We start from the raw sequence: 56635 nt of genomic DNA, 5'->3' as shown, positions 1-56635 counted from the left end.
TCGGCGGGGGCCACCGCCTTGCCCTTCACGTCCACGCCCGGTGTGTACTCCACCCCGGCCGCCGGGCGATGGGCGGTCAGGAACTGGCAGGCGGACAGGTCGATCGGCTGCGCCGCCGCCCCATTGGAAAGCGCCAGAAACGCGACGAGAAGGGGAGCGGAGCGGCGGATCATGGCGGACCTCAGCCTTGGGCGGCGGCAGACTGTTTCATCGATTTCCAGTAGGTGGCGAGATAGGGCATGCCCTTCTCCGCCTCCTCCTGGGTGCGGGCCGACTGGCGGATGTACTTGCCGAGGAAAGGCTTGTTCACGAACTCCATGTCGACGGCCGCCTTCAGCACCAGGAATTCGCCGATCCGGTCCGGCAGATTGTAATGCCATTTCTGCAGGCAGTCCGAGGTCACCCCCGGCTTGGCCTGATCCTGGCCCGACAGGTAGAATTCCTGGTGATGGTACTGGTTGATCTCCTTCCAGGCCTGGAAGATGCGCGCCGGCTTGACGCGGATCAGCCCCTTCAGCACCTTGATGTCGTCATGGAACAGCGGCAGGTAGCCGCGCCGCTCCGCCTGCTCGTTCAGCATGGTGTAGAGACCGGCCATGACGTCGCCGTCGGCGCCCTGCTCGCTGGTCTTTCGTTCCGGCTTGTCCGCCTTGCGACCGAACAGCGAGGCGAAGAAACCCTTCTTCTTGGCCGGCGCCGACGAGCCGCTGTCCGCTCCCACCTTCCGCTCGTCCCACAGCGCGTCCCAGGCGTAATCCCAGGCGGTGAAGACGGCGTTGGAGCGGTCGTCGAGAACGGTCAGCAGATAGTCGCGGCCGTCCCGCGGCCAGTCCACATCGCCGACGATGGCCCGCACCGGGCGGCGGCTGAGCAGGACCGGGAAGATCCCGACACGCACCAGCTCGGCGTAGATCTCCTGAAAGGATGGGGTCAGGGCAAAGGGGAGCTTGGCCGCCGGCTGCTCTTCGGGGGTCAGCAGTTCAAGACTCTTGCGGGTGCGGTCGAGCAGTTCGGTGGTCAGGATGGCCGCGAACTGTTCGAACTTCTCGTTATCACCCGCGGTCATCGGCGCCTCGGCATCGTTCTCCCCGCTGACGGCCGCAAAGTCCGGCTGCGAACGCCGCCGCATGTGAATCCAAAGCCGGAACGGACCCCTGCCCGCCTCCCGCACAGTTGGATGAGCTATACCCGTAAAGGGTTAATTCATTCTGTACCGAAGCACAACGCTCCGTCTGCCTACGGACGAAGCTCATCGTAGGCTCCGTGAACCGGGCCGGGGCGAAAAAAGGACCGCGCGGCGATCGCGGCGCGGCCCGAGGTTTAGGGAGGAATCGCCACCAGGCGTCGGAAAAGAGGGAAGAACCCCTCTCGTCACACAAAGTACATTGAACCCGACATTCCTCGATGACAAGACAGAATTTGGACTAAACCAAGTCGTCATCGAAGAATTCGAGATTTTCGCCCAAGTCATAGGCGGTTGATTACGCCATAGGCTGCGTTATGCCCGTTTTGTGAGCGTCGTATCCTGCAAACCCCTGCCGAACGGCGGCCATCCAGGGCGGATCGAGCGCGGCGATCATGGGCCAGGCCGGGCAATCGGCCTGATGCGCGCCCGGCAGGTAACCGAGGCTCATCAGGAATTCGCCGGTGATCTCGCCGCCGGTGAACCGGAAGGTCCGCTTGAACAGCCGGACCCAGTCCGCCTTGCCCAGGGGGTGATGGGCGCGCAGCCACCCGTCAAAGGAGCCGTGCGAAGCGCGCAGGGCCACGATCCGCCGGGCGTTCTCGATGGCGGCGTCGATCTTCAGCCGGTTGCGGATGATCCCCGGATCGGCAAGCAGCCGTTCCCGCTCCGCCTCGCCGTAGGCGGCGACGCGGTCGATGTCGAAACCGTCGAAGGCCGTGCGGAAGGCCTCGCGCTTCTTCAGGATGGTCAGCCAGGACAGGCCCGCCTGGTTGATCTCCAGCACCAGCCGCTCGAACAGCACCCGATCGTCGGCGCTGGGGAAGCCGTATTCGGTGTCATGATAGGGGCCGTGATGCGCGTGGCCGGGCGCCGCATCGCAGTAGGTCAGGCTCACGCGAGGACTCCATTCTGGGGAGTGTCAGTGCGGCTTGGCCATCTCGCGGAAGGAAATCAGGTCCGACTGCACGATGCCGAAGATGACCAGCCACACCACCGCCGCAACCAGCGTCGTGGCGGCGAATTTCAGGAGGATGCGCGGGCGCTCCGGCGCACTGCTCGCCATGCCCGGCTCGGGCTGGGCCGGGGTGCGCACGCCCCAGGGCAGCACCGCGAACAGCACCACCCACCAGACGACCACATAGACGCTGATGCCCGTCACCCAGCCCATCGCAGCCTCCCTTCGTCTCAGGCCTGCTCCAGCTCGACCAGGGTTCCGCAGAAGTCCTTGGGGTGCAGGAACAGCACCGGCTTGTCGTGGGCGCCGATCTTCGGCTCGCCGTCGCCGAGAACGCGGGCGCCCTGCGCCTTCATCCGGTCACGGGCGGCCAGGATGTCGTCCACCTCGTAGCAGATGTGGTGGATGCCGCCGGACGGGTTCTTTTCCAGGAATCCGGCGATCGGCGACTTTTCACCGAAGGGATGGAGCAGCTCGATCTTCGTGTTGGGCAGCTCGACGAAGACGACGGTGACGCCGTGCGGCGGCAGGTCCATCGGCTGCGACACCGCGGCGCCCAGCGTGTCGCGGTAGAGCGCGGTCGCCGCCGTCAGATCCGGCACGACGATGGCGACGTGGTTCAGCTTCCCGATCATGGGTCCTCCCGAAAGGCGTAAAGTCGGAAACGCTTATACACGGACCAGATGGACGTCCGTCACCGGCTTCTTGCCGTGCGTCGCGTTGAAGCAGCGGCGGACGGCGATCCGGGCGGCGGCGCGCACCTGCTCGTCGTCGGACCGCGCCGATTTCGGCAACTCGGCGACAGCCTCGCGCACCGCGTCCACCACGTCGAGCAGCATGTCGCGGTCCGCCGAGTCGTCCAGCAGCCCCATCACCGCGATCTGCGGAGCGGTCACCAGCTCGCCCTTGCCGTTCATCACCAGCGTGACCACGGCAGCGCCGTTGTGGACCATCCGGTGGCGCGCCCGCATCAGCCCGGTGTCGAGCGGGATCAGCCGCTTGCCGTCCAGCGCCATGCGGCCGGAGCGGACCTGCGCCACCACGCGCGGCGGGGCGTCGGGCGCCAGCCGGATCAGGTCGCCGTTGCCGGGGACCAGCGCCTCCGGCACTTGGCAGGCGCGGGCCAGCTTGGCGTGCTCCAGCTGGTGGCGCTGCTCGCCGTGGACCGGCATGGCGATGCGCGGGCGCACCCACTGGTACATGCGGACCAGCTCGTCCTGCGCTGGGTGGCCGGAGACGTGGACCGGCGCCTCGTCGGCGGTGACGATGCGGATGCCCTGCCCGACCAGCAGGTTCTGCATGCGGCCGATGGCCCGCTCGTTGCCCGGAATCTCGCGGGAGGAGAAAATCACCACGTCGCCGCGCTGCAGCGACACCTGGGGATGGTCGTCCGAGGCGATGCGGGCGAGCGCGGAGCGCGGCTCCCCCTGGCTGCCGGTGCAGACCAGCACCAGCTTGTCGCGCGGTACGTAATTGGCGTCATGCTCGGTCAGGAAGGCCGGCAGGTCGGCGAGGTAGCCGTTGGAGCGCGCGGCCTCGTTGATCCGCCACATCGACCGCCCGACCAGCGCGACGTGGCGCCCGTGCGCCGCCGCGGCGTGGGCGATGCTCTCCAGTCGCGCGACGTTGGTGGCGAAGCAACTCACCGCGACGCGCACATCCGGAAACTGCCCGATCAGCTCGGTCAGCGTCTTGCGCACGCTCCCTTCCGACCCGGAGCTGCCGGGCACCAGGGCGTTGGTGCTGTCGCCGATCAACGCAAGCACGCCTTCGTCGCCGATGGCGCGCAGCCGCTCCTCGTCGGCTGCCTCCCCCACCAGCGGCTCGGGGTCGAGCTTCCAGTCGCCGGTGTGCAGCACCGTGCCGGCGGCGGTGCGGATCGCCAGGGCGTTCGGCTCCGGGATGGAATGGGTGACCGTCACATACTCGACGGAGAAGGGGCCGACCTCGATGGTGCTGCCCAGCGCCACCTCGTGCACCGGCACCACCCCGGCCAGCCCGCGCTCGTGCAGCTTGGCGCGCAGGACGGCGGCGGTGAAGGGCGTGCAGTAGACCGGCACGCGGAGCTGCGGCCACAGATACTGGATGGCCCCCAGGTGATCCTCATGCGCGTGCGTCACCACGATGCCCACGAGGTCGTGCCGGCGCTCCGCGATGAAGGCGGGGTCCGGCATGATGACGTCCAGCCCCGGCATCGTGTCGTCCGCGAAGGAGATGCCGAGATCCACCATCAACCACTTGCCGCGATGGCCGTAGAGGTTGAGGTTCATGCCGATCTCGCCCGAACCGCCCAGCGGCAGGAAGTAGAGCGCGTCGTCCTCGGGAGCGAACAGGTCGCCGTCTCCCTCGACCGGGTGGACGGAGGGAGCGGAGTCGGGATGGGTCATTGGGCCGTGTTGCGCTTGTGGATCAGGAGGAGGCCGCGCAGCGTGAGTTCGCCGTCGGTGTGTTCGATTACATGGGTTGCCTTGGCGAAAAGCACACCCAGCCCTCCGGTCGCGACGACCGTCATCGGCTCGCCGTACTCCGCCCGGATGCGGTTGACCAACCCTTCGATCAGGCCGACATAGCCCCAGAAGACTCCGGACTGCATGCACTCGACGGTGTTGGTGCCGATGACGTGGCCCGGCTGCTGGATTTCGACGCGGGGCAGCTTGCTCGCCGCCATCTGCAGCGCCTCCAGCGACAGGTTCAGACCGGGCGCGATGACGCCGCCTCGGTAGTTGCCGTCGCGGTCGACCACGTCGAAGGTCGTCGCGGTGCCGAAGTCGATGACGATCAGCGGCGTCTGGTAGGTGGCCGCCGCCGCCACCGTGTTGACCAGCCGGTCGGCTCCGACCTCGTCTGGCCGGTCGACCAGAGCGCGTGTGCCGAGATCGACCCCCGGTTGACCGACCACCAGCGGCTCGCAGCCGAAATGGTCCTTGCACAGGCGCTTCAGGTTGAAGGTGGCGCCGGGCACCACGCTGGCGATGATGGTGCTGTCGATGTCCGCCGGGCCCATGCCCTTCAGCGCCATCAGGTGGGTCAGCCACACCATGTATTCGTCGGCGGTGCGCTTCTTGTCGGTCGCCGTGCGCCACAGGCCGCGCTGTTCGTCGCCCTCATAGATCGCGAACACCACGTTGGTGTTTCCGGCGTCGATGGCGAGCAGCATCTCTCAGGTCTCCACCGCGGGTGGGAAAAACACGTCTCCGGCGGCGATGCGCTGGCGCCCCGCCCCGTCATCCCGATCAAGCAACAGAACGCCGTCGCTGTCCAGATCGGCGAAGGTGCCGGTCAGCGTGCGGTCGGGCAGACGGACGACGATGGGCTCGCCCAGACCCCGCGCCCGCTTCATCCAGGCGTCGCGCACCGGGCCGAATCCATGCTCCGCCCAGACGCCGTACCAGCGCGCCAACTGCTCCGCATAGATTTCGAGCAGAGCCGCGGGCTGGAGCGCCGGGGCGCCCTCCGCCGCCAGCGAGGTGGCCGCGTAGTCCGTGCCTTCGGGAAAATGCCGCAGGTTGATGCCGACGCCGAGCACCAGCCAGGAGATCCCTCCCCCGGCGGTGGCCTCCGACTCGAGCAGGATGCCGGACAGCTTGCGCCCGTGCACCAGCACGTCGTTCGGCCATTTGCAGCGCACGCCGTCGGGATCGGGAAGGACGGCGGCGGCGGTGTCGGCGATGGCGAGCGCCGCCACAAACGAAATCTGCGCCGCCTCGGCCGGTGGGCGCGAGGGGCGCAGAATGGTCGAACTGTACAGATTGCCTTCCGGCGAGGTCCAGGCCCGGCCACGGCGGCCACGGCCCGACTCCTGCCGCTTCGCCCAGACGATGGTGCCCTCGGCAGCCCCTGAACGCGCGAAGGCCTTCGCCTCGTCGTTCGTGCTGCCGACGGAGTCGAAGGCCATCACCCGGAAGCCCGGAGGCAGGCGCAAGCGCGCCGCCTCCGCTTCGTTGCCTGCCGTCATCCGGCGAACAGCGAGGCCGCCGCCGCCGCCGCGTAGTTCAGGATCGGAGCCGGAACCACGAAGAACAGCAGGGTGAACAGGCCGGTGGCGATCAGGATGCCGGTCATCCCGTCGTCGCCGATCTTGTCGAACGCCTCCACCGGCTCATCGAAGTACATGATCTTGATGATGCGCAGGTAGTAGTAGGCGCCCACGACGCTGGTCAGCACGCCGATCACCGCCAGCGTGTAGAGCTGCGCCTCGATGGCGGCGAGGAAGACATAGAGCTTGCTGAAGAAGCCGGCCATCGGCGGGATGCCGGCCATGGAGAACATGAACACCGCCATCGCGCCCGCCAGCAGCGGGTTGGTGCGCGACAGGCCGGCGAGGTCCTTGATCTCCTCGACCATGCGGCCCTGCTGCTTCATGCACAGGATGACAGCGAAGGTGCCGATGTTCATGACGATGTAGACCGCCATGTAGATCAGCACGCCGCGCACGCCTTCCTGGGTGCCGGAGGCAAGGCCGACCAGGGCGTAGCCGACGTGGCCGATGGAGCTGTAGGCCATCAGCCGCTTGATGTTGCTCTGGGTGATCGCCGCGAAGGCGCCGAGCGACATCGAGAGGATCGAGCTGACGATGATGATCTGCTGCCACTGGTGGGCCAGATGACCGAACGGCTCGATCAGCAGGCGGGTGAACAGCGCGATGGCGGCGACCTTCGGAGCGGCGGCGAAGAAGGCCGTGACCGGGGTCGGGGCGCCCTCGTAGACGTCCGGCGTCCACATGTGGAACGGAACGGCGGAGATCTTGAAGGCCAGGCCGGCGGCCACGAAGACCAGACCGATGATGACGCCCACCGACGGATGCGCGCCGCCGGCGAACAGGGCGGCGATCTTGTCGAAGGAGGTCGTGCCGGCGAAGCCGTAGACCATCGAGGCGCCGTACAGCAGCATGCCCGAGGAGAGCGAGCCGAGCACGAAGTACTTCAGGCCCGCTTCCGAGGACTTGGCGCTGTCGCGGCGGAAGGCGGCGATGACATAGAGCGCGAGGCTTTGCGTCTCCAGCCCGACATAGAGAGAGATGAGGTCGTTGGCCGACACCATCATCAGCATGCCGAGCGTGGCGAAGAGCATCAGCACCGGGAACTCGAACCGGGCCATCTTCTCGCGCTCGTTGAAGCCGAGCGCGAGGAGGACCGACAGCGAGGCGGCGACGAGGATCAGCACCTTCATGAAGACGCCGAAGGCGTCCATCACGAACAGGCCATTGAAGGTGACGACCCGGCCGGTGCCGTAGCCCATGGTCAATATGGCGGCCAGCAGCAGCGCCACCATCGTCATGTAGCCGATGGGGCGCGTGAAGCCGTCGCCGCGGAACACGCCGATCAGCAGCAGGGCCATGCCGGCGCAGGCGAGGAAGATTTCCGGCAGGGCCGGCCAGATGTCGGGAAACACAGCGGTCATGTCGGAACCTCTAGCGCGCGGCGACGGAGACGTCGGCCCCGCCCTGAGCGGCGGCCAGCTTGGTCTGGTAGGTCTGGATCAGCTGCCCGACCGACGCCGAGGTGACGTTCAGGAAGCTGTTCGGGTAGACGCCCATCCACAGCACCACGACGATCAGCGGCAGGAAGATGGCAACCTCGCGGGTGTTCAGGTCGAACATCGCTCGGACATCCGCCTTGACCAGCTTGCCGTACACGACGCGGCGGAACAGCCACAGCGCGTAGGCCGGGCCCAGGATCAGGCCGGTGGCGGCCAGGAAGGCGACCCAGGTGTTGTCGCGGAAGGCGCCGAGCAGGACCAGGAACTCGCCGACGAAGCCGGAGGTGCCCGGCAGGCCGACCGAGGCCATGGTCATGAACAGGAAGACCACCGCGTATTTCGGCATGTTCTTCACCAGACCGCCGTAGCGGGCGATCTCGCGGGTGTGCAGCCGGTCGTAGACGACGCCGACGCAGAGGAAGAGCGCGCCCGAAACGATGCCGTGCGACAGCATCGTGAAGATCGAGCCCTCGATGCCCTGCTGGTTCAGCGCGAACATGCCGATGGTGACGAAGCCCATGTGGGCGACGGACGAGTAGGCGATCAGCTTCTTCATGTCCTCCTGCGCCAGGGCGACGAGGGAGGTGTAGATCACCGCGACGATCGACAGGGCGTAGACCATCGGGGCGAAATACTCGGTCGCCTCGGGCAGCATCGGGATGTTGAAGCGCAGGAAGCCGTAGCCGCCCATCTTCAGCAGGACGCCGGCCAGGATGACCGACCCGGCGGTCGGCGCCTCGACGTGGGCGTCGGGGAGCCAGGTGTGCACCGGCCACATCGGCACCTTCACCGCGAAGGAGGCGAAGAAGGCCAGCCACAGCCAGAGCTGCATGTTGCGCGGGAAGTGGGTCGCCGTGATCGTCGGGATGTCCGTCGTGCCGGCCGCGAAATACATGGCCAGGATGGCCAGCAGCATCAGGACCGAGCCGAGCAGCGTGTAGAGGAAGAACTTGAACGCCGCGTAGACGCGCCGCGCACCGCCCCAGACACCGATGATCAGGAACATCGGGATCAGCACGCCCTCGAAGAACATGTAGAAGAGGACGAAGTCCAGCGCGCAGAACATCCCCACCATGAGGGTTTCCAGCACGAGGAAGGCGATCATGTATTCCTTCACCCGGGTCTGCACCGCCTCCCAGGAGGAGAGGATGCAGAGCGGCATCAGGAAGGTCGAGAGGATGACGAACAGCATCGAAATGCCGTCCACACCCATGTGGTAGGAGATCCCGAACTCGGGAATCCACGCCGCCTTCTCCACGAGCTGGTAGCCCGGGTTGCGCGGGTCGAAGTTGAACCAGATGAACAGCGACAGGACGAAGGTGATGACCGTCGTCCAGAGCGCGACGTAACGGACGTTCCGAACCACATCCGGCGTGTTGCCCCTGCAGAAGAGCAGGATCAGCGCCACACCGGCCAGCGGCAGGAAGGTCGTGAACGACAGGAGCGGCCAGCTAGCCATTGTTCTTGTTCCCCTTCAAACCGCTCAACCGAACACCGAGAGCCAAGCCACCAGCAGCACCACACCGATCACCATCGCGAAGGCGTAGTGATAGACGTAGCCGGACTGGAGGCGGCTGGCGCGCGCCGCGACGTCGCGGGTGGCGGCGGCGATCCCGTCCGGACCGACACCGTCGATCACGGCGCCGTCGCCGGATTTCCACAGGCCGTAGCCCAGATACTTGGCCGAGCGCACGAACAGACGGTCGTACAGTTCGTCGAAATACCACTTGTTGTACAGGAACTGGTGCACGCCACGGAACGTGGTAGCGACCTTCTCCGGCAGGCCCGGGATCGCCATGTACATGATGTAGGCGAGCGCGATGCCGATCAGGCCGACGACCAGCGGAGCCAGCTTGACCCAGCCCGGAGTGTGGTGGTGGGCCGCCTCGATGCTGTTGTTGTCCGCCAGCACCAGGATGGTCTTGCCCCAGAAATGCTCCATGCTGTGGCCGATGAACAGCTCGTGGAAGCCGAAGCCGGCGAACAGCGCGCCCACCGCCAGCACGCCCAGCGGGATCAGCATGACGATCGGCGATTCATGGGCGTGGTCGAAGACCGACTTCTCCATCCGCGGCTTGCCGTGGAAGGTCATGAACAGCAGGCGCCAGGAGTAGAAGGCGGTCAGCAGGGCCGCGGCGATGCCGAGCGCGAAGGCGAACTTGCCGACCGGGCTGGCCGAGGCGAAGGCCGCCTCCAGGATCATGTCCTTGGAGTAGTAGCCGGCGAAGAAAGGCAGACCGGCCAGCGCGAGGTTGCCGATCCACATCACCGCGTAGGTGAAGGGGATCTTCCGCCAGACGCCGCCCATGTTGCGCATGTCCTGCTCATGGTGCAGGGCGTGGATCACCGAGCCGGCGCCGAGGAACAGCAGGGCCTTGAAGAAGGCGTGCGTGAACAGGTGGAACATCGCCGCACCGTAGGCGGAGACGCCCGCGGCGAAGAACATGTAGCCGAGCTGGCTCATGGTCGAATAGGCGATGACGCGCTTGATGTCGAACTGGGTGAAGCCGATGGTCGCCGCGACGAAGGCCGTCAGGGCGCCGACCACGGCCACGATCTCCAGCGCCGTCGGGGCGTATTCGAAGACCGGGGACAGGCGGCAGACCATGAAGACGCCGGCGGTCACCATGGTGGCCGCGTGGATGAGCGCCGACACCGGGGTCGGGCCTTCCATGGCGTCCGGCAGCCAGGTGTGCAGGCCGAGCTGCGCCGACTTGCCCATGGCGCCGATGAACAGCAGCAGGCAGGTGATGGTCAGCGCGTCGAAGTTCCAGCTGAGGAAATGCAGCGTCTGGCCGGCCAGTTCCGGCGCCTTGGCGAAGATCGCGTCGAACTGGACGGAACCCGTCAGCACGAAGATCGCGAAGATGCCGAGCACGAAGCCGAAGTCGCCGACGCGGTTGACCAGGAAGGCCTTGATCGCCGCGTTGTTGGCCGAAGGCTTCTCATACCAGAAGTTGATGAGCAGGTAGGAGGCGAGGCCCACGCCTTCCCAGCCGAAGAAGAGCTGCACGAGGTTGTCGGCCGTCACCAGCATCAGCATGGCGAAGGTGAACAGCGACAGGTAGCCCATGAAGCGCGGCTTCTGCGGGTCCTCGGCCATGTAGCCGATGGAGTAGAGGTGAACCATCGACGATACGGTGTTGACCACCACCAGCATAACCGCGGTGAGCTGGTCGACGCGCAGCGCCCAGGACACGTCCAGGCCGCCGCTGCGCATCCAGCTCATCAGCTCGATCGTGCGGGGATGCCCACCGACGGCGACGTCGAAGAACAGCACCCAGGACAGGATCGCGGAGAGCAGGACGGCACCGGTGGTGACGAACTGAGCGGCGCGGTCGCCCACGGTGGGCGGCCCGGCGACGACGTGATGGTCGTCGTGACCGTCGTCGTGATGCGCATCATCGTGATGCACGTCATGAGCATGGGCACCGTGCGCATGAGCGTCGTGCCCATGCGCATGGTCATGCCCGTGATGATCGTGGCCGCCGGCGTGCGCCGGCTCCGCCTTCGGCCCGCCGAACAGGGCGATGGAACCCGCGACGAGGAACGCCAGGAGCGGGAGGAATACGACAAGGACTTCCATGGCGCTGCCTTAGCCCCTCATCAGATTGATGTCTTCGACCCGGATGGAGCCGCGGTTGCGGAAGTACACCACCAGGATGGCGAGACCGATGGCCGCCTCGGCGGCGGCGACGGTCAGGATGATCATGGAGAAGACCTGCCCGACCAGATCGTTCAGGAAGACCGAGAACGACACCAGATTCAGGTTCACGGCGAGCAGCATCATCTCGATCGACATCAGGATGATGATGACGTTCTTCCGGTTGAGGAAGATGCCGAGGACGCCGAGCGTGAAGATGATGGCCGAGACCGTCAGATAATGCCCGAGACCGATTTCCATGATCACACGCCCTCCCCGGTCGGCACCTTGCGGATGGCGACCACGTCCTCGCGCCGACGGGCGAGCTGGGAGCCGATGTTCTGCTTCCGGACACCCTCGCGCTGACGCAGGGTCAGGACGATGGCGCCGATCATGGCGATCAGCAGCACGAGGCCCGACGCCTGGAACAGATAGACGTAGTGGGTGTAGATCAGCTGGCCGAGCTGCTCGGTGTTGGTCGCACCGGCCATCGCCGCGACTGGCGCCGAAGCGGCCTTCTCCGCCGCCGGCGCGATGATCCAGCCGCCGAGAACGGCGGCCAGCTCGGCCAGCAGGATGAGACCGATCAGCCCGCCGATCGGCAGGTACTGGAGCGCGCCCGCCCGCAGTTCGCGGAAGTTGATGTCGAGCATCATCACCACGAACAGGAACAGCACCGCGACCGCGCCCACATAGACGATCACCAGGATCATCGCGATGAACTCGGCCCCGAGCAGCACGCACAGGCCGGCGGCCTGGAAAAAGGCCAGGACCAGATAAAGGACCGAATGAACCGGATTCCGCGCCGAGATGACCATCACACCGGAGGCCACCAGCAGCGCGGCAAAGACGTAGAAGGCGATGCCTTGAACAATCATCGTTATCCCCGTTTCCGCTTACCGCACTGCAACGACTTACCGGTACGGCGCCTCGGCCGCGAGGTTCTGGGCGATTTCCGCTTCCCAGCGGTCGCCGTTCGCCAGCAGCTTCTGCTTGTTGTAGAAAAGCTCTTCACGGTTCTCGGTGGAGAACTCGAAGTTCGGACCCATGACGATGGCGTCCACCGGGCAAGCCTCCTGGCAATAGCCGCAGTAGATACACTTCGTCATGTCGATGTCGTAGCGCGTGGTGCGGCGGCTGCCGTCCTCACGCGGTTCGGCCTCGATGGTGATGGCCAGGGCCGGACACACCGCCTCGCACAGCTTGCAGGCGATGCAGCGCTCCTCGCCGCCGGGATACCGGCGCAGGACGTGCTCGCCGCGGAAGCGGGGGCTGATGGGGCCCTTTTCGAACGGGTAGTTCAGGGTCACCTTGGGCTTGAACATATAGCGCAGGGTGAGCCCGAGGCCGCCCAACAGTTCGGTCAGGAACAGGCTGCGCGCCGCACGATCGAGGAACGCCATGGCCTCTTCGTCTCCTTCCTAGCGGGCGCCCCATTCCGGGTGACGCCCGCGCTTTCTCTTTGAAACTCGATCCGATGGTCCGTTCAGGCGCCGGTCACTTCGGCAGCCAGCCGAACGTCACCAGCACGCCGGCCGTCAGCACGACCCACAGCAGCGAGAACGGCAGGAACACCTTCCACCCCAGACGCATCAGCTGGTCGTAGCGGTAGCGCGGCATGGTCGCGCGGACCCACACGTAGACGAACAGGCAGAAGGCGATCTTCAGGGCGAACCAGATCGGGCCGGGGATCCAGGTGAAGGGCGCGAACGGCAGCGGCGGCAGCCAGCCTCCCAGGAACAGGATGCTGGTCATCGCGCTCATCAGGATCATGTTGGCGTATTCGCCAAGGAAGAAGAGCGCGAAGGGGGCCGAGCTGTATTCCACCATGAAGCCGGCCACCAGCTCCGACTCGCCTTCCGGCAGGTCGAAGGGGGACCGGTTGGTTTCCGCCAGCGCCGAGATGAAGAAGATCACGAACATCGGCAGCAGCGGGATGGCGAACCAGATCGTCTCCTGCGCCTCGACGATCTTCGTCAGGTTCAGCGAGCCGACGCAGAGCAGGACGGAGATGATGACGAGGCCCATCGAGACCTCGTAGGACACCATCTGCGCCGCCGAGCGCAGCGCGCCGAGGAAGGCGTAGCGCGAGTTCGACGCCCAGCCGGCCATCACGATGCCGTACACGCCCAGCGACGAGATCGCGAACAGGTACAGGATGCCGACGTTGATGTCGGCCAGCACCATGCCGTAGTCGAAGGGAATGACCGCCCAGGCGACCAGCGCCAGGAAGAAGGTCAGCATCGGCGCCAGATAGAACACGAAGCGGTTCGCGCCCACCGGCAGGATCTGCTCCTTCGCGAACAGCTTCAGGCCGTCCGCGAAAGGCTGCAGAAGCCCGAACGGGCCGACGATGTTCGGACCCTGGCGGAGCTGCATGGCGCCCATGATCTTACGCTCGGCGTAGGTCATGAAGGCCACGGCCACCAGGAGCGGCACGACGATCGCCAGGATCTTGAGGACGATGATGATCAGCGGCAGCAGGAAGCCGCTCCAGAACTCAGCCATGGGTACCGGTCCTCTCCTGAGCGCTCTCGGCGGGCTTCACGGCGGGCTTCACGAACGTCTCGGCGCAACGAGCCATGGTCACCGAGGCGCGGCTGATCGGGTCGGTCATGTAGTAGTTCGCGACCGGCGACTGGAGCGGGGCCGCATCGAGCGCGCCCTGCGCGCCAAACGGCGCCCAGGGGGCCGGCGTGACCGTGCCGACCGCCGCGAAGACCGGGTTGACCTCGGCCAAACGGCGACGGATCTGCGTCAGGCTGTCGTAGGGCAGCTTGTGGCCGAGCTGTTCCGACAGGGCGCGCAGGATCTTCCAGTCCTCCCGCGCCTCGCCGGGCGGGAAGGTGGCGAGACGCGCCTGCTGCGGACGGCCCTCGGTGTTGACGTAGAGGGCGTTCTTCTCGGTGTAGGCGGCACCCGGCAGGATGACGTCGGCGCGGTGGGCGCCCTTGTCGCCGTGGTGGCCCTGGTAGACCACGAAGGCGTTGCCGAGCGCGGCGGTGTCGATCTCGTCGGCACCCAGCAGGTACACAACGTCGATCTCGCCCTTCCCTGCCCCTTCGACGATGCCGGCTGTGCCGCGACCACCCTCGCCCGGCAGGAAGCCGATGTCGAGGCCGCCGACGCGGGACGCCGCCGTGTGCAAGACGTTGAACCCGTTCCAACCGTCCTGAACCACGTTGAAGGTCTCGGCCAGCTTGCGCACCGCGGCCTGGACGGCGGCGCCGTCCTTGCGGCGGAAGGCGCCGGCGCCGAGGATGATCATCGGGTTCTTGGCGCCGCGCAGCGCATCGGCGAAGGCGTGCGTGCCGTCGACGAGCTGCTGCAGGGCGTCGGTGCCCGTGCCGAGATGGCTGTACGGGTACGTCAGCTCACGGGCCTCGCCGATCACCGCGACCTTCAGGCCACCCATCAGGTAGCGCTTGCGGATGCGGGCGTTGACGATGGTGGCTTCCCAACGCGGGTTGGTGCCGACCAGCAGGATGACGTCCGCCCGCTCGATCCCGGCGATGCCGCTGTTGAACAGGTAGCCGGCGCGCGACGACGTGTCGAACAGGGCGCCGTCCTGGCGGCAGTCGATGTTGGCCGAGCCGAGGCCGGCCATCAGCTCCTTGAGCGCCAGCATGGACTCGGTGTCGGCCAGATCGCCGGCGATGGCGGCGATGCGGTTGCCCGGGACGCCCTTGACCTTGGCGGCGATGGCCTGGAAGGCCTCGGCCCAGGTTGCCGGCTGAAGCTTGCCGTCCTTGCGGACGTAGGGGCGGTCGAGACGCTGGCGCTTCAGCCCGTCATAGGCGAAGCGCGTCTTGTCGGCGATCCACTCCTCGTTGATGTCCTCGTTGACGCGCGGCAGGACGCGCATCACCTCGGGGCCGCGGGTGTCGACGCGGATGTTCGAGCCGACCGCGTCCAGCACGTCGACCGTCTCGGTCTTGCGCAGCTCCCACGGACGGGCCGTGAAGGCGTAGGGCTTGGACAGCAGAGCGCCAACCGGACAGACGTCGGCGAGGTTGCCCGACAGCTCCGACCCGATGGCCTTCTCGACGAAGGTGGTGATCTCCATGTGCTCGCCGCGGTTCACCGCGCCGAGGTCGGGAACGCCGGCGATCTCGTTCACGAAGCGGATGCAGCGCGTGCAGTGGATGCAGCGCGTCATCTCGGTCCGGATCAGCGGACCCATGTACTTGTCCTGGACGGCGCGCTTGTTCTCGCCGTAGCGACCACGGTCGAAGCCGTAGGCCATCGCCTGGTCCTGGAGATCGCACTCGCCGCCCTGGTCGCAGATCGGACAGTCCAGCGGGTGGTTGATCAGCAGGAATTCCATGACGCCCTTGCGGGCCTTGTGCACGAGCTCGGTGTTGGTCTTGACGACCATCCCGTCGCCGCAGGGCATGGCGCAGGCGGCCACCGGCTTCGGCGCGCGTTCCATCTCCACGAGGCACATACGGCAGTTCGCCGGCACGCTCAGACGCTCGTGGTAGCAGAAGCGCGGGATCTCGATGCCCAGCTGTTCGCAGGCCTGCAGGATCGAGGTGCCCGGCTCGACTTCGATCTCGATCCCGTCGATGGTGAGTTTCGGCATTGGAAACCGGGCTCCTTACTCGGCCGCCAAGGACTTGGCGGCGTTGCGGTAGTCGAGGATGCGGCGCTCGACCTCCGGCCGGAAATGCCGGAACAGGCCCTGGATCGGCCAGGCCGCGGCATCGCCGAGCGCGCAGATGGTGTGCCCCTCGATCTGCTTAGTGACCTCCAGCAGCATGTCGATTTCCTCGACGCGCGCGTTGCCGGTCACCATGCGCTGCATGATGCGGTTCATCCAGCCGGTGCCCTCGCGGCACGGCGTGCACTGGCCGCAGCTCTCATGGGCGTAGAACTGGGACAGGCGGGCGATGGCCTTCACCACGTCGGTGGACTTGTCCATCACGATCACCGCGGCGGTGCCCAGGCCCGACCGCACGTCGCGCAGGCTGTCGAAGTCCATCAGGACCGTGTCGCAGATCGACTTCGGCAGCAGCGGCACCGACGAGCCGCCGGGGATGATCGCCAGCAGGTTGTCCCACCCGCCGCGCACGCCGCCGGCGTGCTTCTCGATCAGCTCCTTCAGCGGGATGCCCATCTCCTCTTCCACGTTGCACGGCTTGTTGACGTGCCCGGAGATGCAGAAGAGCTTGGTGCCGGTGTTCTTCGGACGGCCGAGACCGGCGAACCACGCCGCACCGCGGCGCAGGATGGTCGGAACCACCGCGATGGATTCGACGTTGTTCACCGTGGTCGGGCAGGAATAGAGACCGGCCTGGGCGGGGAACGGCGGCTTGTTGCGCGGCTGGCCCTTCTTGCCCTCGATGGACTCGATGAGCGCCGTCTCCTCGCCGCAGATGTACGCACCGGCGCCGCGGTGGATGTAGATGTCGTAGTCGTAGCCGGTGCCGCAGGCGTTCTTGCCGATCAGCCCCGCCTCGTACGCCTCGTCGATGGCGCGCTGGACGTTGGAGCCCTCGTTGTAGAACTCGCCGCGGATGTAGATGTAGCAGGCCGACGCGCCGATGGCGAAACCGGCGATCAGGCAGCCTTCGATCAGCTTGTGCGGATCGTGGCGCAGGATGTCGCGGTCCTTGCAGGTGCCCGGCTCGCCCTCGTCGGCGTTGATGACGAGGTAGACCGGCTTGTCCGTGACGTTCTTCGGCATGAAGGACCACTTCATGCCCGTCGAGAAGCCGGCGCCGCCGCGCCCGCGCAGGCCGGACTCCTTGACCTGCTCGATGATCCATTCCTTGCCCTGCGCGATCAGGGCCTTGGTGTTGTCCCAGTCACCACGCTTCCGGGCGGCGTCCAGGCCGAAGCTCTGGTAGCCGTACAGGTTGGTGAAAATGCGGTCCTCGTCGCGAAGCATCGCATCCCCCTCAATCGGCCGTGGTGGTGAAGGCCTTCAGAGTCGTCGGGCCGCCCACCGGTTCGGAGGACTGCCGGCCGATCTGCGAGCCGTGCTTGGGGATCTCGCCACCCTTGAGGGCATCGATGATCGTTTCCATGTGTTCCGGGCTGACGTCTTCGTAATAGTCGTCGCCGATCTGGACCACCGGCGCGTTGACGCAGGCGCCCGAACACTCGACCTCGCGCAACGTGAACTGGCCGTCGGCCGTGGTCTCGCCGACGCCGATGCCCAGCTTGCGCTCGCAGGTGTGCACGATGTCGTCCGACCCGCGCAGCCAGCACGGCGTGGTCGTGCAGACCTGGATGACGTGCTTGCCGACCGGGGTCTTGTTGTACATCGTGTAGAAGGTCGCGACCTCGTACACGCGGATGCGCGGCATGCCGAGCAGGTCGGCGACGGCGTCCATAGCGACGCGCGGCAGCCAGCCCTCGCTCTGGCGCTGGGCCAGGTCGAGCAGCGGCATGCAGGCGCTGGCCTGCTTGCCCGCCGGGTACTTCGCGATGATGGCCTTCGCCCGTTCCAGATTTTCCGGAGTGAAGGCGAAGGAGGCCGGCTCCTTGGCCGGGTCGTGAGCCGGGGCGCTCATCGGTCAATTTCTCCGAACACGATGTCCATGGACGCGATGTTGGCCACCGCGTCGGCCAGCATGTGGCCCTTCGACATGAAGTCGAGGCCCTGCAGGTGGGCGAAGCCCGGCGCGCGGATCTTGCAGCGGTACGGCTTGTTCGTGCCGTCCGAGACCAGATACACGCCGAACTCGCCCTTCGGCGCCTCGATGGCGGTGTAGGTTTCGCCCGCCGGGACGTGGAAGCCCTCGGTGAAGAGCTTGAAGTGATGGATCAGCGCTTCCATCGACCGCTTCATCTCGCCGCGCGGCGGCGGGGAGACCTTGCGCTCCTCCGCGCGCACCGGGCCTTCGGGAAGCTCCTTCAGGCATTGGCGGATCATGCGGTTGGACTGGCGCATCTCCTCCATGCGGACGAGGTAGCGCGCCCAGCAGTCGCCGGTCAGGCCGACCGGCACGTCGAAGTCCATGCGGTCGTAAACTTCGTAGGGCTGCGACTTGCGCAGGTCCCAGGCGACGCCCGAGCCGCGCAGCATCGGGCCGGTGAAGCCCCAGTTGAACGCCTCTTCCTTGGTGACGACGCCGATGTCGACGGTCCGCTGCTTGAAAATGCGATTGTTCGTCAGCAGATTGTCAATGTCGTCAACAAACTTCGGGAAGCGCTCCGTGAACTCCCAGATGTCGTCGGTCAGGCCAGCGGGCAGATCCCAGGCGACGCCGCCGGGGCGGAAGTAGTTCGCATGCAGGCGCGCGCCGCACACACGCTCGTAGAACTCCATGAGGATCTCGCGTTCCTCGAAGCCCCACAGCGCCGGCGTGATCGCGCCGACGTCGAGCGCGCCGGTGGTGATCGACAGGATGTGGTTCAGGATGCGCGTGATCTCGGAGAAGAGAACGCGGATGTACTGGGCGCGCAGCGGCGCCTTGATCTGCAGCAGGTTCTCGATGCCGAGCACATAGGCGTGCTCCATGCACATCGGGCTGACGTAGTCCAGGCGGTCGAAATACGGAACGGCCTGCAGGTAGGTCTTGTACTCGATCAGCTTCTCGGTGCCGCGGTGCAGCAGGCCGATGTGCGGGTCGCAGCGCTCGACGACTTCGCCGTTCAGCTCCATCACCAGACGCAACACGCCGTGGGCCGCAGGGTGCTGCGGCCCGAAGTTCATGGTGTAGGGCTTGATCTGGGTCTTGCCGCCGGACTGGCCGGCGGCGGGGTGTGCGGACGTGGCGATGGTCACGGCTTGCTCCCGGTGTCAGGGGCCTGGGCCTTCTCGTCGCCGGGCAGCATCACGTTCGTCATGCCTTCCCAGGGCGACAGGAAGTCGAAGCTGCGGAAATCCTGCGTCAGGCGGACGGGTTCGTAGACGACGCGCTTCTGGTCCTCGTCGTAGCGGCACTCGACATAGCCCGTCATCGGGAAGTCTTTGCGCAACGGGTGACCTTCGAAACCGTAGTCGGTCAGGATGCGGCGCAGGTCCGGATGGTCGGAGAAGAAGATCCCGAACATGTCCCAGGTTTCACGCTCGAACCAGCCGGCCGCGTTGTACACCGGCACGGCGGAGGCCACCGGAGTGTCCTCGTCGGTCGTGACCTTCACGCGGAGGCGCCGATTGTGCTTATAGCTCAAAAGGATGTAGACGACCTCGAAGCGTTCCTCCCGCTCCGGCCAATCCACAGCGGTGACGTCCAGCAGCTGCTCGAACGAGCAGGTCGGATCGTCGCGCAGGAAGGTGAGCGACTTGATGAGCGAGGGACGGCGGACGGTCACCATCAGCTCACCAAGCTTCAGCTCGACCTTCAGGACGTCATCGCCGAGCGTCGCGGCGATATGGTCCCCAAGTTCCTTCAACGCCTGTTCGGACATGGCCAGGACCTGCCTTTTTCTTATTCAGCGAGCGATGCGGTTGCCGCGCCGGATCTTCTTTTGGAGTTGCAGAATGCCGTAGACCAGCGCTTCCGCGGTCGGAGGACAGCCCGGCACATAGATATCGACCGGAACGATCCGGTCGCAGCCGCGCACCACCGAGTAGGAATAGTGATAGTAGCCGCCGCCGTTGGCGCAGGAGCCCATCGAGATCACCCAGCGCGGTTCCGGCATCTGGTCATAGACCTTGCGCAGCGCGGGGGCCATCTTGTTGGTCAGCGTGCCGGCCACGATCATGCAGTCGGACTGGCGCGGGCTGGGGCGCGGAATGACGCCGAAACGATCCAGGTCGTACCGGCTCATGTAGGCGTGGATCATCTCCACCGCGCAGCAGGCAAGGCCGAAGGTCATCGGCCACAGGGAGCCGGTGCGGGCCCAGGCGAGCACGTCCTCGTACTTCGCCGTGATGAAGCCCTTTTCCTGGATCTCCTCGGTGACCGCGCGGAGATAGGCGTCCTGTTCCGGTCCGGGCGGAATCGGCGCCAGCTTGGCAGCCTCTACTCCCATTCCAGAGCTCCTTTCTTCCACTCATAAATGAAGCCGATGGTCAGAATCCCGAGGAACACGATCATCGACCAGAAGCCGAAGAGGCCGATGTCCCCGAGCGCCACGGCCCACGGAAACAGGAAGGCGACCTCGAGGTCGAAGATGATGAACAGGATGGAGACCAGGTAGAACCGCACGTCGAACTTTGTGCGGGCGTCCTCGAACGGCTCGAAGCCGCACTCGTAGGGGGAGAGCTTCTCCGAATCCGGATTCTTCGGGCTGATGACGTAAGACGCGCCAACCATCACCACGGCCAGCGCGATACCGATCAACAGGAACACCAGGATCGGAAGGTACTCAATGATCAGCGGGTTGGTCACCGCGGTCCTCCCATAAGCCCACGCCACGATCGCCGGTACGGCCGTAATCGGCCGACGCGCGGTGTCGTGGCTGGAATGCCTTGGATTAGCCCATCAGACGGGCCGGAATATATGACGAGAGCGTGATCAAGGAAAGCGCTTTGAATCGCTTTCGGCCAATGAATCCACTCTGCGGAAATGAGCGGATGTCCTTGGTATTACCAAACTTTTTAAATGACCCTTCTCTCTATCCGGCTTATCGGATATGCGGGTCGAGCTTACCGGATATAGGGATCACGAACCCGCCGGTAAAGCCGCGAACGCTTCGTTTTCATTGCAAAAAGGAGAGTGGGGAAGGAGGAAATGGCGCGAGTGACGGGACTTGAACCCGCGGCCTCCGGCGTGACAGGCCGGCGCTCTAACCAACTGAGCTACACCCGCGCAACGCGGCGAAGTGAAATGCGCAAAGCATGCGTCCGTGTCATAAGATCGCAGCGCAATTTCCGGGGCAGCCGCCCGTCGCCGATGGGCGGTTTCTAGCCGCCCGACGCATGGCCTGTCAATCACGAATTTGAAAAGTGCCGGCCGGGCCGGCCGGGGCGCGATGGTGGGCGATGAGGGTTTCGAACCCCCGACCCTCTCGGTGTAAACGAGATGCTCTACCGCTGAGCTAATCGCCCGCGCCGCACTGTTGTCCGGATTGGCGCTCCAGACAACGCAAAGCCGGCCAGCGGATGCTGACCGGCGCGCACTATGCCCGGATTGCCCCACCCGTTCAAGCCGTCATCACTTCAAACCATCTTTCAACGTTTTTCCGGGCTTGAACTTCGGCTGCTTCGACGCGGGAATGGCGATCTTCTCGCCGGTGCGCGGATTGCGTCCCTCGCTGGCGGCGCGCTCGGACACCGCGAAGGTTCCGAAGCCGACCAGACGGACTTCTTCCCCGTTCTTCAGCGAGTCGGCAATGCCATCGAACACCGCATCGACGGCCTTGGTTGCATCAGTTTTAGACAAACCCACAGCATCGGCGACGTGCGCCACCAGATCGTTTTTGTTCACTTACTTCCCCCCTTCCCCAATCGGCAAAGAAAATGGAAGCAAAGCCGCCCAATGACTTCGCGCGTTCAGACGATAAACGCGACATCGCCCGCCCGTCAATTGCAGACGGGCGGGCGATGCGAGGCTTGGTGGCGCTTTAACGGCGTTTTAAACGCCGGACTCGATCAATGACGCAGCACCTCGCCGCCGCCGTCGGGCTGCGACTTGGCGACCGCCGGCTCGACCGATTCCGGTTCCTTCCACTCGATGGGCTCGAGTTCGCGGACCAGGGCGTGCTTCAGGACATCGTCCACCGTGCTGACCGGGATGATCTCCAGCCCGCGCTTCACGTTGTCCGGAATGTCGGCGAGATCCTTCTCGTTGTCCTTCGGGATCAGCACATGCTTGAGGCCGCCGCGCAGGGCGGCCAGCAGCTTCTCCTTCAGGCCGCCGATCGGCAGCACCCGGCCGCGCAGGGTGATCTCGCCGGTCATCGCCACATCCTTGCGGACCGCGATGCCGGTGAGGACCGACACGATCGAGGTGATCATCGCCACACCGGCCGACGGGCCGTCCTTCGGGGTGGCGCCTTCGGGCACGTGGACGTGGATGTCCCGCTTCTCGAAGAGCGTCGGCTTGATGCCGAAGGCGGTGGCGCGCGACTTGACGTAGCTCTCCGCCGCCTGGACCGACTCCTTCATGACGTCGCCGAGCTTGCCGGTGGTGGTCACGCGGCCCTTGCCGGGCAGGGCCACCGCCTCGATGGAGAGCAGCTCGCCGCCGACTTCCGTCCAGGCCAGACCGGTCGTCACGCCCACCAGATCCTCAAGCTCCGCCTCGCCGAAGTGGAAGCGGCGGACGCCGGCGTACTTGTCGAGGTTCCGGCGGGTGACCGAGACCTTCGCGCCGGCGGAGCCCTTCATCAGGATCTCCTTCACGGCCTTGCGGCAGAGGTTGGCGATCTCGCGCTCCAGGCTGCGGACGCCGGCTTCCCGCGTGTAGTAGCGGATCAGGTCGCGCAGCGCGTCGTCGGAGATGGCGAACTCGCCCTTCTTAAGGCCATTGGCCTCCACCTGCTTCTCGATCAGGTGACGCTTGGAAATCTCGACCTTCTCATCCTCGGTGTAGCCAGCGACGCGGATGATCTCCATGCGGTCCAGCAGCGGCTGCGGCATGCGCATCGTGTTGGCCGTGCAGACGAACATCACGTCCGACAGGTCGTAGTCGACCTCCAGGTAGTGGTCGTTGAAGGTGCCGTTCTGCTCGGGGTCGAGGACCTCCAGCAGGGCCGACGACGGGTCGCCGCGCCAGTCGGCGCCGAGCTTGTCGATCTCGTCCAGCAGGAACAGCGGGTTGGACGACTTCGCCTTCTTCATGCCCTGGATGACCTTGCCGGGCATGGAGCCGATGTAGGTGCGCCGGTGGCCGCGGACCTCGGCCTCGTCCCGCACGCCGCCGAGCGACATGCGCACGAAGTTGCGGCCGGTGGACTTGGCGATCGACTTGCCGAGCGAGGTCTTGCCGACACCGGGCGGCCCGACGAGGCAGAGGATCGGCCCCTTCACCTTGTTCATGCGGTTCTGGACCGCGAGATACTCGAGAATGCGTTCCTTGACCTTCTCAAGGCCGTAATGGTCGGCGTCAAGGATCTTCTGCGCGAGCTTCAGGTCCTTCTTCACCTTGGTGCGCTTCTTCCACGGAATGGACAGCATCCAGTCCAGGTAGTTGCGCACCACCGTCGCCTCGGCCGACATCGGGCTCATCGAGCGGAGCTTCTTCAGCTCGGCCAGGGCCTTGTCGCGGGCTTCCTTGGAGAAGCGGGTCTTGTTGATCTTCTCTTCCAGCTCGGCCGACTCGTCGCGGCCGTCCTCGGTCTCGCCGAGTTCCTTCTGGATCGCCTTGAGCTGTTCGTTGAGGTAGTACTCGCGCTGGGTCTTCTCCATCTGCCGCTTGACGCGGTTGCGGATGCGCTTTTCCACCTGCAGGACGCCGATCTCGCCTTCCATGAAGGCATAGACCCGCTCCAGCCGCTCCGACACCGTGGCGCATTCCAGCAGCTGCTGCTTCTCCGGAATCTTCAGCGCGAGGTGGGACGCGACGGTGTCCGCCAGCTTGCCCGGCTCCTCGATCTGGTTGATCGAGACCAGAACCTCCGGCGGGATCTTCTTGTTGAGCTTGATGTACTGCTCGAACTGCGAGACGACGGCCCGGCCCAGCGCCTCAAGCTCCTGGCTTTCCCCGACCTTCTCCTCGACGAGGTCGGCGTGGGCCTGGAAGAATTCCTCGTTCTCGGCGAACTTGGTGATGGACGCGCGCTGGCCTCCCTCCACGAGCACCTTCACCGTTCCGTCGGGCAGCTTCAGAAGCTGCAACACGGTCCCAACGGTGCCGACGCTGTAGATATCGGACGGCGTCGGATCATCCTGCGCGGCGTTCTTCTGGGTGACGAGAAGGATCTGTTTGTCGTCCTTCATCACGTCTTCCAGGGCGCGCACGGATTTCTCGCGGCCGACGAAAAGAGGCACGATCATGTGGGGGAAAACCACGATGTCGCGGAGCGGCAGGACCGGATAGAGGGCACCACGAGGGATTTCGAACATTGATTGGGCCTCTTTCATTGGGACGCCGTCAGCCCGGGATGGGCCTGGGAGGACCCCCGCCTCGGGGGATGAGCACAGGGATCGGAAACCGGCACTTTTTCTAACGTGGCACAGCCATAGCCCCCCTTCAAGGGCCAGCACCCCAATTCCGTATGGCGGTGCGGCAGGCGGGTTGGCCCCGATTTCACGCCCTGGCACGCCCCCCGATGCGCCAAAAGCCAAAAACGACGAAGGGCGCCCGAAGCGCCCTTCCCCGTACCCAATTTTGTCCCTCGCTGCGAAGACCTCAGGCGCCCGGCGCCTGCTGCTCCCCGCGGCGTTCGGCGTGGACGTAGAGCGGTTTGGCGCGCCCTTCGACCACCTCCTTGTTGACCAGGATGCTTTCCACTCCGGACAGACCGGGCAGATCGAACATCGGGTCGAGGAGGATCGATTCCATGATCGACCGCAGGCCGCGCGCGCCGGTCTTCCGCTGGATCGCCTTGTGGGAGATGGTGCGCAGGGCGTCGTCGGAGAATTCCAGACGGACGTCCTCCATCTCGAACAGACGCTGGTACTGCTTGACCAGGGCGTTCTTCGGCTTGGTGAGGATCTCGACCAGAGCCGACTCGTCCAGATCGGCCAGTGTGGCGACCACCGGCAGACGGCCGATGAACTCGGGGATCAGGCCGAACTTCAGCAGATCCTCGGGCTCGACCTCGCGCAGGATGTCGCCGGTCGAGCGCTCGTCCGGGCCGCGGACGTCGGCGCCGAAGCCGATCGAGGTGCCCTTGCCGCGCTGCGCGATGATCTTGTCCAGCCCGGCGAAGGCGCCGCCGCAGATGAACAGGATGTTGCTGGTGTCGACCTGCAGGAACTCCTGCTGCGGGTGCTTGCGGCCGCCCTGCGGAGGCACGGAGGCGACGGTGCCCTCCATGATCTTCAGCAGGGCCTGCTGCACGCCCTCGCCCGACACGTCGCGCGTGATCGAGGGGTTGTCGGACTTGCGGCTGATCTTGTCGACCTCGTCGATGTAGACGATGCCGCGCTGCGCCCGCTCGACGTTGTAATCGGCGGCCTGGAGCAGCTTGAGGATGATGTTCTCGACGTCCTCACCGACATAACCCGCCTCGGTGAGCGTCGTGGCGTCGGCCATGGTGAAGGGAACGTCGATGATCCGGGCGAGCGTCTGGGCGAGCAGCGTCTTGCCGCAGCCCGTGGGGCCGACCAGCAGGATGTTGGACTTCGCCAATTCGACGTCGTTGTGCTTCGTGCCGTGCGCCAGCCGCTTGTAGTGGTTGTGCACCGCAACAGAAAGGACCCGTTTCGCGTGATGCTGGCCGATCACGTAATCGTCCAGTACCGCATGGATGTCGCGCGGGGTCGGCACGCCGTCGCGGGACTTCACGAGGGTCGTCTTGTTCTCCTCGCGAATGATGTCCATGCACAGCTCGACGCATTCATCGCAGATGAACACCGTCGGACCGGCAATCAGCTTGCGGACCTCGTGCTGGCTCTTGCCGCAAAAGGAGCAGTAGAGCGTGTTCTTCGAATCGCCGCTGCTGGACTTGCTCATCGGTACTCCGTCATCTCGCGGGGGACTGATCCGTATAACCTGTCAACCGCCTGCGGCGTCCCCCGACGCCGGTCCTTTCAAAGGTTGTCCCGGGGAAGGCCCGAGACAAGGTTAACGCATCCGCTCATCCTTCGAACCCGATCCATCGGACCGGTTCCCCATCATTCAACAACAGGGAACCGGCGCAATCAATCATTAGTTCGCGCGCCCCATCAGGCGGCGCTGCCGTCGCCGATCGAGCCGGGACGCTTTTCCACGACCTCGTCGATCAGGCCGAAGGCCTTGGCCTCCTCCGGCGACATGAACTTGTCACGCTCCATGGCCGCCTCGATGGTGTCGAGCGACTGACCGGTGTGCTTGACGTAGATGTCGTTGAGGCGCGAGCGCAGCTTCAGGATCTCCTGGGCCTGGATCTCGATGTCCGAGGCCTGGCCCTGGGCGCCGCCCGACGGCTGGTGGATCATGATCCGGCTGTTGGGCAGCGAGAAGCGCTTGCCCGGCGCGCCGGCGGCGAGCAGGAGCGAGCCCATCGAGGCCGCCTGACCCATGCACACCGTCGACACCTGCGGACGGATGTACTGCATGGTGTCGTAGATGGCCAAGCCGGCCGAGACGTAGCCGCCCGGCGAATTGATGTAGAGCGCGATGTCCTTGCTCGGGTTTTCCGATTCCAGGAACAGCAGCTGCGAGCAGATCAGGCTGGCGACGGCGTCGTTCACGCCACCGATCAAGAAGATGATCCGTTCCTTCAGCAGGCGCGAATAAATATCGTACGCTCGTTCGCCCCGGTTGGTCTGCTCGATGACCATCGGGACCAGAGCATTCATCTTCGGTTCGAAGTCGTACATGGTGGTCTTCCCTGCTCCCGCAGCTCGGTTAGTCGTCTGAGCAGTCTACATATAGGAATGGAAAGGGGCGACCGGTAGGCCGCCCCTCAACCTTTCTGACGTCAGGCCGCCTCGGCCGCCTCGTCGGGGTCCTTCATCAGCTCTTCGGCGGACACCGGCTTCTCGCTGACCTTGGCCTGGTCCAAGATGTAGTCGACGACCTTGTCCTCGAAGATCGGGGCGCGGAGGTTTTCCAGCGCTTCCCGGTTCTGCTTGAAGAACTCGAACACCTGTCGCTCCTGGCCGGGGAAGCGGCGGGCTTCCGCGATCAGGGCGCGGTTGATCTCGTCCTGGGTCACCTGGATGTCGTTGCGGCGGCCGATCTCCGACAGCAGCAGACCCAGGCGCACGCGGCGCTCGGCGATGCCGCGGTACTCGGTCTTCAGCTCCTCTTCCGGCTTGCCGGCGTCCTCACCGGCGGTGCCGTTCTGCAGCTCCTGCTGAAGGCGCTGCCAGATGCCCTCGAACTCGACGTCCACCATGCCCGGCGGGACCTCGAAGGAGTGGGCCTCGGCCAGCTTGTCGAGGAGCTGGCGCTTGACGCGCAGGCGCGACACGTTGGCGTACTCGCTCTTGATGCGGTCGCCGACGGCCTCGCGCAGCTTCTCCAGGCTCTCCATGCCGAACTCCTTGGCGAGGTCGTCGTTGACCTCGGCCGGGACGTTCTTGCGGAGCTCCTTGACGTCCACCTCGAACACGGTGTCCGCGCCCTTCAGGCGGTCGTGCGGGTAGTCCGCCGGGAAGGTGACCTTCACCGTGCGGTGCTCGCCGGCCTTGGCGCCGACCAGCTGGTCCTCGAAGCCCGGAACGAACTGGTTGGCGCCCAGCTCCAGCGGGTAGTCCTTGCCGTCCATGCCCGGCAGGGCCTCGCCATCGACCGAACCGGCGAAGTCGATCACGGCGATGTCGCCCTTCTCGGCCGCGCGGTCCTCGGTGACCGGGGCCTGCACCGAATGGGCGGAGGCCAGACGGGTCAGCGCTTCGTCGACGGCCGAGTCCTCGACCGTGGCGACCGGCTTCTCAAGCTCCAGGCCGCTGAGGTCGCCCGGCTCGATGTCCGGCAGAAGCTCGACGCCCATGGTGTAGGACAGGTCGCCGCCGTCCTCGTACTTCTCGACGTTGATCTTCGGCTGCATGGCGATGCGCAGGCCGCGCTCGTTCAGCGCCTGGCGCGAGCTGTCGGCGATCGCATCCTCCAGAGCCTCGGCCAGCACGCTGCCGCCGTAGCGCTGCTTGATCACGGCAACCGGCACCTTGCCCGGACGGAAGCCGGGGAGCTGCACCGTCCGGCGCAGCTCTTCGAGCCGGCCCTGCACCTTCTGTTCGATATCCTGGGCGGAAATGACGACCTTGTACTCGCGCTTCAGGCCGTCGGCGCTGGTCTCGGTGATGTTCATCGGAACGAAAGCCTATCTCGTTGTCCGGCCCGGCGGCGCCCGTCCGGGCGGCCCGAGACCGTGTGTTCCCATGCGGTCCAAGCTGTTGCCATGGTGCGGGCGAAGGGACTCGAACCCCCACGACCGAAGTCACCGGAACCTAAATCCGGCGCGTCTACCAGTTCCGCCACGCCCGCAATGGCATAGACAGCCCGCGACGGGTGCGGAACACCCGACGGACTGCCGGCGAAGTCCGCTCTATAGCACAGGGTTCGCGCCGCAAACAGGCAAAATGGGCGCTGTTCCGCACGCCTTTGGTGGGTGCGCCCGGAGGGGCGGCGCGGAAGGGCGGACCGCATCACGCGCCCCCATTTCCCAAGGACCGGATGGCGGAGGAGGCGTTGACCTTGCCCTCCCCCCGATAAGCCTCGTGGTTGGTGTCGATTTCGCCCAGCTTGTACCGATAGTTGATCATCATCCCGCAGGACTGCCGCACCCCTTTGGCCGAGCGGTCGCCCAGCCAGTTCAGCCGCTCCATGCGGGCGCCGTTGCTGAGGTGGAAGTGCGCGACCGGGTCGAGCGCCCGCGCCGGCGCCGCGCCGGCCCGTTCGCTGCGGCGGTCCGACGCGCTCGCCGTCGTGAGGTAATGCGCGCACAGCCGCATCAGCGGGCTGCGAAGCTGCTTCTGCAGTTCCTCGTCGGTGTGCCAGGAGGGCAGAGCCAGGGCGGCGGCGAGTACCGGGCGTTCGTCCGGATCGTCCATAGCGTCCGATTCGCCGCCATTCGGAAGCGCCGTCATGGCCTCGGCGATGCGCTCCGCCTCGGACGGGGTGAGCAGCGAATCGCCGCGCTCGGCCAACTCGCGGTCCAGCCAGCGGCGGAAGCCGGGAATCGGCGACAGGGTGGCGAAGCACTTGATGTTCGGAAACTCCCCGATCAGCCCGTCGACCACCCGCTTGATCAGGAAGTTGCCGAAGCTGATTCCCGCCAGCCCCACCTGGGCGTTGGAGATGGAATAGAAGATGGCGCTGTCCGCGCTCTTCGGGTCGCAGACCGGCGCGGAGGGGTCGAGCAGCGCCTGGACGTTGTCCGACATGCCCTGGACCAGCGCGACCTCGACGAAGATCAGCGGCTCGTTCGGCATGCGCGGGTGGAAGAAGGCGAAGCAGCGGCGGTCGGAATCGAGGCGGTCCTTGAGGTCCCGCCAGCCGCTGATCTCGTGCACCGCCTCGTACTTGATGAGCTTTTCCAAAAGCGAGGCCGGGCTGTCCCAGGTGATCCGGTGCATCTCCAGGAAACCGACGTCGAACCAGTTGCGCAGCAGGCTCTTGAGATCGTCCTCCAGCGCCTGGAGCAGTGGTTCGCCGCGCGCCATCTCCATCAGTTCGGCGCGCAGGTCCACCAGGAACTTCACCCCTTCCGGCAGGCCGTTGAACTGGGTCAGCAGCCGCAGCCGCGGCGGCTCCAGCGCACGGCGCAGGGCGCGCTCGGCGTGGCCGCGCGACACCGGGTCGCCCGCTGTCTGGAAGGTCGCCATTGCCTGGTCGACGGCGGCGCGGTCGACGTCGAAGTCGCGCGCCAGCATCATGAGGAAATTGCGCCTCCCCTGCCCGTCCAGCGCCAGATAGGTGCGGCCGAGCTGCGCCGCCCGCGCCCGCGCCGACACCTCGCCGCCGCGGCCCTCCAGGCAGGCTTCGATCTGCTCCTTCAGCCGCTCCGCGTCTTCCTTGGGAAGGTTGGCGCGCGGCGCCGCGCCGACCACCCCGCGGGCGGAGGCGGCGATCTCGCGCCAGCCCGCGCGAAGCGTGTCCAGCGTGCGGTCGAGCAGGCCCAGCGGTGTTCCCGCCCCTATGGCGGGGGGCTGGGCCAAGCCGGGCGGGCTGGATTTGGTCTCAGCGGATTTGATCTCGGGCGTCTCGCTCATACCCAGAGTCTGGCGTGCGGGCGCGCTCTCGGCAAGCCATAGCTTGAGCCCGGCCTTAAGGGTAAGCCCCCTGTCCAGGCGTATGTATGCCCAGGGGAAATCGGGTCAGCGCGCTCCCGCCTTGAGCCGCTTCAGCACTCCCGGCAGCGCGTCCGGCAGATCCTCGGCGATCAGGCCGGGTCCGAAGGCGTTCGCCGCCTCGCCGTGCAGCCAAACCGCCGCGCAGGCGGCGTCGAACGCGTCCATTCCCTGAGCGATCAGCCCGAGCGCCATGCCCGCCAGCACGTCCCCCGACCCGGCGGTCGCCAGATCGGCCGGAGCGTTGGCGTTGACGACGGCCCGCCCGTCCGGCGCCGCGACCACCGTGTCCGCGCCTTTCAAAAGGACGACCGCGCCGCAGCGCTCCGCCGCGGCACGGGCGCGCGTCAGCTTGCCGCCTTCCTGCGCCGCGATATCCGGAAACACCCGCGCGAACTCGCCCTCGTGCGGGGTCAGCAGGCAGCGCCCGTTCAGCCGGTCGAGCAGATCGGCGGGCGACTCGGCGAAGCTGGTCAGCGCGTCGGCGTCCAGCACGCAGGCCTTGCCGACGCCCAGTGCGGCGAGCGCATGGTCCCTTGTGCCCGCCCCGACACCGGCCCCCGGGCCCAGCAGCACCGCGTTCTTGCGCGGGTCCGCCAGCAGCGCCGCGAAGGCGGCGCCATCCGCCACGTCGGTCACGATCAGGCTGGGCGAGCCGGCGGCATAGATCGGCACCGAGTCGGGCGGACAGGCCAGCGTGACCAGCCCCGCCCCCGTCCGCAACGCACCCCGCGCCGACAGCCGCGCCGCGCCGGTCATCCGCGCCCCGCCCAGCACCACCGCGTGCCCCCGCGCGTATTTGTGGGCGTCGAACTGCGGCCAGGGATAGCGGCGACGCCACAGGGCGGGGCCATTGAGCAGGGTTCGCGGCGCGATGGCGTCGAGCACGGTGTCGGGAATGCCGATGTCGGCGACCACCACCTCGCCGCACAGGACCCGGCCCGGCAGCAGCAGATGGCCGGGCTTGCGGCGGAAGAAGGTGACGGTCAGCGCCGCCTGCGGGGCCACCCCCATCACGTGGCCGCTGTCGCCATGCAGGCCGCTCGGCACGTCCACGGCGACGACGGTGCGCCCCGCCATCGCCTCGACCACCTCCTTCGCCATGCCGTCGAGCGGGCGGGTCAGCCCGGCCCCGAACAGCGCGTCGATGACCAGGGGGTTGCCCTCAAGGAGCCAGGGATCGGCGGCCTCCACCGGCCCGGTCCAGCGTCCGGCCGCCACCGCCGCGTCGCCGCGCAGGGCGGAGCGCGATCCCAGCAGGGCCAGCCGCACCGGCCAGCCCGCCTCGAGAAGAAGGCGCGCGATGACGAAGCCGTCGCCGCCGTTGTTGCCCGGACCGCACAGCACGACGGTCGGGTGCGGCGCCCAGCGCTCGCAGACCGCCCGCACCACCGCGGCGCCCGCCGCTTCCATCAGCACAGGCCCCGGAACGCCGCCCGCCATGGTCAGCGCGTCGGCGCGGTACATCTCCGCCACGGAAAGCAGTTCGTCCATCGCCTCCACCCACCGCACTCCCGCACCACCGTCACCCGGCACAATAAGCACCGCGATGGCCGCAGCATAGCCGGGCACAAGGGGAATGGTCAGGAATGCCCAGCTTGGCACAGGATTTGGAAGGAAGGACTGGGGCGATGGATGGGACTCGAACCCACGACCGCTCGGACCACAACCGAGAGCTCTACCAACTGAGCTACCACCGCCACCGGAGACGAAAACAATTCGTCCGCAAACACCCGACCCGCCGCCTCGACTGATGCAACGCCGGCGTGAACTGCTCACGCGACCGACACATCCACCGTCAAGGAGGACTGGGGCGATGGATGGGACTCGAACCCACGACCGCTCGGACCACAACCGAGAGCTCTACCAACTGAGCTACCACCGCCACCGGGGTCGCCTATTTGCCCCAAGGTACGGGTCGGGTCAAGCTCTATTTTCCATCGCTTTCAGCAATATGACAAAGCCGGGCCTACCCCCTCCGAATGGGCGGGCCTGCGCGGATTGCTTGCAGCGTGTGCACAAATATTGTTCACTTCGCCCTATCCGTTGGCAGTTGCGTGCCGCCCCTGGTGGCATCGGCGTGTTGCGGCCCGGCATCCCACGCAGCCGGACCGCAACCGCTCCGATTGGCACGCAACGTGCTTTATAGCGGACCGTCGGCAGAGCCGTGGACGGTGCCTGCCGGCGTTGGCACCTCGTACACGAGAGACCCATGAAGAAGATCGAAGCCATCATTAAGCCGTTCAAACTCGACGAAGTGAAGGAAGCCCTTCACGAAGTCGGCATCAAGGGCATCACCGTCACCGAGGCCAAGGGCTTCGGCCGTCAGAAGGGGCACACCGAGCTGTACCGCGGCGCGGAGTATGTGGTCGACTTCCTGCCGAAGGTGAAGATCGAGGTGGTGATGGAGGACTCCCTGGTGGAGCGGGCGATCGAGGCGATCCAGCAGGCCGCCCACACCGGCCGCATCGGCGACGGCAAGATCTTCGTCACCCCCGTGGAAGAAGTTGTCCGCATCCGGACCGGCGAGAAGGGAGGCGACGCGATCTGATCGCGTCCCGAGAACCCGACCACCGGCCGACATGAACCAGCCCCGCCCACAACCGACGCAAGGCCGGCCGACGCAGACCGTCGCAACCGCGAGCGGAACAATCCGTGCGCGGAAGCCCCATCGGGCGCGACTTTTTGTGCTGTCACGTTGTGTGCTCGGGAAAGGCATGACATAACGTCCGCCGCGAGCGCCGTCACCCGCCCCTTGGTCGGTTTGACGCAGCGGGACCCAAACCTCTTAAGCGTGGAAAAAGAGATATGTCCGACATCAGCAAGGTCTTCGACCTGATCAAGGAACACGACGTCAAGTACGTGGACCTCCGCTTCACCGACCCGCGCGGCAAGCTGCACCACACTGCTCAGCACGTCTCGACCATCGACGAGGACGTGTTCGAAGACGGCATCATGTTCGACGGCTCCTCGATCGCCGGCTGGAAGGCGATCAACGAGTCGGACATGATCCTCCAGCTCGACCCGACCACCGCCGTCATGGACCCGTTCTCGGCCCAGCCGACGCTGAACATCCTCTGCGACGTGTACGAGCCGTCGACCGGCCAGCCCTACGCCCGCTGCCCGCGCGGCATCGCGAAGGCCGCCGAGAAGTACATGGCGTCGGCCGGCATCGGCGACACCGCCTACTTCGGCCCGGAAGCCGAGTTCTTCGTTTTCGACGACGTCAAGTTCAAGGTCGAGATGAACAAGGTGTCCTACGAGTTCGACTCGGAGGAAGGCCCGTACACCTCGGACAAGGACTATGAGGACGGCAACCTGGGCCACCGCCCGGGCGTCAAGGGCGGCTACTTCCCGGTCGCTCCGGTCGACAGCGGCTCGGACCTGCGCGCCGAGATGCTGAGCGTGCTCGCCGAGATGGGCGTGCCGGTCGAGAAGCACCACCACGAGGTGGCCGCTTCGCAGCATGAGCTGGGCATCAAGTTCGACACGCTGGTCCGCACCGGCGACAACATGCAGTACTACAAGTACGTCGTGCACAACGTCGCCCACGCCTACGGCAAGACCGCGACCTTCATGCCGAAGCCCGTCTTCGGCGACAACGGCTCGGGCATGCACATGCACCAGTCGATCTGGAAGGAAGGCCAGCCGCTGTTCGCCGGCAACCAGTACGCCGACCTGTCGGAGCTGGCGCTGTACTACATCGGCGGCATCATCAAGCACGCCAAGGCGCTGAACGCCTTCACCAACCCGACGACCAACTCCTACAAGCGTCTGGTCCCGGGCTATGAGGCTCCGGTTCTGCTGGCCTACTCGGCCCGCAACCGTTCGGCCTCCTGCCGCATCCCGTACGTTGCCTCTCCGAAGGGCAAGCGCGTCGAGGTCCGCTTCCCGGATCCGTCGGCCAACCCGTACCTGGCCTTCGCCGCCCTGCTGATGGCCGGTCTGGACGGCATCCAGAACAAGATTCATCCGGGCGAGGCGATGGACAAGAACCTGTACGACCTGCCGGCCGAAGAGTTGGCCAAGGTTCCGACGGTTTGCGGCTCGCTGCGCGAGGCCCTGGACAGCCTGAAGGCCGACAGCGCCTTCCTGCAGAAGGGCGACGTGTTCACGAAGGACATGATCGAGTCCTACATCGACCTGCGCACCGAGGAGCTGCTGGCCTTCGAGACCATGCCGCACCCGATCGAGTACAAGATGTACTACTCGGTCTGATCCAACGGACCTCGGTCCGCCGGTTTCCGGTGTCCGCCCTGCCCTCGCGGCGCGGCGGGCACCGCCAGCGGATCGAACCGTGGAACAGAGCACGAAAAAGCCCACCGGCGGCAGCGTCGGTGGGCTTTTTCGTTTCCGGGACTTTGAACAGGCGTCAGGCGGTGCCGCCGAAACGCCGCGCCGCCTCGATGGTCAGGCCGGTGCCGACCGAGCCGAAGATGTTGCCTTCCACCACGCGGGCGTCGGGCAGTTCGGCCAGGATGGCCGCCCGCACCTGCGGCAGCAGCGTGGAGCCGCCGGTCAGGAACACCGCGTCGATCTCCGCCGGCAGCGTGCCGGCCTCGGCCAGACAGGCCCGCACCCGCCCGCCGATGCGGCCGGCCAGGATCGCCGTCGCCTCGTTCAACTCATCCACCGACACCGGGCGCGTCATGCCGCCGCCGCCCCAGTCGAGCAGAAGGCCGGCCTCCGGCCCGTCGGACAGGGCGATCTTGGTGCGCTCCACCGCCATGGCCAGGGCGTGGCCCAGCCGGTGCTCGACCACGCCGATCAGCCGCTCGATGCGGTCCGGAGTCGCGGAATCGCGCTGCAGGCGTTCCAAGTCGGCCATCGCCTTGGCGGTGTAGAGGAAGTTGATCTTCGACCAGGTCGCCAGATCGAAGAACAGATGCTTGGGAGCCAGCAGGCCGGGGCGCTTCATGGCGCTGCCATGGCCGAGCAGCGGCATGGCCGTCGCCAGCGACAGGTCGCGGTCGAAGTCGGTGCCGCCGACGCGGATGCCGTCGTTGGCCAGGATGTCGGCGCTGCGGTCGGCCCGCCCGCGCCGCTCCGGCCCGATGCGGACGATCGAGAAGTCCGACGTGCCGCCGCCGATGTCGGCGATCAGGGCCAGTTCCTCCCGCTCCACCTGTTGCTCGTAGTCAAGCGCGGCGGCGATCGGCTCATACTGAAAGGAGATGCCGCGGAAACCGACGGAGCGGGCGATCTCGCCGAGCACTTCCTCCGCCGCAGCGTCGCCCGCCGGGTCGCCGTCGACGAAATGCACTGGGCGGCCCAGCACCACGTCGGTCAGTTCGCCGCCGAGCGCGGTCTCCGCCCGCTCCTTCACCGCGGCCAGGAACGTGGCGATGACCGCGCGGAAGGTGATGCGGCCCTTGCGGAGCGCGGTGTCGGCGTCGATCAGGTCGGTGCCCAGCATCGACTTGATGGAGCGCATCAAACGCCCCTCGACGCCCGACGCGTAGGCATCGACGGCCGCTTGCCCGACCGTCACGACATCGGCCTCAAAATCGAAGAAGACGGCGCTGGGCAGGGTCGTCCTCGCGCCGTCGAGGGGAAGCAGGCCGTAGCCGCCCTCCCCCGTGCCGGCGCCCGCGGACGCCGTCCGCACGCCGAGCGTCGTGTTGGACGTGCCGAAATCGAGGCCGCAAGCCGTCATGGAAACCCCCGCCGTGATGGAAGGGGCGAGGCTATACAGGGGCCGGGCCTGCCGATCAAGACGCGCGACGGGACAGGCCGTTCGTGTTCGCTACTCCGCCGGAAGGCTGCGGGTCGCCACGATGTGATTCAAGGTGATGGTCATCACCGCCTCGCCATGCTGGTTCAGCGTGGTGTAGGCCAGCCGGACCGTGCCGCGGTCGCCGCGGCGGGACGGGGTGGCCTCCACCACCTCGACCCGGACGCGCAGCGTGTCGCCGGGCCGCACCGGGCGCAGCCAGCGCAGTTCGTCACCGCCGGAGCCGCCCAGGCTGGTGCCGGTGATGGCCCCGGTGTCGCGGAACAGCCGGAAGGTCAGGGACAGGGTGTGGAAGCCGCTGGCGATCAGCCCGCCGAACGGCCCCTCCGCGGCGGCCACCGCGTCCATGTGGAAGGGTTGCGGGTCGAAGCGCTGGGCGAAATCCATGATCTGGCTGTCGGTGACCGTCGCCCCTTCGGTGTCGATCACGTCACCAACGCGGAAGTCTTCGAAATAACGCCCCGCCATGCCCGCTGCCCTCCCGTTCCATTGGCCGTTCCATCGGTCCTCGTATGGACGGCGCTAAATGTAGATGGCGCCATCCATGTAGAGAACCGCTTTCCCGGCGATCCTCACGCGGTCGCCGGCCAGTTCGCAGGACAGGGAACCGCCGCGGGCCGAGACCTGCCGGGCTTTCAGCCGCTCCTTGCCCAGCCGTTGCGCCCAATAGGGGATCAGCGTGCAATGGGCGGAGCCGGTCACCGGGTCTTCCGGAATCCCCTGGGCCGGCGCGAAGTAGCGGGAGACGAAATCCACGCCGCCGCTGCCCGGCGCCGTCACGATGACCGCGTGGGAGCCCTCCAGCCGGGTCAGGGCGCCCATGTCGGGCGCCAGGGCGCGCACCGTCGCCTCGTCGTCATGGACGACCACGAGGTCGCGCGCCTTCAGCAGCGCCGTCGGCGGCGGTCCGCCCAGCGCGCCGAGCAGGCCGGCCGGCGGCCCGGCCAGCGGTTCCGGCGGGCGGCTCGGGAAATCCAGCGTGTAGAGGTCGCCGTTGCGGGTGACGCTGAGGGTTCCGGCTTCCCGAGTGGTGAAGTCGATGCGCGGGCAGCCCCACTCCAGCATCGTCGCGATGACGAAGGCCGAGGCCAGCGTGGCGTGGCCGCACAGGTCCACCTCGACCGTCGGGGTGAACCAGCGGATCGCGTAACCGTCGCCGCGGCGGACGAGGAAGGCGGTTTCCGCCAGATTGTTTTCCGCCGCGATGGCCTGGAGCGTCGCGTCGGGAAGCCAGTCCTCCAGCGGCACGACCGCCGCCGGGTTGCCCGCGAACACCGCGTCCGCGAAGGCATCGACCTGATACAGGGGAAGGCGCACGGTGCCTCCTTAGGGTTTCTCGGTGAACAGGAACGCCTGGGCGTGCCGCTCCATCCCCGCCGCCTCATAGAAGGTGATCGCCTTGGGCGCCGACAGGAGAAGGCAGGTGACGCCCTCCCCCACTGCGGCGCGGGTGCGGCGCATCAGCTCCTTGCCGATGCCGCGCCCCTGACAGGCGCGGTCGACGGCAAGGTCGGACAGGTAGCAGCAGAAGGCGAAATCGGTGACGGACCGGGCGACGCCGATCAGGTCGCCGTCCGCGTTGCGGGCGGTGACGATCAGTCCGGCGTTGCGCAGCATCGCCTCCACCCGCGGGCGGTCCGCCACGGGCCGGCGTTCGGCCAGCCCGGAGCGGTGGAGCACGTCGATGAAGGCGTCGGCGGTCAGATCAGGCTCGACGGCGTAGAGGATCGCATCGGCGCTCATCGCATCAACCCCGCCAGAAGGGCTTGCTGACCTCGCTGTCCACATCGGCGCGGGACACGCCGATGTCCTTCAGCAGATGGTCGTCCAGCCGCATCAGCGCCTGCCGCTGCCGCCACCGCTCGTAGCCGTTCAGACCAGCCTCGATCACGAGCCAGACGGGGCGGATGCCGACGGAAAGGGCGCGCGCGATGACCTTGAAGACGGTCGTGAACGAGGACGATCCGGACGAGCGGGTCGCTTCTGTGGTGCGCATGATGTGCCTCCTTCGTCAAAACATTCAGCCCCGAACAATCGAGACAATGGGGATTATGTCGACACAATCGCGCCGGTCAATGTCGTTATTGTCACCATTACATTTCCGATATCGGATGTATCCTGATGGCAACACCCATCGGTTACACAGTCCTTTGGACGAGTCCGGCCTTCATGGACCTCACCATCCGGGCATGAAAAAGGCCGGCCGCGAAAAGCGGCCGGCCCGGCAGAGCGCCTCAACCGGCGCCGGATGCGGTTCCGTTACTCGCGGTTGCCCATGAGCTGGAGGAGCATCTGGAAGAGGTTGATGAAGTTGAGGTAGAGGGAAAGGGCGCCCATGACGGCGAGCTTGGTGTTGCCCTCGTGGCCGTAACCCTCGGCGTACTCTTCCTTGATGCGCTGGGTGTCGTAGGCGGTCAGGCCGGTGAAGATGACCACGCCAATGACCGAGACGGCAAACTGCAGCGCGCTGGAGCCGACGAAGATGTTGACCAGGCTGGCGATGACGATGCCGATCAGGCCCATCATCAGGAACGAGCCCATCTTCGACAGGTCGGCCTTGGTGGTGTAGCCCCACAGGCTCATCGCTGCGAACATCGCCGCGGTGATGAAGAACACCCGCGCCACGCTGGCCCCGGTGAAGACCAGGAAGATCGACGCCATCGACACGCCCATCACCGCGCAGAAGGCCCAGAACAGCCCCTGCAGCGCGCTGGCCGACATCGCGTGGAAGCGGAAGGACAGCACCATGATGAAGGCCAGCGGCGCCAGCATCACCACCCACTTCAGCGGGGTCGTGAAGATCGGCACGTACAGCGCCGGCGTGCTCGCCACCAACAGCGCCACCAGCCCCGTCACGCCAAGGCCGAGCATCATGAAGTTGTAGACCCGCAGCATGTGCTTGCGCAGGCCCTCGTCGAACGCCGCACGGTCCACGCCAGCGGCGCCGGCGCCCCAACGACTCTGGTTGGGATACTGGTCGAACATTGCGAAAACTCCCTTGTTCAAGCCTTTGACCGGCGGGCCTTTGACCGGCAAGCCTCGGACCGGCGGCGGGCGCATGGCAGCGGATCGGCCGCGGAAAAGCGGCGGCGGGACGGTAAGGCTGCGCTGTCCATCGAAAAACCCTCCAGATGCGGTCACGCCCGTCGGCGCAAAAGCGGATGAAGAGATCCGACATTGCAGCCCCCGGCCTCGTAACCGGCGACTCGGCTGCCAGAGGGGCCCGGACCCTGATTGCCCTAATAGTTGGCCGTGTGGCCGGCGCCTTTCAAGAGACCCGCGCCTCACAGGTTCCACACAAACGGGAGCTTGGAACACGCGTGGCTGTTCCCATATGGCGGCTTGGGAGCGGTCGGCCCGGCACGCCGGGACGCCGCTTCACCCGTCAACAACCATGCAGAGCCGGATCAACAAGATGGAGAGTGCCGCGTTGAGCGACCAGCACCACAGACGCCTCGAACGGCGGGTGGATCGCATCCAGGAGAAGCTTCCCGACTCCATGGCGCGGGTGCTGGCTTGGCTCCGCGAGCCGCGGGCGACCTGGGTGCGCGTCCCCGCCGGATTGCTTCTGATTCTCGGTGGGCTGTTCAGCTTCCTGCCCGTGCTGGGCATCTGGATGCTGCCCCTCGGCCTCGTGCTGCTCGCCTACGACGTTCCGTTCCTTCGCCCGCCGATCAACCGCGCGCTGGTGCGCGGCGAACGGCGCTGGAAGGAGTGGAAGCGGCGGCGCCGCGCCGCTTCCTCGTCCTCCTGACCGTCGTCCTCGTGACCGTCCCGTTCCGTCAGGAGTAGGAACCGGTGCGGGCCGGCGTGCGCTCCAACGGCCCTTCACCAGGGCTGTAGCGTTCCGACCGCGGAGCGGACAGGCGTTCGTGATCCTCGTCGGCCACCATCGCCTTCAGCGGGCAATGGCCGCTCATGCCGCGGGCCACCAGGGCGGCGCCGGCCAACCCCATGATGGCGCCCCGCACGTCGGCGCCGCGGCGCACGCCGCCCGCCGCCATGACAAGGCCGAGGCCGGTGGACACGGCGCGTTCCAGCGGCCCGAGATTCCGCGCGCCCCCAAAGAAGCGGTCGTAGGTGTGTCGGATGGCGTTTTCGGCGCTCATGCCTGAATTCTCCCGGCTGTGCCCGGCGCGAAAGGGATGACGAAGCGGCGCCGGGCGGTCCTGACTGCAACGCCCGCCCGCCCGTCCGGGTTCCCGAGCGCGCAGCGCAACCGGACCCGCACAATCGCGACAATGCGGTGACACTTGCCGACGGATCGGTACAATGTCATCATTGTCCCCATGACACAGTGGGTTCCTGATCTGGAGGGGCGGCAAGGCCCCCGTTACCGCGCCATCGCCGACGCCCTGTCCGACGACATCGCCAACGGACGGCTGGCCCCCGGCACGCGGCTTCCCACCCACCGCGACCTCGCCTACCGCCTCGGCGTCACCGTCGGCACCATCACCCGCGCCTACACGGAGGCGGAGAAGCGCGGGCTGATCGGCGGCGAGGTCGGGCGCGGCACCTTCGTGCAGGGGCAGCGCCACATGCCCCCCTCCGACCCCTTCAGCTGGACTCCCCGGCCCGAACCTTCCGTCGTCAACATGACCGTCGTGACACCGGAGCACCCGATGTCGGTTCCGATGATGGGCGCCACCCTGGCCGCCATCGGCGCGTCACCGAACCTGGGGGCGCTGCTGGAATACGCGCCGCACGCCGGCCTGCCCGCGCACCGCGCCGCCGGGGCGCAGTGGCTGACGCGGCAGCACCGGGTGGCCACCTCCGCCGACACGGTCCTGCTGACCACGGGCGCGCAGAACGCCATGGCCGTGGCGCTGGCCGCGGTGGCTCGCCCCGGCGACGTCGTCCTGACCGAGCGTCTGACCAACTACGGCATCAAGACCCTGAGCGCGGTCGAGGGCTACCACCTGGAAGGCATCGCCATCGACGAGCATGGCGTGGTCCCGGACAGTTTCGACAGCGCCTGCCGCCGTCTGGCGCCCAAGGCGCTGTATCTGGTGCCGACCATGCACAATCCCACCGCCTCCGTCATGCCGCAGGCCCGGCGGGTGGAGATCGCAGCCATCGCCCGCCGCTACGGGGTGGTGCTGGTCGAAGACGACGTGTTCGGCTTCCTGGTCCATGACGCCAAGCCCATCCAGGCCATCGCCCCGGACGTCACCGTCTACGTGAACAGCCTGTCCAAGAGCGTGTCCGCAGGGTTGCGCGTCGGCTACGTCGTCGCTCCGCCTGCCCTGGTGCCGCGGGTGGAGGCGGTCATCCGTGCCCTGCAATACTCCTCCCCGCCCCTGCCGCCGGAGGTCGCGACGCGCTGGATCACCGACGGCAGCGCCGACCGCATCGCCGAGGCCCAGCGCGGGGAGGCCATGGCGCGCCAGCAGATCGCCCGCTCCATCCTGCCCGCCAGCGCCGTCTGCGGGCACGCGTCGGCGCAGCATCTCTGGCTGGTCCTGCCCGAGCCCTGGCGGCGCGACGACTTCATCGCGGAGGCGCTGCGCCGCGGTGTGAAGGTGACGGGCGGCGACGTGTTCGCCGTGGGCCGGGCCAGCGCCCCGCACGCCGTGCGGCTGGGCCTGTGCCACCCGCACAGCCGGGACGAGCTGGCGCGCGGCCTGGGCACGCTGGCGGATCTGCTGGAAAATCCGCAGACGGCGATGCTGTCGATCGTGTGAGGAGGCGGAAAGGCCGCGCCCTTACGGGAACGGCCGGACCGTGTGCAGGTGGTTCAGCGGGCCGTGACCGTGGCCGAAACCGGGGGCGGAGCGGATGGCCTCGTCCACATAGGCGCGGGCGCGGGCCACCGAATCGCGCACGCCCAGCCCCTGGGCGATGCCGGCGGCGATGGCCGAGGCCAGGGTGCAGCCGGTGCCGTGGGTGTGCGGGGTGTGGATGCGCCGCCCCTCGAACACCTCCTCGCCGTCCTCGGTGAGCAGCAGATCGCACAGCCGCTCGTCCTCCAGATGGCCGCCCTTCAGCAGGACGGACTTCGGCCCGAAGGTGCGGATCATCTCGGCGGCGCGGCGCATGTCGTCCAGGTTGCGCACCGGGATGTTGGTCAGCGCCTCGGCCTCCGGCAGGTTGGGGGTTACCAGTTCGGCGTGGGGAAGCAGGCGCTTGCGCAGGGTCTGCACGGCGTCCGGCTCCAGCAGGAAATGGCCGCTCTTCGAGACCATCACCGGGTCGACGACCAGCGGAACGTTGATGGCCCGCGCCTCATACTCGCCGGCCACCGCCTCGATGACCGCGGCGTTGGCGAGCATGCCGATCTTGATGCTGTCGGCCCCGAGGTCCTCCAGCACCACCCTCATCTGCAGGGCGACGAAGGCCGGGTCCACGGGCAGCACGCCATAGACCCCGGTCGTGTTCTGCGCGGTCAGCGCCGCGATGGCGGTCATGGCGAAGGCGTTCAGCGCGCTGACCGCCTTGATGTCCGCCTGGATGCCGGCACCGCCGCCGGAATCGGACCCGGCGACGATGAGAACACGGCCGTTGATCGGGTGGGCCTGCATCGGGATTGCTTCCGTCTGGTCGTCTGGTTGGAGGGGTGGCCTTAGGAGGCGGTCTCCAGCCGGGCGGCGTCCGTGATGGCGCCGGCAATGTCGGCCACCACCGCGTGCACCAGCCCTTCGTCGTCGCCTTCCGCCATGACGCGGATCACCGGCTCGGTCCCCGACTTGCGGATCAGGATGCGACCCGACCCGTTCAGCCGCGCCTCGCCGTCGCGGATCGCCGCCTGGACGGAGGCGATGTCCAGAGGCTTCGAGCCGGCGGCAAAGCGGACATTGGTCAGCTTCTGCGGCACCGGGGCGAAGACCTGGCAGACCTCGCTGGCCGCCCGGCCGCCGGACTGGATCAGCACCGCCAGGACCTGGAGTGCGGCGATCAGCCCGTCGCCGGTCGTGGAGTAGTCGGACAGCACGACGTGCCCCGACTGCTCCCCACCGACGTTGTAGCCGTGCTCGCGCATATGTTCCACCACATAGCGGTCGCCGACCGGCGTGCGGACCAGCGCGATGCCCAGCCCCTGGAGATGCCGCTCCATGCCCAGGTTGGACATGACCGTGGCGACCACGCCGCCGCCCTTGAGCGTCTGCGCCTGCGCCCAGGATGAGGCGATCAGCGCCATGACCTGATCACCGTCGACGACGCGCCCGGCCTCGTCGACCATGATCAGGCGATCGGCGTCGCCGTCCAGCGCGATGCCCAGATGGGCGCCGTGGGCCACCACCTGCTCCTGCAGGGTCCGGGTGGCGGTGGCGCCGCAGTCCTTGTTGATGTTCAGGCCATCCGGATTGACCCCGACCGGGATCACGTCGGCCCCCAGCTCGTACAGCACCTTCGGGGCGACACGGTAGGCGGCGCCGTTGGCGCAGTCCACGACGATCTTCAGCCCGTCCAGACGCAGGCCGCGCGGGAAGGTGTTCTTCACATACTCGATGTAGCGGCCCGTCGAATCCTCCAGGCGGGAGGCGCGGCCAAGGTCGGCGGAACCGGCGAGGTCCGGCGCGAAGGGCTGGCCCATGCGCGTCTCGATGGCGATCTCCACCGCGTCCGACAGCTTGTAGCCGTCTGGCCCGAACAGCTTGATGCCGTTGTCCTGGTACGGGTTGTGCGAGGCGGAGATCATCACGCCGAGGTCGGCGCGCAGCGAGCGCGTCAGCATGGCGACGGCGGGTGTCGGCAGCGGGCCGAGCAGCACCACGTCCATGCCCATGGAGATGAAGCCCGCGGTCAGCGCGGGCTCCAGCAGATAGCCGGACAGGCGGGTGTCCTTGCCGATCACCACGCGGTGCCGGTGGTCGCCCCGGCGGAACTGCAAAGCGGACGCCATCGCGACGCGCAAAGCGGTTTCCGCCGTCATCGGGTCGATGTTGGCGGTGCCGCGGATGCCGTCGGTGCCGAACAGGTGTCGCGTCATGGAAACCCTCAGGAATAGGCCAGTCACTGTACCGCATTCGCGGATGTGTGAAAATGTCATCGCTTGGCACGGGGGGCGGGGTCAAGCACCCTTCCGCGCAGACGCCAAAGGGTTACATGAGCGATGCGGTCAAGGCACCCGTGCGGGATGCAGCCCCTCCCAGACGGCGCGCGCCTGGACCGTTTGGGGCACGTCATGGACACGCAGGATCTGCGCGCCCTGGCTCAGCGTTTCCAGTCCCCCGGCCAGCGATCCGGCCAGCCGTTCCTTCGGCGGCTCGCTCCGCGACAGCTTGCCGATCAGGGTCTTGCGCGACAGCCCGATCAGCAGGGCGCAGCCCAGCCCGTGATACAGGGCGGTGTGGCGCAGGATGTCCAGATTGTGCTCCACCGTCTTGCCGAAGCCGATGCCAGGATCGACGGCGATGCGCTCCAGCGGCACCCCGGCGGCGGCGCAGGCGTCCACCCGCTCCTCCAGCCAGTCGAAGACGTCGAGCGCCGCGTCCTCATAGGTCGGGTTCTGCTGCATCGTGCCGGGCTCGCCCCGCATGTGCATGACCACCACGGGCGCCGCCTTTTCCGCCACCAGCGGCAGCGCGCCGGGATCGCGCAGCCCGGCCACGTCGTTGATCAGCGCCGCTCCGGCGTCGAGCGCCGCGCGCATCACCCACGCGTGCCGCGTGTCCACCGACACCACCGCACCCTTGGCCGCGAAGTGGCGGACCACCGGCAGGACGCGGGCCTCCTCCTCCTCCGGCGACACGGGGGCGGAGCCGGGTCGGGTGGACTCGCCACCGACGTCCAGCAGGTCGGCGCCGGCTTCCAGCATCGCCTCGCCATGGGCGATGGCGGTCCCGGCGTCGAAGAAGTCGCCGCCGTCGGAAAAGCTGTCAGGCGTCACGTTGACGATGGCCATGATGCGCGGGCGCCCGAGGTCCAGCCCGCCGAACGGCGCCCGCCCACGGGTCAGCGCGCCCAGCCGCTTGTCCAGGCTCTGCGCCACGGCGGTGCCGCGCTCCCACCCCCAGGCCATGATTTCGGTCAGCGGCGCGAAGGCCCGTTCGATCCGCGCCCCCTGCCGGATGATCAGTTCGGCGGTGGCGAAGGAAAAGCGCCCGCCGGCCAGCGGCACCGCCGCCCCGGCGCTCCAGGCGGCGATGGGCAACAGCCCGACCGGCCTCAGATAGACGCGGACGCCGCCCTCCCCCGCCCAGGGCGCGAAGGAGGCGAGCGAGCCGGCGGCGGATTTCGGGGCGGGCTTGGCGATCGGGGTCTTTGCGATCGGAGGCATGGCGACGGTTCGTGCAGCGGAACGGAAGACCGCAGCCTGTCACGCCGGGAAGCCCCGGCGCAAGAGACTGCACCGGATCGATGCAAGGTGATCACCGTTTGGCATCATTTCCCTCGTCCCGCCCCGGGAGAGGGTGGCGCCGAAGGCGCCTCTCGCGCTGGCTGACAGCCAGCGCTGACGGCGACAGGCGGATGCCCATGGCATCCGCTGAGAGCCAGGTGAGGGTCGGTCGAGGATCAAGGAGCTGATCCTTGCAGGCACCCTCACCCTCCCACGCTTGCGCGTAAGCCCCTCCCTCTCCCGGGACGGGAGAGGGGAAAGGGACAGGCACCCGTCGATGGGCTTCAGGCGCTCTTGGGCAGAGGGGCCAGGGCGGCCAGCATCTGCTTCTTGCGCTCCCCGTAGATGCTGCCGAGTTCCTCGGCGCGCTTGTCGTCGAGCGCCTTCTTGGCCTCCTCGAACAGCTCCTCCTCCTCCTCGTCGAGGTGGTGGCGGGTGACCTCGCCCAACACCTGGAGCTTGGCCTTCCAGGCGGTGCTGTCGGCGGGCATGGCGTTCAGCTCGTCGAGGAAGCCGTTGATGATGTGGTGCTCGTTCAGGCCCTCGGTGGTCTCCTGCTTGGTGTTCTTCGCCTTGGACAGCGACTGGTAGAAGACGGCCTCCTCGATCTTGCCGTGGGCCCACAGCTCGCGCTGCAGGTCCTCGTAGGCGGCGCGCCCGTCGCCGTTCGCTTTCTCGGCCGCGTCGAGCAGGCGGCGGATGGTGTCGTGGTCCTGCTTGATCCGGTCGAAGATGCTGGTCATCGGTCCTGTCCCGTTGTTGCGGTGTCTCGACGGGACTCAACCCTGGCCCCGATCCGGTGTTCCCGGTGCCAAACGGGGTCAGCCATGCCGAACCATCCAGTGGAGACTGAACAGGCGGTTCTCATCGGTCCAGCTCCGCTCCGTGCGCCAACCGGCGCGGGCGGCGAGGCGGCGGAAGCCGGGAACCGAATATTTGTAGGAATTCTCGGTGTGGATCGTCTCGCCGCGGGCGAAGCGGATGGGCTGGCCGGCGATATGGACGGTCTGGTCGTCCAGGCTGCGCAGATGCATCTCGATCCGCCCGCGCGCGGTGTCGTAGCGGGCCACATGGGCGAAGCGGTCCAGGTCGAAGGAGCCGTCCAGCTCGCGGTTGATGCGGGCCAGCAGGTTCATGTTGAAGGCGGCCGTCACCCCGCGCGCGTCGTCGTAGGCGGCCTCCAGCACCGCCGGGTCCTTGCGCAGGTCCACCCCGATCAGCAGCCGCGCTCCGGACCCGAGCCGCCGGCCGAGCGTGTCCAGGAAGGTCATCGCCTCGGCGGGCCGGAAATTGCCGATGGTGCTGCCGGGGAAGAAGGCCATCGTCCGCTCCGGCGCGACGCCCCGCGGCAGCGCGAAGCCCCGCACGTAATCGGCGGCCACCGGCACCACCGTCACCGCCGGGTAGTCACCGGCCAGCCGGGCGGCGGCGGCGATCAGATGGTCGCGGCTGATGTCCACCGGCACATACATGGCCGGCGCGTCCAGCGCGTCGAGCAGGATGCGCACCTTGACGCTCGACCCGCTGCCCAGCTCCACCAGGGTGGCGCCGCGCCCGGCCAGACCGGCGATCTCCTCGGCGCGGTCGTGCAGCAGGGCGGTCTCGGTCCGCGTCGGGTAATATTCGTCGAGCGTGCAGATGGCGTCGAACAGGGCCGAGCCCTCGGCGTCGTAGAAGTACTTGCAGGGCAGGCTCTTGTCCGGGCGGGACAGGCCGTCCAGCACGTCGGCCAGGAACACGTCGTCCGGGGCCTGCGCCGGATGGGCGCGGGCGGCGGAAATTGCGGTCATCAGGCGTCCTCCGCGAGGCGCACGCCGCTGAACATCCAGCGTTGGTGCGGATAGAAGAAATTCCGGTAGGTGGCGCGGGCATGGCCGTCCGGCGTGGCGCAGCATCCGCCGCGCAGCACATACTGGTTGGCCATGAATTTGCCGTTGTATTCGCCGACGGCCCCGGCGGCGGGGCGGAAGCCCGGGTAGCCGCTGTAGGCGCTGGCCGTCCATTCCCAGACGTCACCGAACATCTGGACGAGCCCCTCGCCCGCCGGAGCGGCGACCGGGCGCAGCAGCCCACTGCCCAGCGTGTTGCCGGTGGCGGGACTTCCGCTGTCCAGCGCTTTGCCGACGGCGGTTTCCCATTCGGCCTCGGTCGGCAGGCGCTTGCCGGCCCAGCGGGCGAAGGCGTCGGCCTCGTAGAAGCCGACGTGGCAGACCGGCGCGTCGTCGTCCAGCGGATGCTCGCCGAGCAGGGTGAACTCCCGCCAGCCGCCATCCTCGCCGCGCCGCCAGTAGGCCGGCGCCTCCCACCCCTCGGCGTTGACCGTCGCCCAGCCGTCGGACAGCCAGAGCGCCGGGTTGCGGTAGCCGCCATCCTCGATGAAGGCCCGCCACTCCGCGTTGGTCACCAGGCGGGAGAACAGGCGGAAGGGACGCAGCAGCACCTCGTGCCGCGGCCCTTCGTTGTCGAAGGCGAACCCGTCTCCGTCATGGCCGACCGCGACGATCCCGCCGTCCACCGCGATCCAGCGCCCTTCATGGGCGGGGCCGCGCAAAGCCGGGCGGTAGGGCCGGTAGGCCGGTGCGATCGGGTTGCAGGAGAACAGGTGCAACAGGTCCATCAGGATCAGTTCCTGATGCTGCTCCTCGTGGGCGAGGCCGAGCGTGACCAGCGGGGCCAGCCGCTCGGCGTCGGGCCGCTCCAGCAGGGTCAGCATGGCGGCGTCGACATGGTCGCGGTAGGCCGCCACCTCGGCCACGCCGGGACGCGTCACCAGACCGCGCCGGGGCCGTGGATGGCGCGCGCCGACGGCCTCGTAATAGGAATTGAAGAGATAGCCGAAGGCCGGATCGAAAGGCCGGTAGCCCGGCAAATTCGGGATCAGCAGAAAGGTTTCGAAGAACCACGTTGTGTGGGCCAGATGCCATTTGACCGGGCTGGTGTCCGGCATGGACTGCACCACCTGATCCTCCGGCGACAGCCCGACGGCCAGTTCCGCCGAGGTGGCGCGCACCCGGCGGAATCGATCGGCGAGTCCGCCGGCTTTGGCGGCTGTTTTGAGCATGGGCGCTGTGTCCTCCCCGCCTTACAGGTCCCGGTAAAGCTGTGCCGCTTCGCTGGGCCGCCAACCCTCCTTTCGGAGTGGCCCGGACGCACCGTCCGGCGGCAACGCTCCGCCCGACCGCCTGTTCACAGCGGATGACGCACGGTTTCCGACGATCGAACGATGGAGGAACGGCATTCATGCAACCGCGTCTCAAACCCATTGACGAGCAGGTGATCGTCATCACCGGCGCGTCGAGCGGCATCGGGCTGGTCACCGCCCGCATGGCCGCCCGGCAGGGCGCGAAGGTCGTCCTGGCCGCCCGCGACCGCGACGCGCTCGCCCAGGTGGCGGAGGAGATCCGCGCGGACGGCGGGGACGCGATCCACTGCGTCGCCGACGTGGCCGACCCCGACGCCCTGCGGCGGGTGGCCGACGCGGCGGTCCGCAGCTACGGCCGGATCGACACCTGGGTGAACAACGCCGGCGTGGCGATCATCGGCAAGCTCCTCGACACCGCCCCGGTCGACCATCGCCGCCTGTTCGAGACGAACTACTGGGGCGTGGTCAACGGCTCGCTGGCCGCCGTCCCGCATCTGCGGCGCGAGGGCGGAGCGCTGATCAACATCGGCAGCGTGCTGTCCGACCGCGCCATCCCGCTCCAGGGCGCCTATGTCGCCACCAAGCACGCCGTGAAGGGCTTCACGGATGCGCTGCGCATGGAACTGGAGGCGGATGGCGCGCCCATCTCGGTCAGCCTGATCAAGCCGGCGGCCGTCGACAGCCTGTACGAGGAGCACGCCCTGAACCTGATGGATGCGGAGCCGAACAACCCGCCCCCGGTCTACGCGCCGGAGGTGGTGGCGAAGGCCATCCTGCATTGCGCCCGCCGCCCGATGCGCGACCTCTACGTCGGCGGCGGCGCCAAGCTGTTCGCCCTGGCGGAGACCTTCGCGCCGCGGCTCACCGACCGGATCATGGAGCGGACGCTGCCGCGCGTCATCCGTTCCGGGGGACCGCTCCGCCCGCGCAAGGATGCCCTGCACAGTCACGGCGACGACGGGCGAGAACGCGCCGGCCGGCATCGCTTCGTGCGTGAAACCAGCCTCTACACCGAGGCGCGGATGCATCCCTGGATCACCGCCGCCGTGGTCGCCGGCTTCGGCGTTCTGGCGGGGGCGGCGATGGCGCGCGGCTGGGTCCGGGACGACCACGGCGCCTCCGGGCTGAACCGCCACCGCCGGTCGATGCAACGGCATCGCGACCGGATGGACGAGGGCGACCGGATGGACGAGGAGAGGCGCACCATCGGCCACAACGCCAAGCCGGCCTGGCAGGCCGCGGAAGAAGGCATGGTGACCTTTCCCCGCTGACGGCCGTCACACCGGCTCTCTGGTTTCCGCCGGCTCCGCCTTGGATGCGTGATGGTGGCCGCGGGCGACGCGCAACGCGAGGATCGGCTCCAGTTCCTCCGCCAGCACCGGGCGGCTGAACAGATAGCCCTGGAAGCTCTCGCATTTCAGGCTGCGCAGAAGCTGGAGCTGCGCCTCCGTCTCCACCCCCTCGGCGACGACCGACAGGCCCAGGCTGCGCCCCAGCCCGACGATGGCCCGCGGGATGGAATCGCCGGCCCCGTCCTGCTCCAGGTCGTGGATGAAGGAGCGGTCGATCTTCAGCTTGTCGATCGGGAAGCGGTGCAGGTAATTGAGCGAGGAGTAGCCGGTGCCGAAATCGTCCAGCGCGATGAGGCAACCGCGCTGCTTCAGCGCGCGCAGCGTCGCGATGGCCGACGGGATGTCGTCGATCAGGGTGCCCTCGGTCACCTCGATCTCCAGCTCCCAGCCCTGGAGGCCGTTGCGGTCGAGCGCGGCGGCCACCTTGGCGGGAAGCTGCCCGCCGCGGAACTGCTGGGCTGAAACGTTCACCGCGACCGGCACCGTCAGGCCGATCTGGTCGCGCCAGAGGCGGATCTGGGCGCACACCTCGTCCAGCACCCAATCGCCGATGGCCTGGATCAGGCCGGTCTCCTCGGCCACCGGAAGGAAGCGGTTCGGCATGATGAGGCCGGCCTCCGGATGGCGCCAGCGCAGCAGCGCCTCCACCCCGACCACGAGGTCGTCGGAGATGCGCAGCTGCGGCTGGTAGACGAGGAACAGTTCCCGGTTCTTCAGGGCACGGCGCAGCGCCGCCTCCAGGTCCAGCCGTTCACGGGAGCGTGCGCCCATCTCGCGCGTCACGAAGCGGAAGGCGTTCCGGCCGGCGTCCTTGGCGTTGTACATGGCGATGTCGGCGCAGCGGATCAGCCCCTCCGCATCCTCCGCATCGTCGGGGAACAGGCTGATGCCGATGCTGGGGGACACCACGAAGTTCCGCCCGCCGATGGTGAAGGGCGCGGCGAGCTGGGCCATCACCTTCTCCGCCACCGCGGCGGCCACGCCCGGCGTCTCGATGTGCGGGACGACGATCAGGAATTCGTCGCCGCCCAGCCGGCCGACCGTGTCCGACGGACGCATCGCGCCATGCAGTCGCCGCGCCACAGACCGCAGCACCTCGTCGCCGAAGGAATGTCCCAGACTGTCGTTGATGATCTTGAAGCGGTCCAGATCGATGAACAGGACGGCAACCCGCGCACCGTCGCGTCGCGCCTCCCTGGCCGCCTGGGCGATGCGGTCGAACAGCAGGACGCGGTTGGGCAGTCCGGTCAGCGGGTCGTAATGGGCCAGATAGTGGACATGCTGCTCGGCGCGCCGCTTGTCGCCGATGTCCTCGACGAAGGCCATGACGAAGGGCGGGTCGCCGGGCGTGATCACCGGCTGGAAATGCACGGAGAAATGGCTGTGCCGCCCGCCGGCCAGCAGGAGACGGTCGACCTCCAGCCGCACGCTCTGCCCGGCGATGGCGGAGTCGATGGCGGCGCTCACCGCCGGGTCCTGGGCGCGCAGCCTCGCATCGGTTCCGATCAACCCGTCGCGCGGCACCCCGACCGCGCGGGCGAAGGCGGGGTTGCAGTCGGTGATCCTGGCGTCCGGCCCGATGAGGGCGATGCCCAGCGGCGCCTGATTGAACAGCAGGTCCAGTTCCGTCTCGCGCCGGCGCAGAGAGGCGGTGATGCGCCCGGCGATCACCAGCGCCCGGTGGCGCGTCACCGCCAGTGCCCACAGCAGGGCGGACAGCAGCAGGCTGAGCGACAGCCCCGTCGCCAGGACCAATGTCGGTTTCCAGTGGTCCAGCCCCTCCTCGAAGCTCGACCGGCTCTCGTACTGGACCGACCAGACGCGGTTGCCCAGCGCGATGTCACGGCTCGCGGTCAGCAAAGGCCGGTCCGGCGCGTCCGGGCGGCCGCGGTAAAGCGGAACCCCGCCGCGCCCTTCGAAGACCGTGGCCGCGACGTCGCCCATCCGGCCGAACACGGACTCGGCCAGCGGCGCGAACTGGATCGGGGTCATCACCACGCCGGCGAAGGTGGCGCGCCGCTGCTCCTGCGTGGCGGGACTTCGTCCATCGCGGTAGACGGCTTGGAGGACCATGACGGCTGGCGGCGTGGGCTCGCCTTCGTCAGGCCCCAGGCCGGGGACGCGGACGACCGTCGGATCGCCGCTGTCCCGTGCCTGTTCCACGGCGGCGCGGCGCACCGGTTCCGCCAGCAGATCGTAGCCGAGCGTGCGCAGGGCGCGTTCGTTGACAGGCGCGGCGTACAAGGTGACGAGACGCATCGGACCGATCGTGTCCGGCCAGATCCGGAAGCTGCGCAGCCCGTCCATACGGGCCTCCGTCACCAGCTCCGGGCCGGTCCATTGATCGACGACACGCGCGAAGGCGACGACGGTGATCGCCGGAAAGCGCTCTGCAAGGTGCAGCCCGTCGACGAACCGGTTCCACTCCGCGCGCTTCACCTCGGGATAGGCGGTGAACAAGGCGGCGGCCGAGCGCGTCACTTGGACATGGACCTGAATCTGGTTCTCGAAGCGGCGGTGCAGTTCCTCCACCCTGAGGGCGAACCGTCCTTCGGCGTCCGCGGCGACGCGCTGGCGGGTGTCGTGCCAGACCACAACGGTCAGGACGAGCGCGGCCAGCAGAACCAGAAGAGGAAGGCGTTTGGGGACGGCCACCGGTTCCGTCGCGGAAGCGCCCATGGAATCGGCGGCGGACTCGCCCGGCGCAAGGTCGATCGGATCGGGGCTGGAAGACCTCTGCATGGGGCCGTACCGAAGCTGCCTGTGACGCCGCCTGCATGGAGTGCATCCGGGCAACCGACGCGCGCCGGTAGACCTTAACCAGAATGAGCCCGTGCGAGAAGCGCATAAATGGGGCCCAAATCACCCAGCGCGTGCGGCGGCGTTCAAAATTCCTGCAGAACCTTGGGGCTGTTCTGCAAAAGGGTTTCGATCATGCCGAGGATCTGCTCGATCTTGGTGCGGGTGGCATCCAGCTCGTCCGCCGTCTTGTCGTCGATGCCGGCCTCCATCAGCATCATGTCGAAGGCGTTCAGCGTCTCGGAAAAGGCCTTCTGCTCCGCCTGAAGCACGTCGAAGGCGCCGAGCGAGCTGGTCAGCGCCAAGGGCGGGTCGCTGACGAAGGCGTAACTGATGTCGGTGAAATGGGCGATCGCCGTCAGCTTCTGCCGGATCACCCATTGCGGAAAGTTCGGCGGCAGGTCGTTCCCCGTCTCCGGCAGACGCTCCTGAATGGAGAAAACCAGCCCCTGAATGTCCAGATAGGCGTTCCGGATCTCGCGGAAATGGGGAAAGGTCTTGGGCTTGCCGGCGTTGCGGACACGGCCCAGCCGGGCGTTGTCGTCGGTCAGCTTGCGCGCCATCTGGACCACGATGTTCGCCACCTTCCCCATCGCCCCGTCATCCTTTTGCTTCGCGGCTGTCACGGATCTATAGCATGCAGGGACCGGCCGATGGCAGGGCGTTCACTCCGCCGTCCGCCCCGTCGCCTGCGGCAGGCGGTCGCCCACCCCGCGGAGCAGCGCGTCGCGCGCCGCGTCGTCGGGGGCGGCGTCCAGCGCCCGGTGCAGGTCCAGCAGGAAGGCGGCGTAGCGGTTGTGCCAGTCCCGCCCGGCGGACACGGCCTGCGGCTCCAGCCGCGGCGGGCCGCCCTCGGCGGTGGCCGGCGCCCGCGCGGGGGCGGGGGCGGTCAGGTCGGCCACCTCGTCCAGCTCGGGCAGGCGGATCAGCGCCGGGTCCCAGCCGCGGCGGACCAGGGCGTCGCGCAGGCCGGCACAGGCGTCCTCCTCGCCATGGACCAGGAACAGGCCGCGCCCCACCCCCTGCCGCGCCGTCACCCAGGACAGCAGGCCGCTGCGGTCGGCGTGGCCGGAATAGACGTCCAGCGAGCGGATGCGGGCACGCACCGCGATCTCCTCGCCATGGATGCGGACGCTGGCCGCCCCCTGCTGCAACAGGTGGCCCAGCGTGCCCGGCGCCTGGTAGCCGACCAGCAGGACGGTGGCCTCCGGGCTCCACAGATGGTTCTTCAGGTGGTGGCGGATGCGCCCGGCGTCGCACATGCCGCTGGCCGCCATGATGATGGCGCCGCCCTTGATCGCGTTGAGCCTCTGGCTTTCCGCCACGGAGCGCACGCGGTGCAGGTTGGGCCGGGCGAAGGGATCGTCGCCGGTGCCGAGATCGGCCAGATGGCGGCGGAACACCCCGGTGAGGGAGTCGGCCAGCGGCGAGTCGAGAAACACGTCGACCAGCGGGATCTCGCCGCCGTCGAACAGCCGGTGCAGGTCGTAGAGAAGCTCCTGCGTGCGCTCCACCGCGAAGGCCGGGATCAGCAGCGGGCCGCCCGCGGCGAGCGCCCCCCGCACCTCGTCGCGCAGCAGGGCCTGCCGCTCGGCCTCGCCGACCTCGACCCGCTCGCGGTTGCCGTAGGTGGTCTCCAGCACCATCCAGTCGGGCCGCGGCGGTCCCTCCGCGTCGGCGTGGAAGGACTTGCCGCCGGGGCCGAGGTCGCCGGAGAACAGGATCGTCTCGGCCGTCCCACCGCGCGTCACCTCCAGCTCGACCGAGGCCGAACCCAGGATGTGCCCGGCCGGCCAGAAGCGGGCGCGGATCCCGCGCAGCACCGTCACCCATTCCCCGTAATCGACCGCGTGCAGGTGGCGGATGGCCGCCTGGGCGTCGGCCTGGGTGTAGATCGGCTCCACCGCCGGGCGCCCGCGCTGGCGGTTGCGGCGGTTCAGCCGCTCGACCTCCGTCTCCTGGATGTAGCCGCTGTCGGGCAGCATGTAGGCCAGCAGGTCGGCGGTGCCGGCGGTGGCGTGCACCCGCCCCTTGAAGCCCTGGCGGACCAGCTTCGGCAGCAGGCCGGAATGGTCGATGTGCGCGTGTGTCAGCAGCACCGCCTTCACGGCGGACGGCTTGAAGGGAAAGGGCCGGTAGTTCAGCTCCTTGACCGTCTTGGTGCCCTGGAACAGGCCGCAGTCGATCAGCAGGTCGCCGTCGCCGGTCCGGATGCGGAAGCAGGAGCCGGTGACCGTGCCGACGGCGCCGTGGAAGGTGAGGGACAGTGTCATGGCGAAACCCCGCCTTGTTGTGCCCTGTCCCCTATCCTGCCTGACGAAGGGTTACCGGCCCGTCAACGGGGCGCCACCAAAGCGTCGGCGATCAGCCGGGCGAGCGGCAGGGCGTTGCTGGGGTGCGGAACCCCGTCGCAGGACAACGGCGTTCCCAGCCCTTCGGATTGGAAACGGGCGGCCACCGCCGCGTCGAACAGGGCATGCACCCCGAACACCCGGACCGACGCCGCGCCCGCGGACCGCGCGGCCCGCGCGCAGGAGAAGATGGTCTCGCCGGAGCTGATGACGTCGTCGACGATCACCACGGGCCGTTCGGCCAGCGGCGCATCGGCGGGCAAAGTCACCGTCACGTCGCGGTCGCCGCGCCGCTCCTTCCGCCCGACCAGGGCGGTGAGGCCGAGCGGCCCGGCCACCGCCTCGACCAGCGGGGCGGCCTCCTCGTCCGGGCCGACGACCACGGTGCCGGGCGCGACCCCATCACGGCGCAGCCGCTCGGCGATGGCCCCGGCGCCGCTGAGGCAGACCGAGGGACGCCCGACGAACACCTCGTCCAGCGTGTGGGTGCGGTGCAGGTGCGGCTCCACGCAGACGAAGCGGTCGAACAACCGGCCCAGCCAATCCCCCACCACCGTCTGGCTTACCGGCTCGCCCGGGCGGAACACCGCGTCCTGGCGCATGTAGGCCATGTAGGGAGCGACGAGGCACAGCTCCGTGGCACCCTGCCGGCGCAGGACGGAGGCGGCCAGCGCCAATTCCACCAGCTTGTCGTTCGGGCGGTCGAGCGAGCGGTAGACCACCGCGCGCTCCACGGGTTCGGGCAGGCGGACGAGGCTTTCGCCATCCGGAAAGCGGTGCAGTTCGGCGATGTGGCAGGGAACGTTCAGGGCCTCGGCCAGACGCCGCGCGCCGTCCGCCGATTCCGGAAATCCGTAGACGCCCGTATAGCGGGCCATGCTGTCCCCTCTGCGTTGCGCGCCCGGACATGGGCGCCCCGTAAGGCCGGTACTATGCCGCAAGGGCCGCGGCGGGGCGACCACGACCTTAGGCGCAACGTTACCGTGAAGGCGATAGGACGGCAGGAACGGACGCCCACAAATAACGCTCGGACGTCCACCGCTCATTGACCGCAGACGAAGGTATGAGGCAGTTTCCCGCCATGCGCGTGCTCATTGCCGACGATACGGTCCTGATGCGCACCATGCTTTCGGAGCAGGTGGCGTCTTACGGGCATGAGGTGATCCTGGCCAGGGATGGCCGGGAAGCGCTGGAGCGCGCCCAGGCCGAACCCTTCGACATCGCCATCATCGATTGGGAGATGCCGTGGCTGTCGGGGCTGGAGGTGTGCTGGCATCTGAAGGCCGACCCACGGACCGCCTACAGCTACCTGATCCTGATGACGTCCCACGACGAACCCTTCTATGAGATGAAGGCGCTGGACGCCGGGGCGGACGACTTCATCCACAAGCCGGTCAACCGCGCCCACCTGAAGGCGCGGTTGAAGGCGGGCGGCCGAATCACCGAAATGCACCGGCTGCTGGTCGCGCAGGCGCAGACCGACCCGCTGACCGGCGTCGCCAACCGGCGCGCCCTTTTGGACCGTGCGGACGAGGAGATCCGGCGGGCGCAGCGGTCGCGGCAGCCTCTGTCCCTGCTGATCGCCGACATCGACCATTTCAAGCGCATCAACGACAGCCGCGGCCACGCCGCCGGGGACGAGGCGTTGCAGCGCTTCGTCCAGACGTTGGGCGACGCCCTGCGTCCCGGCGACCTGATCGGGCGCTACGGCGGCGAGGAGTTCGTGGTCCTGCTCCCCAACACCGCTCTGGCAGATGCGTCGGTCGTGGCGGAGCGCTTGCGCCGGCGCGTCGCGGCACAGGAAATGGGGCTGAACGGCGATCCCTTCCGCATGACCGCCAGCTTCGGCGTCGCGCCCGTCGCGCCGGACGCGCCCGGCGGCATCGATGACGCGCTCCGGGTGGCCGACGCCGCGCTGTATCGGGCCAAGGCCGCAGGGCGGAACCGCGTGGTCCCCTCCCCTTAAACCGTTCACGCCCTGCCCTTCC

Annotated in this window: 52 protein-coding genes and 5 tRNA genes (1 of these 57 cut by a window edge); 6 read left to right on the top strand and 51 right to left on the bottom strand. The window is 67.5% G+C overall.

The genetic code is table 11. The annotated features are described in order from the left end of the window. From FHW79_RS21175 to FHW79_RS21010, 34 genes are all read right to left on the bottom strand, one after another. A protein-coding gene (locus FHW79_RS21175; protein WP_183180751.1) for a hypothetical protein crosses the window boundary here: on the bottom strand, positions 1-173 show its start. Its footprint begins 226 nt before the window's first position; only the first 173 of its 399 coding nucleotides appear in the window; its start codon is at positions 171-173; its stop codon lies beyond the left edge, outside the window. A gap of 8 nt (positions 174-181) precedes the next feature. Beyond that, positions 182-1066: a hypothetical protein gene (locus FHW79_RS21170; RefSeq protein WP_183180750.1), complete on the bottom strand. Its 885-nt coding sequence runs from the start codon at positions 1064-1066 to the stop codon at positions 182-184. 415 nt (positions 1067-1481) lie between these two features. Beyond that, positions 1482-2081, bottom strand: a complete 600-nt coding sequence (locus FHW79_RS21165) for a DNA-3-methyladenine glycosylase I (protein ID WP_183180749.1) — start codon at positions 2079-2081, stop codon at positions 1482-1484. Positions 2082-2105: 24 nt separating this feature from the next. Further along, positions 2106-2354, bottom strand: coding sequence for a DUF1467 family protein (locus tag FHW79_RS21160; protein WP_014240138.1), 249 nt, complete (start codon positions 2352-2354; stop codon positions 2106-2108). Positions 2355-2371: 17 nt separating this feature from the next. After that, complete coding sequence (gene mce / locus FHW79_RS21155) at positions 2372-2776, bottom strand: methylmalonyl-CoA epimerase (protein WP_183180748.1); 405 nt, start codon at positions 2774-2776, stop codon at positions 2372-2374. 33 nt (positions 2777-2809) lie between these two features. Further along, a complete protein-coding gene (locus FHW79_RS21150; RefSeq protein ID WP_183180747.1) occupies positions 2810-4528 on the bottom strand; it encodes a ribonuclease J in 1719 nt (572 codons plus the stop codon). Beyond that, on the bottom strand, positions 4525-5298 hold the full coding sequence (locus tag FHW79_RS21145; protein ID WP_183180746.1) for a type III pantothenate kinase: 774 nt from the start codon (positions 5296-5298) through the stop codon (positions 4525-4527). Before FHW79_RS21145 ends, FHW79_RS21150 begins: the two co-directional genes overlap by 4 nt. Positions 5299-5301: 3 nt before the next feature. Beyond that, complete coding sequence (locus FHW79_RS21140) at positions 5302-6096, bottom strand: biotin--[acetyl-CoA-carboxylase] ligase (RefSeq protein ID WP_183180745.1); 795 nt, start codon at positions 6094-6096, stop codon at positions 5302-5304. After that, positions 6093-7541, bottom strand: a complete 1449-nt coding sequence (gene nuoN / locus FHW79_RS21135) for an NADH-quinone oxidoreductase subunit NuoN (RefSeq protein ID WP_094306017.1) — start codon at positions 7539-7541, stop codon at positions 6093-6095. Before nuoN ends, FHW79_RS21140 begins: the two co-directional genes overlap by 4 nt. A gap of 10 nt (positions 7542-7551) precedes the next feature. Beyond that, on the bottom strand, positions 7552-9078 hold the full coding sequence (locus tag FHW79_RS21130) for an NADH-quinone oxidoreductase subunit M (protein WP_014240132.1): 1527 nt from the start codon (positions 9076-9078) through the stop codon (positions 7552-7554). Between the two features lie 24 nt (positions 9079-9102). Continuing rightward, the gene (gene nuoL, locus FHW79_RS21125) at positions 9103-11205 is read right to left on the bottom strand and encodes an NADH-quinone oxidoreductase subunit L (protein ID WP_183180744.1); all 2103 of its coding nucleotides are present in this window, start codon (positions 11203-11205) and stop codon (positions 9103-9105) included. A gap of 9 nt (positions 11206-11214) precedes the next feature. Further along, the gene (nuoK, locus tag FHW79_RS21120) at positions 11215-11523 is read right to left on the bottom strand and encodes an NADH-quinone oxidoreductase subunit NuoK (RefSeq protein ID WP_014240130.1); all 309 of its coding nucleotides are present in this window, start codon (positions 11521-11523) and stop codon (positions 11215-11217) included. Between the two features lie 2 nt (positions 11524-11525). Continuing rightward, entirely contained in the window at positions 11526-12140 is a 615-nt protein-coding gene (locus FHW79_RS21115; protein WP_014240129.1) for an NADH-quinone oxidoreductase subunit J, read from the bottom strand. Between the two features lie 36 nt (positions 12141-12176). Beyond that, a complete protein-coding gene (nuoI, locus tag FHW79_RS21110; RefSeq protein ID WP_014240128.1) occupies positions 12177-12665 on the bottom strand; it encodes an NADH-quinone oxidoreductase subunit NuoI in 489 nt (162 codons plus the stop codon). A 94-nt stretch (positions 12666-12759) separates the two neighbouring features. Next, the gene (nuoH, locus tag FHW79_RS21105) at positions 12760-13770 is read right to left on the bottom strand and encodes an NADH-quinone oxidoreductase subunit NuoH (protein WP_014240127.1); all 1011 of its coding nucleotides are present in this window, start codon (positions 13768-13770) and stop codon (positions 12760-12762) included. Continuing rightward, the gene (gene nuoG, locus FHW79_RS21100) at positions 13763-15847 is read right to left on the bottom strand and encodes an NADH-quinone oxidoreductase subunit NuoG (RefSeq protein ID WP_183180743.1); all 2085 of its coding nucleotides are present in this window, start codon (positions 15845-15847) and stop codon (positions 13763-13765) included. Before nuoG ends, nuoH begins: the two co-directional genes overlap by 8 nt. Positions 15848-15862: 15 nt before the next feature. After that, positions 15863-17155, bottom strand: coding sequence for an NADH-quinone oxidoreductase subunit NuoF (nuoF, locus tag FHW79_RS21095; protein WP_014240125.1), 1293 nt, complete (start codon positions 17153-17155; stop codon positions 15863-15865). Between the two features lie 10 nt (positions 17156-17165). Then, positions 17166-17783: an NADH-quinone oxidoreductase subunit NuoE gene (nuoE, locus tag FHW79_RS21090; protein WP_145678235.1), complete on the bottom strand. Its 618-nt coding sequence runs from the start codon at positions 17781-17783 to the stop codon at positions 17166-17168. Next, positions 17780-18928, bottom strand: coding sequence for an NADH-quinone oxidoreductase subunit D (locus tag FHW79_RS21085; protein WP_035673062.1), 1149 nt, complete (start codon positions 18926-18928; stop codon positions 17780-17782). The genes nuoE and FHW79_RS21085 overlap by 4 nt, the downstream gene beginning before the upstream one ends. 68 nt (positions 18929-18996) lie before the next feature. Further along, positions 18997-19626, bottom strand: a complete 630-nt coding sequence (locus tag FHW79_RS21080; protein ID WP_014240122.1) for an NADH-quinone oxidoreductase subunit C — start codon at positions 19624-19626, stop codon at positions 18997-18999. A gap of 24 nt (positions 19627-19650) precedes the next feature. Next, positions 19651-20193: an NADH-quinone oxidoreductase subunit B gene (locus tag FHW79_RS21075; RefSeq protein WP_014240121.1), complete on the bottom strand. Its 543-nt coding sequence runs from the start codon at positions 20191-20193 to the stop codon at positions 19651-19653. Next, positions 20184-20552, bottom strand: coding sequence for an NADH-quinone oxidoreductase subunit A (locus FHW79_RS21070; RefSeq protein WP_014240120.1), 369 nt, complete (start codon positions 20550-20552; stop codon positions 20184-20186). Before FHW79_RS21070 ends, FHW79_RS21075 begins: the two co-directional genes overlap by 10 nt. Before the next feature lie 343 nt (positions 20553-20895). Next, a tRNA-Asp gene (locus FHW79_RS21065) sits at positions 20896-20972 on the bottom strand. A 164-nt stretch (positions 20973-21136) separates the two neighbouring features. Beyond that, positions 21137-21211: transfer RNA gene (locus FHW79_RS21060), tRNA-Val, on the bottom strand. 106 nt (positions 21212-21317) lie between these two features. Further along, positions 21318-21590, bottom strand: a complete 273-nt coding sequence (locus FHW79_RS21055; RefSeq protein ID WP_038528397.1) for an HU family DNA-binding protein — start codon at positions 21588-21590, stop codon at positions 21318-21320. A gap of 164 nt (positions 21591-21754) precedes the next feature. Next, a complete protein-coding gene (lon, locus tag FHW79_RS21050; protein WP_183180742.1) occupies positions 21755-24169 on the bottom strand; it encodes an endopeptidase La in 2415 nt (804 codons plus the stop codon). Between the two features lie 286 nt (positions 24170-24455). Then, on the bottom strand, positions 24456-25724 hold the full coding sequence (gene clpX / locus FHW79_RS21045) for an ATP-dependent Clp protease ATP-binding subunit ClpX (protein WP_014240114.1): 1269 nt from the start codon (positions 25722-25724) through the stop codon (positions 24456-24458). Positions 25725-25936: 212 nt separating this feature from the next. Then, a complete protein-coding gene (gene clpP / locus FHW79_RS21040) occupies positions 25937-26572 on the bottom strand; it encodes an ATP-dependent Clp endopeptidase proteolytic subunit ClpP (protein WP_109071948.1) in 636 nt (211 codons plus the stop codon). Positions 26573-26673: 101 nt separating this feature from the next. Then, positions 26674-28008 (bottom strand): trigger factor, encoded by a 1335-nt coding sequence (gene tig, locus FHW79_RS21035; protein ID WP_183180741.1) that lies wholly within the window; start codon positions 28006-28008, stop codon positions 26674-26676. Between the two features lie 91 nt (positions 28009-28099). After that, positions 28100-28184, bottom strand: a tRNA-Leu gene (locus tag FHW79_RS21030). Between the two features lie 161 nt (positions 28185-28345). Then, positions 28346-29911, bottom strand: coding sequence for a malonyl-CoA decarboxylase (locus FHW79_RS21025; protein WP_183180740.1), 1566 nt, complete (start codon positions 29909-29911; stop codon positions 28346-28348). 105 nt (positions 29912-30016) lie between these two features. Continuing rightward, a complete protein-coding gene (locus tag FHW79_RS21020; protein WP_183180739.1) occupies positions 30017-31483 on the bottom strand; it encodes an NAD(P)H-hydrate dehydratase in 1467 nt (488 codons plus the stop codon). Positions 31484-31613: 130 nt separating this feature from the next. Next, positions 31614-31689, bottom strand: a tRNA-His gene (locus tag FHW79_RS21015). 109 nt (positions 31690-31798) lie between these two features. Beyond that, positions 31799-31874, bottom strand: a tRNA-His gene (locus FHW79_RS21010). 327 nt (positions 31875-32201) lie between these two features. Between FHW79_RS21010 and FHW79_RS21005 the strand changes: the two genes are divergently transcribed. Together FHW79_RS21005 and glnA are read left to right on the top strand one after the other, a co-directional pair. Further along, a complete protein-coding gene (locus FHW79_RS21005) occupies positions 32202-32540 on the top strand; it encodes a P-II family nitrogen regulator (RefSeq protein WP_014240107.1) in 339 nt (112 codons plus the stop codon). 257 nt (positions 32541-32797) lie between these two features. Then, positions 32798-34207, top strand: a complete 1410-nt coding sequence (gene glnA, locus FHW79_RS21000; protein ID WP_014240105.1) for a type I glutamate--ammonia ligase — start codon at positions 32798-32800, stop codon at positions 34205-34207. A gap of 154 nt (positions 34208-34361) precedes the next feature. Here glnA and FHW79_RS20995 read toward each other — a convergent pair whose 3' ends face one another. The 6 genes from FHW79_RS20995 to FHW79_RS20970 form a co-directional block, all read right to left on the bottom strand. Then, positions 34362-35645, bottom strand: coding sequence for an Hsp70 family protein (locus FHW79_RS20995; RefSeq protein ID WP_183180738.1), 1284 nt, complete (start codon positions 35643-35645; stop codon positions 34362-34364). A gap of 90 nt (positions 35646-35735) precedes the next feature. Further along, the gene (locus FHW79_RS20990) at positions 35736-36191 is read right to left on the bottom strand and encodes a MaoC family dehydratase (RefSeq protein ID WP_183180737.1); all 456 of its coding nucleotides are present in this window, start codon (positions 36189-36191) and stop codon (positions 35736-35738) included. Positions 36192-36245: 54 nt separating this feature from the next. After that, positions 36246-37040 carry a PhzF family phenazine biosynthesis protein gene (locus tag FHW79_RS20985; RefSeq protein WP_183180736.1) on the bottom strand — a complete coding sequence of 265 codons (795 nt, stop codon included), beginning with the start codon at positions 37038-37040 and terminating at the stop codon, positions 36246-36248. 9 nt (positions 37041-37049) lie between these two features. Next, entirely contained in the window at positions 37050-37466 is a 417-nt protein-coding gene (locus tag FHW79_RS20980; RefSeq protein WP_183180735.1) for a GNAT family N-acetyltransferase, read from the bottom strand. Positions 37467-37470: 4 nt separating this feature from the next. Next, entirely contained in the window at positions 37471-37719 is a 249-nt protein-coding gene (locus FHW79_RS20975; protein ID WP_183180734.1) for a DUF1127 domain-containing protein, read from the bottom strand. 263 nt (positions 37720-37982) lie between these two features. Next, entirely contained in the window at positions 37983-38708 is a 726-nt protein-coding gene (locus FHW79_RS20970) for a Bax inhibitor-1/YccA family protein (RefSeq protein WP_183180733.1), read from the bottom strand. Between the two features lie 430 nt (positions 38709-39138). On the opposite strand from FHW79_RS20970, the gene FHW79_RS20965 reads away from it, so the two are divergent. Then, positions 39139-39477: a hypothetical protein gene (locus tag FHW79_RS20965; protein ID WP_051140188.1), complete on the top strand. Its 339-nt coding sequence runs from the start codon at positions 39139-39141 to the stop codon at positions 39475-39477. Positions 39478-39505: 28 nt separating this feature from the next. Here FHW79_RS20965 and FHW79_RS20960 read toward each other — a convergent pair whose 3' ends face one another. Next, positions 39506-39832, bottom strand: a complete 327-nt coding sequence (locus FHW79_RS20960; RefSeq protein ID WP_183180732.1) for a DUF2892 domain-containing protein — start codon at positions 39830-39832, stop codon at positions 39506-39508. Between the two features lie 180 nt (positions 39833-40012). Here FHW79_RS20960 and FHW79_RS20955 point away from each other — a divergent pair, with 180 nt between their 5' ends. Further along, entirely contained in the window at positions 40013-41407 is a 1395-nt protein-coding gene (locus tag FHW79_RS20955; protein WP_183180731.1) for a PLP-dependent aminotransferase family protein, read from the top strand. 21 nt (positions 41408-41428) lie between these two features. Here FHW79_RS20955 and thiD read toward each other — a convergent pair whose 3' ends face one another. From thiD to egtB, 6 genes are all read right to left on the bottom strand, one after another. After that, positions 41429-42244: a bifunctional hydroxymethylpyrimidine kinase/phosphomethylpyrimidine kinase gene (gene thiD / locus FHW79_RS20950; RefSeq protein ID WP_183180730.1), complete on the bottom strand. Its 816-nt coding sequence runs from the start codon at positions 42242-42244 to the stop codon at positions 41429-41431. Positions 42245-42285: 41 nt separating this feature from the next. Further along, positions 42286-43653, bottom strand: coding sequence for a phosphoglucosamine mutase (glmM, locus tag FHW79_RS20945; RefSeq protein ID WP_183180729.1), 1368 nt, complete (start codon positions 43651-43653; stop codon positions 42286-42288). A gap of 129 nt (positions 43654-43782) precedes the next feature. Beyond that, positions 43783-44943, bottom strand: coding sequence for a dihydropteroate synthase (gene folP / locus FHW79_RS20940; RefSeq protein WP_183180728.1), 1161 nt, complete (start codon positions 44941-44943; stop codon positions 43783-43785). Between the two features lie 344 nt (positions 44944-45287). Further along, the gene (locus FHW79_RS20935) at positions 45288-45746 is read right to left on the bottom strand and encodes a hemerythrin domain-containing protein (RefSeq protein WP_183180727.1); all 459 of its coding nucleotides are present in this window, start codon (positions 45744-45746) and stop codon (positions 45288-45290) included. 78 nt (positions 45747-45824) lie between these two features. After that, on the bottom strand, positions 45825-46793 hold the full coding sequence (egtD, locus tag FHW79_RS20930) for an L-histidine N(alpha)-methyltransferase (RefSeq protein WP_183180726.1): 969 nt from the start codon (positions 46791-46793) through the stop codon (positions 45825-45827). Then, positions 46793-48064, bottom strand: coding sequence for an ergothioneine biosynthesis protein EgtB (gene egtB / locus FHW79_RS20925; protein WP_183180725.1), 1272 nt, complete (start codon positions 48062-48064; stop codon positions 46793-46795). The genes egtD and egtB overlap by 1 nt, the downstream gene beginning before the upstream one ends. A gap of 179 nt (positions 48065-48243) precedes the next feature. Here egtB and FHW79_RS20920 point away from each other — a divergent pair, with 179 nt between their 5' ends. Continuing rightward, positions 48244-49416, top strand: a complete 1173-nt coding sequence (locus FHW79_RS20920; protein WP_183180724.1) for an SDR family oxidoreductase — start codon at positions 48244-48246, stop codon at positions 49414-49416. 6 nt (positions 49417-49422) lie between these two features. Here the strand turns inward: FHW79_RS20920 and FHW79_RS20915 are convergent, their stop codons facing one another. The 4 genes from FHW79_RS20915 to prs all read right to left on the bottom strand — a co-directional run bounded on the left by FHW79_RS20915 (position 49423) and on the right by prs (position 55525). Beyond that, a complete protein-coding gene (locus FHW79_RS20915) occupies positions 49423-52239 on the bottom strand; it encodes an EAL domain-containing protein (protein ID WP_247884525.1) in 2817 nt (938 codons plus the stop codon). Positions 52240-52382: 143 nt separating this feature from the next. Continuing rightward, positions 52383-52889 (bottom strand): hypothetical protein, encoded by a 507-nt coding sequence (locus FHW79_RS20910; RefSeq protein ID WP_038528447.1) that lies wholly within the window; start codon positions 52887-52889, stop codon positions 52383-52385. A gap of 72 nt (positions 52890-52961) precedes the next feature. Then, a complete protein-coding gene (locus FHW79_RS20905) occupies positions 52962-54569 on the bottom strand; it encodes an MBL fold metallo-hydrolase (RefSeq protein WP_183180723.1) in 1608 nt (535 codons plus the stop codon). 62 nt (positions 54570-54631) lie between these two features. Beyond that, positions 54632-55525, bottom strand: coding sequence for a ribose-phosphate diphosphokinase (gene prs, locus FHW79_RS20900; RefSeq protein WP_183180722.1), 894 nt, complete (start codon positions 55523-55525; stop codon positions 54632-54634). Between the two features lie 203 nt (positions 55526-55728). Between prs and FHW79_RS20895 the strand changes: the two genes are divergently transcribed. Next, complete coding sequence (locus FHW79_RS20895; RefSeq protein WP_183180721.1) at positions 55729-56613, top strand: diguanylate cyclase; 885 nt, start codon at positions 55729-55731, stop codon at positions 56611-56613. Positions 56614-56635 lie beyond the last annotated feature (22 nt).

The sequence above is a fragment of the Azospirillum sp. OGB3 genome (genome assembly GCF_014192915.1).
GTDB lineage: Bacteria > Pseudomonadota > Alphaproteobacteria > Azospirillales > Azospirillaceae > Azospirillum.
This window is presented reverse-complemented; position numbering and strand designations above follow the sequence as displayed.

What these genes read in the sequence shown, in the direction of transcription:
- FHW79_RS21170 (WP_183180750.1), bottom strand. Translation starts at nt 1,066, where the DNA reads ATGACCGCGGGTGATAACGAGAAGTTCGAACAGTTCGCGGCCATCCTG.
- FHW79_RS21160 (WP_014240138.1), bottom strand. Translation starts at nt 2,354, where the DNA reads ATGGGCTGGGTGACGGGCATCAGCGTCTATGTGGTCGTCTGGTGGGTG.
- mce (WP_183180748.1), bottom strand. Translation starts at nt 2,776, where the DNA reads ATGATCGGGAAGCTGAACCACGTCGCCATCGTCGTGCCGGATCTGACG.
- FHW79_RS21150 (WP_183180747.1), bottom strand. Translation starts at nt 4,528, where the DNA reads ATGACCCATCCCGACTCCGCTCCCTCCGTCCACCCGGTCGAGGGAGAC.
- FHW79_RS21145 (WP_183180746.1), bottom strand. Translation starts at nt 5,298, where the DNA reads ATGCTGCTCGCCATCGACGCCGGAAACACCAACGTGGTGTTCGCGATC.
- FHW79_RS21140 (WP_183180745.1), bottom strand. Translation starts at nt 6,096, where the DNA reads ATGACGGCAGGCAACGAAGCGGAGGCGGCGCGCTTGCGCCTGCCTCCG.
- nuoN (WP_094306017.1), bottom strand. Translation starts at nt 7,541, where the DNA reads ATGACCGCTGTGTTTCCCGACATCTGGCCGGCCCTGCCGGAAATCTTC.
- FHW79_RS21130 (WP_014240132.1), bottom strand. Translation starts at nt 9,078, where the DNA reads ATGGCTAGCTGGCCGCTCCTGTCGTTCACGACCTTCCTGCCGCTGGCC.
- nuoL (WP_183180744.1), bottom strand. Translation starts at nt 11,205, where the DNA reads ATGGAAGTCCTTGTCGTATTCCTCCCGCTCCTGGCGTTCCTCGTCGCG.
- nuoK (WP_014240130.1), bottom strand. Translation starts at nt 11,523, where the DNA reads ATGGAAATCGGTCTCGGGCATTATCTGACGGTCTCGGCCATCATCTTC.
- FHW79_RS21115 (WP_014240129.1), bottom strand. Translation starts at nt 12,140, where the DNA reads ATGATTGTTCAAGGCATCGCCTTCTACGTCTTTGCCGCGCTGCTGGTG.
- nuoI (WP_014240128.1), bottom strand. Translation starts at nt 12,665, where the DNA reads ATGGCGTTCCTCGATCGTGCGGCGCGCAGCCTGTTCCTGACCGAACTG.
- nuoH (WP_014240127.1), bottom strand. Translation starts at nt 13,770, where the DNA reads ATGGCTGAGTTCTGGAGCGGCTTCCTGCTGCCGCTGATCATCATCGTC.
- nuoG (WP_183180743.1), bottom strand. Translation starts at nt 15,847, where the DNA reads ATGCCGAAACTCACCATCGACGGGATCGAGATCGAAGTCGAGCCGGGC.
- nuoF (WP_014240125.1), bottom strand. Translation starts at nt 17,155, where the DNA reads ATGCTTCGCGACGAGGACCGCATTTTCACCAACCTGTACGGCTACCAG.
- nuoE (WP_145678235.1), bottom strand. Translation starts at nt 17,783, where the DNA reads ATGAGCGCCCCGGCTCACGACCCGGCCAAGGAGCCGGCCTCCTTCGCC.
- FHW79_RS21085 (WP_035673062.1), bottom strand. Translation starts at nt 18,928, where the DNA reads ATGAACTTCGGGCCGCAGCACCCTGCGGCCCACGGCGTGTTGCGTCTG.
- FHW79_RS21080 (WP_014240122.1), bottom strand. Translation starts at nt 19,626, where the DNA reads ATGTCCGAACAGGCGTTGAAGGAACTTGGGGACCATATCGCCGCGACG.
- FHW79_RS21075 (WP_014240121.1), bottom strand. Translation starts at nt 20,193, where the DNA reads ATGGGAGTAGAGGCTGCCAAGCTGGCGCCGATTCCGCCCGGACCGGAA.
- lon (WP_183180742.1), bottom strand. Translation starts at nt 24,169, where the DNA reads ATGTTCGAAATCCCTCGTGGTGCCCTCTATCCGGTCCTGCCGCTCCGC.
- clpX (WP_014240114.1), bottom strand. Translation starts at nt 25,724, where the DNA reads ATGAGCAAGTCCAGCAGCGGCGATTCGAAGAACACGCTCTACTGCTCC.
- clpP (WP_109071948.1), bottom strand. Translation starts at nt 26,572, where the DNA reads ATGTACGACTTCGAACCGAAGATGAATGCTCTGGTCCCGATGGTCATC.
- tig (WP_183180741.1), bottom strand. Translation starts at nt 28,008, where the DNA reads ATGAACATCACCGAGACCAGCGCCGACGGCCTGAAGCGCGAGTACAAG.
- FHW79_RS21025 (WP_183180740.1), bottom strand. Translation starts at nt 29,911, where the DNA reads ATGAGCGAGACGCCCGAGATCAAATCCGCTGAGACCAAATCCAGCCCG.
- FHW79_RS21020 (WP_183180739.1), bottom strand. Translation starts at nt 31,483, where the DNA reads ATGGACGAACTGCTTTCCGTGGCGGAGATGTACCGCGCCGACGCGCTG.
- FHW79_RS21005 (WP_014240107.1), top strand. Translation starts at nt 32,202, where the DNA reads ATGAAGAAGATCGAAGCCATCATTAAGCCGTTCAAACTCGACGAAGTG.
- glnA (WP_014240105.1), top strand. Translation starts at nt 32,798, where the DNA reads ATGTCCGACATCAGCAAGGTCTTCGACCTGATCAAGGAACACGACGTC.
- FHW79_RS20995 (WP_183180738.1), bottom strand. Translation starts at nt 35,645, where the DNA reads ATGACGGCTTGCGGCCTCGATTTCGGCACGTCCAACACGACGCTCGGC.
- FHW79_RS20990 (WP_183180737.1), bottom strand. Translation starts at nt 36,191, where the DNA reads ATGGCGGGGCGTTATTTCGAAGACTTCCGCGTTGGTGACGTGATCGAC.
- FHW79_RS20980 (WP_183180735.1), bottom strand. Translation starts at nt 37,466, where the DNA reads ATGAGCGCCGATGCGATCCTCTACGCCGTCGAGCCTGATCTGACCGCC.
- FHW79_RS20975 (WP_183180734.1), bottom strand. Translation starts at nt 37,719, where the DNA reads ATGCGCACCACAGAAGCGACCCGCTCGTCCGGATCGTCCTCGTTCACG.
- FHW79_RS20970 (WP_183180733.1), bottom strand. Translation starts at nt 38,708, where the DNA reads ATGTTCGACCAGTATCCCAACCAGAGTCGTTGGGGCGCCGGCGCCGCT.
- FHW79_RS20965 (WP_051140188.1), top strand. Translation starts at nt 39,139, where the DNA reads ATGGAGAGTGCCGCGTTGAGCGACCAGCACCACAGACGCCTCGAACGG.
- FHW79_RS20960 (WP_183180732.1), bottom strand. Translation starts at nt 39,832, where the DNA reads ATGAGCGCCGAAAACGCCATCCGACACACCTACGACCGCTTCTTTGGG.
- FHW79_RS20955 (WP_183180731.1), top strand. Translation starts at nt 40,013, where the DNA reads ATGACACAGTGGGTTCCTGATCTGGAGGGGCGGCAAGGCCCCCGTTAC.
- thiD (WP_183180730.1), bottom strand. Translation starts at nt 42,244, where the DNA reads ATGCAGGCCCACCCGATCAACGGCCGTGTTCTCATCGTCGCCGGGTCC.
- glmM (WP_183180729.1), bottom strand. Translation starts at nt 43,653, where the DNA reads ATGACGCGACACCTGTTCGGCACCGACGGCATCCGCGGCACCGCCAAC.
- folP (WP_183180728.1), bottom strand. Translation starts at nt 44,943, where the DNA reads ATGCCTCCGATCGCAAAGACCCCGATCGCCAAGCCCGCCCCGAAATCC.
- FHW79_RS20935 (WP_183180727.1), bottom strand. Translation starts at nt 45,746, where the DNA reads ATGACCAGCATCTTCGACCGGATCAAGCAGGACCACGACACCATCCGC.
- egtD (WP_183180726.1), bottom strand. Translation starts at nt 46,793, where the DNA reads ATGACCGCAATTTCCGCCGCCCGCGCCCATCCGGCGCAGGCCCCGGAC.
- egtB (WP_183180725.1), bottom strand. Translation starts at nt 48,064, where the DNA reads ATGCTCAAAACAGCCGCCAAAGCCGGCGGACTCGCCGATCGATTCCGC.
- FHW79_RS20920 (WP_183180724.1), top strand. Translation starts at nt 48,244, where the DNA reads ATGCAACCGCGTCTCAAACCCATTGACGAGCAGGTGATCGTCATCACC.
- FHW79_RS20915 (WP_247884525.1), bottom strand. Translation starts at nt 52,239, where the DNA reads ATGCAGAGGTCTTCCAGCCCCGATCCGATCGACCTTGCGCCGGGCGAG.
- FHW79_RS20910 (WP_038528447.1), bottom strand. Translation starts at nt 52,889, where the DNA reads ATGGGGAAGGTGGCGAACATCGTGGTCCAGATGGCGCGCAAGCTGACC.
- FHW79_RS20905 (WP_183180723.1), bottom strand. Translation starts at nt 54,569, where the DNA reads ATGACACTGTCCCTCACCTTCCACGGCGCCGTCGGCACGGTCACCGGC.
- prs (WP_183180722.1), bottom strand. Translation starts at nt 55,525, where the DNA reads ATGGCCCGCTATACGGGCGTCTACGGATTTCCGGAATCGGCGGACGGC.
- FHW79_RS20895 (WP_183180721.1), top strand. Translation starts at nt 55,729, where the DNA reads ATGCGCGTGCTCATTGCCGACGATACGGTCCTGATGCGCACCATGCTT.